Here is a 57,671-nt window from a genome sequence, read left to right as displayed (position 1 = left end):
AAAGGTTCCTGCTCCAACAGGTGATCCTGACGCGCCATTAAAGGCTCTCATATTTGATTCTCTCTTTGATGCGTATCGAGGGGTAGTTGCCTATATTCGTGTAGTTGAAGGGACAGTTAAAGCCGGAGACAAAATAAGAATGATGGCAACAGGGAAAGAATTTGAAGTAGTTGAAGTCGGCGTATTTTCACCGAAAGCACAGGTACAAGATGAATTGACTGTTGGTGATGTTGGTTTCCTAACGGCATCCATTAAAAATGTTGGGGATACGCGTGTAGGGGATACAATTACGAACGCGAAAAATGGTGCAACAGAAGCGTTGCCTGGTTATCGAAAATTAAACCCAATGGTATACTGCGGACTTTATCCAATTGATAGTGCAAAGTTTAATGATTTGCGTGAAGCACTTGAGAAGCTGGAGTTAAATGATTCGGCTTTGCAATTTGAACCAGAAACATCACAGGCATTGGGCTTTGGCTTCCGTTGCGGATTCCTTGGATTGCTTCATATGGAAATTATTCAAGAGCGGATTGAACGTGAATTTAAAATTGATTTAATCACGACAGCGCCAAGTGTAATTTATGATGTTATCATGACAGATGGCTCACAATTGAAAGTTGATAATCCTTCAAATATGCCTGACCCGCAAAAGATTGACCGTGTGGAAGAACCATATGTAAAAGCAACAATGATGGCGCCGAATGACTATGTTGGTGCGATTATGGAACTTTGTCAGGCAAAGCGCGGAATTTTCATTGATATGCAATACATGGATGAAACTCGTGTAAATATTATTTATGAAATTCCATTATCTGAAATTGTCTATGATTTCTTTGATCAGCTGAAATCAAATACAAAAGGATACGCTTCTTTCGACTATGAATTAATTGGCTACAAGCCATCCAAGCTTGTTAAGATGGATATTCTTTTAAATGCGGAAAAAGTAGATGCTCTAAGCTTTATCGTTCATAAGGACTTTGCTTATGAGCGTGGAAAGGTGATTGTTGATAAGCTAAAGGATCTGATTCCTCGTCAGCAATTTGAGGTTCCCATTCAAGCAGCGATCGGTCAGAAAATTGTTGCTCGTTCAACCATTAAAGCGATGCGCAAAAACGTTCTAGCTAAATGTTATGGCGGTGACATTTCCCGGAAAAGAAAGCTTTTAGAAAAGCAAAAGGAAGGGAAAAAACGGATGAAGCAAGTTGGATCTGTTGAAGTTCCGCAAGAAGCATTCATGGCAGTCCTAAAAATGGACGATAACGGCTCGAAGAAGTAAAGATAATTGCATTGTAAAGGGAGGTTGGATATGCTTTTTTAATAAAGCAGATCAGCCTCTTTTTTATTTTAATAAAGGTAGTGAAAAAATGATTAAAGCAGCATACATTCATATTCCCTTTTGTGAGCATATTTGCCACTATTGTGATTTTAATAAAGTATTTCTTAAGGGACAGCCTGTTGATGAGTACCTTGAGTCACTTGAAAGAGAAATCAAGATGACGCTAAATGAAACACCAACCAAACATTTAGAAACCATTTTCATTGGCGGCGGCACGCCGACAGCATTAAATGAGCAGCAGCTCGAAAAACTTTGCCAAATCATTAAGACCCATCTCCCTTATAGCGATGAAACAGAATTCACTTTTGAGGCAAATCCTGGGGATCTTTTCGAAGAAAAACTACAGATTTTATATCATGCTGGAGTGAATAGAATTAGCTTTGGCGTTCAGACTTTTAATGAGGAGCTATTAAAGCGGATTGGAAGAGTTCATCGTGCTAAAGATGTTTTTCAATCGATAGACTCAGCCAAAAAAACTGGTTTTAAAAACATAAGCATTGATCTTATTTACAGTTTGCCTGGACAAACGCTTTCCGATTTTAAAGAAACACTGGAAACCTCTTTTCGTCTAGATATCCAACACTACTCTGGTTATTCCTTAATCATTGAACCAAAAACTGTTTTTTATAATTTGATGCGTAAAGGTCAGCTTCTATCACCTGGCGAGGATGTAGAAGCGGAAATGTATGAAGTGTTGATGGAAGAAATGGTCAAGCGTGGATTCGAACAATACGAAATCAGTAATTTCTCAAAACCTGGTTGTGAAAGCAAACATAATTTAACTTATTGGAATAATGAATGGTACTACGGATTTGGTGCAGGGGCACATAGCTATGTTAATGGCAGCCGAATTTCTAATCATGGTCCATTAAAAAAATATATGGATTCGGTAAATGATCGCAGCTTGCCTATTCTCGAAAAGCATCTAGTAACAAAGGTGGAGCAGATGGAAGAAGAAATGTTCTTAGGGTTACGGAAAACAGCCGGGGTTTCCATTTTACGGTTTAAAGAGAAATTTGCTGAAAATCCCTTATCTTTATTTGAAATTGAATTAAAAACACTCATCGAAAGAGACTTAATTCAAGTGACAGATCAGCAAATATGTTTGACGAAAAAGGGACGCCTCTTAGGCAACGAGGTTTTCCAGTCATTTTTAAAGTAGCCGGCTGCTATATAACGGCAGGATTCAGCAAAATTTTCTTTATATTGTGTTTGCGCATTAAATGTGAAAATCAAGGTAAATGAATTGACACAACCCCTGTCATTTGATAATTTATTATTAGAATTAGCACTCGCTATTAATGAGTGCTAACAGAGGTGATAACCGTGTTGACCGATAGGCAATTATTGATACTTCAGGTTATTATTGATGACTTTATTCAATCGGCACAGCCAGTTGGATCTAGAAGCTTGTCGAAAAAAGAAGAGATTTCTTTTAGTTCTGCAACGATACGCAATGAAATGTCTGATTTAGAAGAGCTAGGCTTTATTGAAAAGACACACACATCTTCAGGAAGAATTCCATCAGACAAGGGCTATCGATACTATGTAGACCATTTGCTGGCACCGCAAAAGCTTGACCAGGAAGACGTTTATAAAGTGAAATCGATCTTTGCAGAGAGAATTTACGAACTGGAGAAAATCGTCCAAAATTCAGCCAGAATCCTTTCTGAATTAACGAACTACACAGCGATTGCGTTAGGACCTGCAGTTAGGGAAAATAAATTGAAGAAAATTCAAATCATCCCTATTAATAAACAAACGGCAGTGGCAATCATTGTGACTGATTCAGGTCATGTGCAGAATCGTATGTTCCAATTGCCAGAAACGATGGATTTAGGGGAGCTAGAGAAATTAGCAAATATTTTAAATGACCGTTTAGCAGGCTCATCCATTGAAAGTTTAAATGATAAAATTTATAAAGAAGTTGCCCTTATGTTAAGGCAGCATATAAATAATTATGATTTCATTCTGCATTCTATTGCTGATACACTGCTTATCCCGTCCCATGAAAAATTATTTTTTGGCGGAAAAACCAATATGTTAAGTCAGCCAGAATTTCATGATTTTGAGAAGATTAAAAGCCTTATGACGATGATTGAACAGGAAGACAGTATATATGAGCTTATTCGTAAAAATCAATCTGGCATCAACATAAAAATTGGTCGTGAGAATAATAATACGGCAATGGAAAATTGCAGTTTGATTACTGCTACCTACTCAATAGGAACAGAGCAGCTCGGGTCCATTTCTATATTAGGACCTACAAGAATGGAATATTCACGAGTAATTAGTTTACTGGACTATATAAGCCGTGATTTAACAGCTGTTCTGACTAAGCTGTATCAAGGCAATTAACCATGTAAATAGCAGCGATGGGTGGGGATTTTCCATCCCTTGCTTATGTTTTTTTGCGGCTGAAAATAGTAAAATAATCAACCTGTAAATACTTTAGGGGAGGTGAACAAGTTGGCAGAGGAAAAAGATATTCTAAATGAAGAGGCAACTGAAGAAACAGAAGCGGTAGAAACGAATGAAAATACTGCTGAAGCTGTTGAAACAAAAACTGCTTCACCTGAAGTCAATGAAGAAATTTCAATTGAGGACCAGTTAAAGGCAGCGCAAGAAAAAACAGCAGAATTAGAAGCAAAGCTAGAAGAGGCGGAAAATCGCTATTATCGTCTTCAGGCTGATTTTGAAAATAGCAGACGCCGTGCACGATTGGATCTTGAAGCGTCTGAAAAATATAGAGCACAAAGTTTAATCATCAATCTATTGCCAGCAATAGACAATTTTGAGAGAGCTCTTCAAATGGAAGCTGATGAGGAACAAGCTAAATCTATTTTACAAGGAATGGAAATGGTTTACCGCAGTTTGCTGGAGGCTTTAAAAAATGAAGGTGCTGAACCAATTGAAGCTGTAGGGAAAGAATTCGATCCGCATATTCACCAAGCAGTCATGCAAGTGAATGAAGAAGGCTTTGATTCTAATCATGTTGTAGAAGAGTTTCAAAAAGGATATATCCTGAAGGACAGAGTCATTCGTCCAAGCATGGTAAAAGTAAATCAGTAATTACATATTCGCGGGAGGTAACTAGTATGAGCAAAATCATCGGTATAGATTTAGGTACAACAAACTCATGTGTCTCTGTTTTAGAGGGTGGAGAAGCAAAAGTAATTCCTAATCCAGAAGGCAATCGTACAACTCCTTCAGTTGTAGCATTTAAAAATGGTGAACGCCAAGTTGGGGAAGTTGCTAAACGTCAATCGATTACCAATCCAAATACAATTATGTCTGTTAAACGTCACATGGGAACAGACTACAAGGTAGAAGTTGAAGGAAAAGAGTATTCACCACAAGAAGTTTCTGCCATCATTCTTCAGTATTTAAAATCATATGCTGAAGAATATCTTGGTGAAAAAGTGGAAAAAGCAGTTATTACTGTTCCAGCATACTTTAACGATGCAGAACGTCAAGCAACAAAGGATGCAGGTAAAATTGCTGGACTTGAAGTAGAACGTATCATTAATGAACCAACAGCTGCTGCATTAGCATATGGTATGGATAAAACGGATGAAGACCAAACGATTCTTGTATATGACCTTGGTGGCGGAACGTTTGACGTTTCCATTCTTGAATTAGGGGATGGAGTGTTTGAAGTAAAATCTACTGCAGGTGATAACCGCCTTGGGGGAGACGACTTTGACCAAGTAATCATCGATTATTTAGTTGAACAATTTAAAAAGGAAAATGGCATTGATCTTTCTAAAGACAAGATGGCTGTACAACGATTAAAAGATGCAGCTGAAAAGGCGAAAAAAGATCTTTCTGGTGTAACAACAACGCAAATTTCCTTGCCGTTTATTACAGCTGGTGAAGCAGGACCGCTACATCTTGAAGTTTCTTTATCAAGAGCAAAATTCGATGAGCTTTCTTCCCATTTGGTAGAACGTACAATGGGACCAACTCGTCAAGCATTAAGCGATGCTGGCCTATCAGCTTCTGAAATTGATCGAGTGATTCTTGTTGGTGGATCTACTCGTATTCCTGCTGTTCAAGAAGCAATCAAAAAAGCAACAGGAAAAGAGCCTCATAAAGGGGTTAACCCTGATGAAGTAGTTGCAATGGGTGCAGCTATTCAAGGTGGAGTAATCACTGGCGATGTGAAAGATGTTGTTCTACTAGATGTAACACCGCTTTCACTTGGTATCGAAACAATGGGTGGAGTATTCACGAAACTAATCGATCGTAATACAACCATTCCAACATCAAAATCACAAGTATTCTCAACTGCTGCTGATAACCAATCTGCTGTTGATATTCACGTGTTGCAAGGCGAACGTCCAATGGCTGCCGACAACAAGACATTAGGTCGCTTCCAGCTTGGTGATATTCCTCCAGCACCACGAGGTATTCCGCAAATTGAGGTTTCTTTTGATATCGATAAAAACGGAATTGTAAATGTACGTGCGAAAGATCTAGGAACAAATAAAGAGCAAACCATTACAATTAAATCTTCAACTGGCTTATCGGATGAAGAAATCGATAAAATGGTAAGAGAAGCAGAAGAAAATGCGGAAGCTGATAAGAAGCGCAAGGAAGAAGTAGAGCTTCGCAATGAAGCAGATCAGCTTGTATTCACGACTGAAAAGACATTGAAGGATCTTGAAGGAAAAGTGGATGAAGCGGAAGTCGCAAAAGCAAACGAAGCGAAGGATGCTTTAAAAGCAGCGATTGAAAAGAATGAATTAGAGGAAATTAAAGCGAAGAAAGATGCTTTACAAGAAATCGTTCAAGCTTTGACAATGAAGCTATATGAACAAGCGGCACAGCAGGCTCAGGCAGCACAAGGAGCAGAAGGTCAAGCAGGAAAAAGCAATGATGACAATGTAGTTGACGCAGAATTCGAAGAGGTTAACGACGATAAATAAGTTAAGACCTTTATTCTTTAAAAGTCAAAGTCAGGATATCTTGGCTTTGGCTTTTATTTTTGGTCGATGTTAAAGCGAGTATTCAGTTTGGAAATCATAGGGCAGTAACATTCTATAGTTGCACAATTAAAACAGACAATGATAAAATAATCTTTATGTGAAATGATTCGGGGAGTGTAAATCTCATGGACAAAAGGGATTACTATGAAGTCCTTGGTGTCAGCAAAAGCGCATCCAAGGATGAAATAAAAAAGGCTTATCGAAAGCTATCCAAAAAGTATCATCCGGATATTAATAAAGAACCGGATGCAGATGAAAAATTTAAAGAAGTAAAAGAAGCCTACGAAGTGTTAAGTGATGATCAGAAAAAGGCTCATTACGATCAGTTTGGCCATACAGATCCGAATCAAGGCTTTGGCGGCGGCGGATTTGAAGGCTTCGGCGGCTTTGAAGATATTTTCAGTTCATTCTTTGGCGGCGGCGGTTCCAGACGTCGTGACCCTAATGCACCTCGACAAGGGGCTGACTTGCAATATACAATGACTCTCTCATTTGAGGATGCTGTATTTGGGAAAGAGACGGAGATTGAAATTCCTCGTGAAGAAACATGTGAAACATGTAACGGATCAGGGGCAAAACCAGGAACAAAACCTGAAACATGCGGACATTGCCATGGGTCAGGACAGCTAAATGTAGAACAAAACACACCATTTGGAAAAATTGTCAATCGCCGCGTGTGTCACCACTGTAGTGGAACAGGGAAACAAATTAAACATAAGTGCTCGACATGTGGCGGAGCAGGCAAGGTGAAAAAACGCAAAAAGATTCAGGTTAAAATTCCAGCTGGGATTGACGATGGTCAGCAGCTGCGAGTATCTGGACAAGGTGAACCTGGTATAAATGGCGGACCTTCAGGCGATTTATATGTTGTGTTCCATGTTCGTTCACATGAGTTCTTTGAGCGTGATGGCGATGATGTTTACTGTGAAATGCCGATAACATTTGTTCAAGCGGCATTAGGAGATGAAGTGGAAGTACCGACTCTTTACGGAAAAGTGAAGCTTAAGGTACCAGCTGGTACGCAAACAGGAACAAAGTTCCGCCTAAAGGATAAAGGAATACAAAATGTAAGAGGCTATGGCAAGGGAGATCAGCATATTATTGTCCGTGTGATTACGCCTACGAAGCTGACAGAAAAACAAAAGCAGCTGCTTCATGATTTTGCAGAGGTTAGTGGACAGGTTCCGCAGGGAGAGCAAGAAGAAAGCTTTTTTGCGAAGGTGAAACGAGCATTTAAGGGTGAATAAAGGGAAATGGAGTTGGTAGAAGTGAAATGGTCAGAAATCAGTATTCATACAACAAATGAGGCAGTGGAGCCGATTTCGAATATTTTACATGAGGCCGGAGCAAGTGGTGTTGTTATTGAGGATCCATTCGAGCTTATTAAAGAGAGAAGAGATCAGTTCGGCGAAATCTACCAGCTTAATCCAGACGACTATCCTGAAGAAGGAGTAATCGTGAAAGCCTATTTACCTGAAAATAGTTTTCTCGCTGAGAATGTAGAAGAAATAAAAGAAGCGATTAATAATCTCGTTTTATATAATATTGATATTGGAAAAAATGATGTTAGCATTAGTGAAGTAAATGAAGAAGAATGGGCAACAGCGTGGAAGAAATATTATCATCCAGTGAAAATTTCTGAACGGTTTACAATTGTTCCAACTTGGGAAGATTATACACCTGTATCAAGCGATGAACTAATTATTGAACTTGACCCTGGCATGGCGTTCGGAACTGGAACACATCCAACAACAGTGATGTGTATCCAAGCATTAGAACGAACGGTTAAAGCAGGAGATAAGGTCGTCGATGTTGGTACTGGTTCAGGCGTATTAAGCATTGCTGCAGCAATGCTTAGTGCTGATAAAGTAACTGCGCTTGATCTTGATGAAGTGGCTGTAAACTCAGCAAAGCTGAATATCGAATTGAACAAAGTCCATCATGTAGTAGATGTGAAGCAAAATAATTTGCTTGATGGGGTAGAGCCTGGTGCTGATATTGTTGTAGCCAATATTTTGGCTGAGGTTATTCTCCGCTTTACTAATGATGTCTCTTCCGTTGTTAAACAAGATGGCTATTTCATCGCTTCTGGAATCATTCAACCGAAAAAACAAGAAGTAAAGGAAGCAATGATTGAAGCGGGTTTTGAAATTGCAGAAACACTGCAAATGGAGGATTGGGTAGCAATCATCGGAAGAAGAAAGTAATAGTAAAAAAGGGGGACTTGATATTGTCCTCCTTTTTATACGTTATTTATCTAAATGAAGGAAGGTGCCGGAATGCAGCGTTATTTTGTCAATCAATCTGCTGATGAAACCCGTTTTACCATTGCAGGTGATGACTATCATCATATTGCTCGGGTGATGCGGATGAAGGAAGGGGATCAGATTATTTGTGTGACTCCTTTAAATAAAAGCGCTGTCTGTGCAATTGCAGAAATTACCGATGAACAAGTAATAACAGAAGTTGTACAATGGATCAGTGGGACATCAGAACTTCCAATTGAAGTAACAATTGTGAGTGGACTACCTAAAGGGGATAAGCTCGAATGGATTATTCAAAAAGGGACCGAGCTTGGCGCTTTTCAGTTTATCCCTTTTATTTCAGCGCGCTCAGTTGTAAAATGGGATGAGAAAAAGGCTGAAAAAAAGTTGGAACGGTGGCAAAAGATTGCGAAAGAAGCAGCCGAACAATCCCATCGAACAATTCTTCCAAAGGTAAAAAGTCCTATAAATATAAAATCCTTAATAAAAATAAGTGAGGACTTTGACTATAAATTAATAGCTTTTGAAGAAGAAGCGAAACAAGGAGAGGCTTCTGTCCTTTCAAAAATATTGGCTGAAATGGAAAAAGGCCAAACATTATTGTTTGTTTTCGGACCTGAAGGTGGTTTAACTGAGCAAGAAGTTTCTAGCTTAAGGGAACACGGATTCTGTTCTTGTGGACTTGGTCCAAGGATTTTAAGAACTGAAACAGCTCCACTATATGCACTTTCAGCTGTTTCCTATCATTTTGAATTAATGGAGTGAATTTATATGCCTACAGTTGCATTTCATACACTTGGTTGTAAGGTAAACCATTACGAAACAGAAGCGATTTGGCAGCTTTTTAAAGAAGAAGGCTATGACCGGGTTGATTTTGAATCAATGTCAGATGTTTATATCATCAACACTTGCACCGTTACAAATACTGGCGATAAAAAAAGCCGCCAGGTAATTCGCAGGGCTATAAGAAAAAATCCAGATGCCGTTATTTGTGTAACAGGCTGCTATGCTCAAACCTCACCTGCAGAGATTATGGCTATCCCTGGAGTGGATATTGTAGTTGGAACACAAGACCGCGTGAAGATGCTTGATTATATTAAACAATATAAAGAAGAACGCCAGCCAATTAACGGAGTTGGCAATATTATGAAAAACCGTGTTTACGAAGAGCTTGATGTCCCGGCATTTACGGACCGGACACGTGCATCTTTAAAAATCCAAGAGGGATGCAACAATTTCTGTACATTTTGTATTATTCCATGGGCGCGCGGGCTAATGAGATCTAGAGATCCGAAAGAGGTTATCCGTCAAGCGCAGCAGCTAGTTGATGCAGGATATAAAGAAATCGTGCTAACAGGTATTCATACTGGCGGATATGGGGAAGACATGAAGGATTATAATCTTGCCATGCTGCTTCGTGATATGGAAGCACAAGTAAAGGGATTAAAGCGAATCCGTATTTCTTCGATTGAAGCAAGTCAAATTACAGATGAAGTGATTGAAGCAATCAAGGAATCAACAATGATTGTTAGACATCTTCATATTCCAATTCAATCTGGTTCTAATACAGTATTAAAAAGAATGCGCCGTAAATATACGATGGAATTTTTCGGCGAACGTTTGGAGCGTTTGAAAGAAGTGCTTCCAGGTTTAGCTATAACTTCTGATGTGATTGTAGGTTTTCCTGGAGAAACAGAAGAAGAATTTATGGAAACATATCATTTTATTAAAGAGCATAAATTCTCTGAACTGCATGTTTTCCCATATTCTAAACGTACAGGTACGCCAGCAGCGAGAATGGAAGACCAAGTAGATGAAGAAGTAAAAAATGATCGGGTTCACCGTCTAATTTCTTTATCTGATCAGCTCGCAAAGGAATACGCTTCTCAATTTGATGGCGAAGTACTTGAAGTTATTCCTGAGGAAGAATATAAGGATGAACCGACAACAGGTCTATATGTGGGCTATACAGATAATTATCTAAAAGTTGTTTTCCCTGCAACTGAGGAAATGGTAGGCCGAATTGTTAAGGTGAAAATTAAAAAAGCGGGCTACCCATACAATGAAGGAGAATTTGTAAGGATCCTTGACCAGCTGGAAGAACAGGAAGAAGCTGCAGTTTAAATACTAGATTAAGGAATTACCACGTAGGTAGTTCCTTTTTGTTTAGCTGCGGCTCCTAGCCCCGACGTACAGGACGTACTAGTGTCGACATGCAACAGGACGTCGCGCTTTTGCTGACCTCGAGATCATAAGCCTTCGCATTTCGATTTAATGGGATTAATGAATTTGGAAAAGCTATCAGTGTAAGGAGAAAAATTCGAGATTCGACTCGATATTTTTATGAAGGCATGATATGATGTGAGAGGTACGGACAACTCGTTTATTTGAAAGGAGTTTAGAATAATGACAACTAATGTCGCAAAAATGATCGATCATACATTATTGAAAGCGGATGCAACAAAAGAGCAAATTGAAAAAATATGTGCAGAGGCAAAAGAATATAATTTTGCTTCAGTATGTGTAAATCCTGCTTGGGTAAAGCGATCAGCTGAACTTTTAAATGGTACAGACGTAAAGGTTTGTACGGTTATTGGCTTCCCATTAGGTGCTTCAACACCTGAGACAAAAGCATTTGAAACAAAAAATGCGATTGAAAACGGGGCCACAGAAGTAGATATGGTCATCAATATTGGTGCTTTAAAGGGCGGAGACGATGAGTTAGTGGAAAGTGATATCCGAGCTGTTGTTGATGCAGCGAAGGGAAAAGCTCTTACAAAAGTAATTATTGAAACTTGTCTGTTAAGTGAAGATGAAAAGGTTAGAGCATGCGAATTATCAGTTAAAGCAGGTGCTGACTTTGTAAAAACATCTACTGGTTTTTCAACTGGGGGAGCAACAGCAGAAGATATTGCTCTTATGAGAAAAACAGTTGGACCAACAATTGGTGTTAAAGCATCGGGTGGCGTTAGAAGTGCAGAAGATGCGCAAGAAATGATCAAAGCGGGCGCTACAAGAATTGGGGCAAGCTCTGGTGCAGCCATCGTCAACGGACTAACAAGTGATTCAGACTACTAAAAAAAGAAATGCCGGATATCCGGCATTTCTTTTTACTATCTTATTATTTATCATGAATCTTTATAATAAATCGCCCAAATTGAGTGGCAAACGGCAGAACGAGCAATGATGAGACAACATTAAAAATGACACTTATATGAGCAAGCTGAACATCTGCTTGTCCTGCAAGCTGGAGTCCAATCTCAGTTAACATATAAATAAATGGATAGAAAATTATTACACCTAAAACATTTAGCCATATATGCGCATATGCAGCAAGCTTTGCTTCCTTCCCTGAACCGATTGATGCGAGATAAGCATCCACACAAGTACCGATATTCGATCCGAGCATAATTGCGATCCCTGTGTCTAGATCCATCGTCCCTGCCGTTAGAAAGCCCATAATGATTCCAGTTGTTGCAGTGCTTGATTGGATAATTGCTGTAATGATGATGCCTGCCAAAACGCCGTACAGATGACTTTCATCTAATGCAAGCAGCAAACGATTTATTTGCTCAACATTTTTCAGTGTACCCGCAAAATACTCAAATCCCCTCATGGCGGCAAACACACAGGATATGCCTAATAGAACCAATCCAATGCTGCGAAGATTTTTCCTCTTCAATAAAACAAGAATGCTGCCTGTGATTGCCAGTGGAATTAAATAAGCCTCTATATCAAAAGTAATTAATTCGGTTGTAAACGTAGTTCCAATATTTGTTCCTAATATAATTCCGATTGATTGTGGAAAAGTTAGCAGTCGTGCTGAAACAAATCCAATTGTAATAATCATCACAGCTGAGCTGCTTTGTAAGACAGCTGTAATGAGAGTGCCAATTATTACACCTTTCCAGGGAGCATTCGTTAATTTAATGAGCCATTTCTTTAATGATTCTGCTGAAAGGTTCATGAGACCAGACCTTAATAGCGTCATCCCATATATGAATAAACCGATTAAGAGTATAAAAAATAATAGCTTGATCAAGTATCCACCCCCCTAGATATATATCTATGGCTAGAGGGATGAGGACATGCCATTTAAGTAAATTTCGTTAACCTTTGCTTTTTACTTCTGATATCTCAATATTTCCAAGGTAAAAACAAGTCCATTACAGGCTAAATACAGTTGACCTCAGGCATGCTATTATATTATAATTGCAAAGTACATGGAAAACCATGTTGTGTTAGTGTGTTGTGCTCGGAGGGAGGGAAAGAGAATGTCTAAAACCGTCGTTCGTAAAAACGAATCGCTTGAAGATGCTCTTCGTCGCTTCAAACGTTCAGTTTCTAAAACTGGTACTTTGCAAGAAGCTAGAAAGCGCGAATTCTACGAAAAACCTAGTATTAAACGTAAGAAAAAGTCTGAGGCTGCAAGAAAACGTAAGTGGTAAGAGAGGGTGTATGTAATTGAGTCTTCTCGAGCGTCTAAATGAGGATATGAAACAAGCGATGAGGAATAAAGAAAAAGATAAGCTAACTGTCATTCGGATGATCAAAGCTTCGATTCAAAATGAATCAATTAAGCTTGGATCAGACTTAAACGAAGAACAGGAGCTTACTGTCCTTTCTCGCGAAGTAAAGCAACGCAAGGATTCCCTCCATGAATTTGAAAAAGCAGGTCGTGAAGATCTTGTTGAAAAAATTCGTACTGAACTTCAGTTCGTCGAAATATATATGCCTAAGCAGCTATCTGAAGATGAGGTTTCACAAATCGTACAAGAAACGGTTGCTGAAACAGGAGCAAAATCAAAAGCTGATATGGGTAAAGTAATGGCTGCCATCATGCCGAAAGTAAAAGGTAAAGCAGATGGAGCACTTGTAAATAAACTTGTACAACAACACCTTTCATAAAAAAATAAGTATAAAAGACCGAGAGCATTTGCTTTTCGGTCTTTTTAACATTGGAAATAAAAAGAAAATGAACCATTTAATGAAACCTTTCTTCAAGTGGAAACGTATAGAATAGAAGGAATTATTTGAAGGGAGGGGAAGGTTTGAGAAAAAGAAGAAGCATGACCATTTTTGCCTTTCTTTTTGCATTTTTTCTAATGTTCGTACCTTTTAAAGGTAATGCCAGTAATGAAATAATTTATGTAGTTCCTATTACAGAAACAGTCGAAAAAGGAATGTATGCCTTTTTAAACAGAGCTGTGCAAACGGCTGAGGAAGAAAATGCTTCTGCAATCATTTTTGAAGTGGATACACCAGGCGGCGCTGTTGATGCGGCTGGAAAGATCGGAAAATTATTATCATCGACAAAAGTGAAAACGATTGCTTTTATTAATAAACAGGCTCTTTCAGCAGGTGCTTATATCTCGCTAAATACAGATGATATATATATGACTCCTGGCTCTACAATGGGATCAGCTGCCATTATTAACAGCGAAGGGAATACAGCGGGTAAGAAAGCTGAATCCTATTGGTTTGCAGCAATGGAAGAGGCGGCAAAACAAACAAAAAGAGATCCGATTTATGCACTTGCGATGGCAGATGAATCCATTCACCTACCCGACTATAACGCACCAAAAGGGAAGCTGCTGACGCTCGGTAGTGAAGCTGCGTATAAAGTAGGCTATTCAAAAGGTACAGTGAATAATTTAGAAGAGTTGTTGGAGAAACTTGAATATTCGGATGCGGAAATTCAGACATTAGAAGAGAGTTTTGCTGAAAAAATCGCACGATTGATCACACACCCTGTGATCATCCCTATCTTACTTTCAATCGGCAGTTTAGGACTTGTCCTAGAATTATATTCACCTGGATTTGGTATTCCTGGCTTTATGGGGTTATCTGCATTATTTCTCTTCTTCTATGGACACTTAGTTGCCGGGCTGGCAGGTTATGAGACAATTATTTTGTTTGTCATTGGAATGGGACTGATTATCGCAGAGTTTTTCCTCCCCGGAGGAATTGCGGGGATACTCGGTTTAACTGCGATACTAGGAAGTTTATTCTTAGCATCTGATAATATTGTTCATATGGGAATCTCCATATTAATAGCAATTAGTGTTTCTATTCTAGCATCTATATTAATGATAAAGGTGTTTGGTAAAAAAATGAAAATATTTAAGAAGCTAATATTAACCGATTCCACTAAAACGGAACAAGGCTATGTATCCAATAAGAACAGACTTGAGCTGATTGGCTTGGAGGGCTATGCCTTAACAGCACTAAGACCATCGGGAACCATTGTCATTGAGGATGAGCGAATTGATGCGGTTAGTGAAGGTGCATTTATTTTGAAAGATGCAAGAGTTCGAGTGGTAAAAGCTGAGGGTTCGCGAATTGTGGTTAGAGAGATACAAAAAATAGACAAATAAAAAATTTTAGGAGGAATGAAAAATGCCATTTGATGCTATTTCAATTTTCACTTTGGTCATTATTGTCGTTGCAATAATCCTATTGGGCGTTTTATTCACGTTTGTTCCGGTCATGCTGTGGATCTCCGCATTAGCGGCTGGGGTAAGAGTAAGTATTTTCACATTAATCGGAATGCGTCTTCGCCGGGTTATTCCCAGTCGAGTAATTAATCCGTTGATTAAGGCACATAAAGCTGGTTTGGATGTGACAACGAACCAATTAGAAAGCCACTATCTGGCAGGAGGAAATGTAGATCGGGTCGTTAATGCGCTAATTGCTGCACATCGGGCAAATATTGAATTGCAATTTGAACGGAGTGCTGCTATTGATTTAGCTGGCCGAGATGTATTAGAAGCTGTACAAATGAGTGTTAATCCAAATGTGATTGAAACGCCATTTATTGCTGGTGTAGCCATGGATGGGATTGAAGTAAAGGCGAAAGCAAGAATTACTGTAAGAGCAAATATCGACCGTCTTGTCGGTGGTGCGGGTGAAGAAACAATTGTTGCCCGTGTAGGTGAAGGGATTGTATCAACAATCGGATCCTCTGAAAACCATAAAAAAGTACTAGAAAACCCAGATATGATTTCACAGACAGTTCTTGCAAAAGGGCTGGATGCGGGTACTGCTTTTGAAATCCTCTCCATTGATATTGCGGATGTGGATATCGGTAAAAACATTGGAGCGGAATTACAAACCGAACAGGCAGAGGCAGATAAAAAGATCGCCCAAGCAAAAGCGGAAGAGCGCCGTGCCATGGCTGTTGCCCAAGAGCAGGAAATGAAGGCACGCGTAGAAGAAATGAGAGCGAAAGTGGTAGAAGCAGAATCACAAGTTCCTCTTGCAATGTCTGAAGCACTCCGATCTGGCAATATTGGTGTCATGGATTATATGAATTATAAAAATATCTCTGCTGATACAGATATGAGAGACTCCATTGGCAGAATAACGGATGAGAATAAAGACGGACGGAAAAATGATTAATTCCTGTTCTTCTTTCGGCAGAAGGGAGGGTTTCCCTTATGGAATTTATATTTGAAAATCCATGGCTTCTTTTCATCGTGATCGGTATTATCACCTCAATATTTAATAAATTAACAGGTAACCAAGGAAAGCAAAAAAGCCGGCCGCAGCGACAGCCTATACAGCCTCAAAAGGGTGCGAATCATTCGACTAGCAGCCCAATACGAGAAGTAAAAAAGAACGAAGCTTTGCCTGCAATTCCAAAAAAAGTCATTAATAATATTGAAAAGGAATATGCAGAAAGAAAAAAGCAGGCGGAAGAAACTTTGCATAGCTTGAAAGATAAACAGAGAGCACTGGAAAATAAGACTCAATCCCTACTGGCAGTTTCTGAAAGGGGATCAATGCGATTGGATTTCAATTCTGAAAAAGATGAAAAACCCTCATTTTTAATTGAAAAACAAAAGCTTGCTGAGGGCGTTGTATGGGCGGAGATTTTAGGTCCTCCAAGAGCGCTCAATCCCCACAAGTCAATCAGACAAAAAAGATAAGCGAGTAAAAGGAAAGAAAAATAAGTGCTAGAACCCCCCTTCCATTCATACATATGAGATGAAGGGGGGTTCTTTTTTATGGCAAAAAAGTGGGGACAATTCATCAGGAAATGGATGACAACGAATATGGAGCTTCCTCAAGATGTTATGATGGATTTACCCCGGATTACAATGATCGGACAAATTCATATATATATTGAGAACCACCGCGGTCTAATTGCCTTTTCAGATAAAGAGCTAAGACTTCTTCTTAAACAAGGACAGCTGCTTATTAAGGGGAAATCATTTGTTATCAAGACAATATTACCTGAAGAAATATTGCTAGAGGGAAAAATTGATCAGGTTACCTATATCAGTGAGTAGGATAAGGAATGAAAGCGAGGATACCCACTTATAGGAAGTCCGCACTTCTTCAAGTGGTTTTTAGTATAAGTTGCCTGTTCGTTAAGGGGGAAGGATATGAAAAATCTGTGGACTGAGTTTTTTTGGGGTATTATTACTGTTGAAACAAGAGGGAAGGGGATTGAACGGTTAATAAACACATTAACCAGAAATGGCATTATTATTTGGAATGTAAAAAGGCATGGCAGTGAATCGGTTACTTTCAAAATTAAGCTTGATGATGTGAAGAAAATAAGAGGGGCTGTGAAAGACAGCGATTGTAAAATTAGATTTTTAAGGCGGTCAGGCATGCCCTTTCTTTTCAAACGGCTTTTGAAAAATAGTGGCTTTATTATTGGAGCATTCACATTTCTACTTGTTATTTTTATTTTATCAAATATGGTATGGGGAATTGAAATTAAGGGGGCGGATCCCGAAACAGAGCATAAAATTCGTAAAGAATTGGACGAGATGGGTGTCAAGAAGGGGAAGGTTCAGTTTTTTCTTGAAAATGTTGAAGCCATCCAGCGAAGGCTTACAGATAATATTGTGGCGATTACATGGGTTGGTGTGGAATTAAAAGGGACAACCTATCATCTTCAAGTTGTCGAAAAGAATGAGCCAGATAAACCTGAACTATTAAGCCCAAGAGATTTAGTTGCTAAAAAGAAAGGCGTAATTGTCGACATGTTTGTTGAAGAAGGGCAGCCGAAAGTTAATATTCATGATCATGTAAAACAAGGACAGCTCCTTGTTTCTGGGGTGATTGGGAAAGAAGGGCAGACAGAAATAGTGCCAGCTAAGGGAGAGGTTTATGCAGAAACCTGGTATATAACGAAGGTAACTCAGCCGCTCAAGAGTACCTTCCATGTCTTAAATGGCAATGAAAAACAGAAGCACTTTATTGAAATAGGGAAATGGCAAATTCCAGTTTGGGGTTTTGGGAAGGCTGATTACAAGGAATTTGAAACAGAAACGAATACAAAAGATTTTCATTTTCTAAAATGGAAGCTTCCAATTTCGTATACAAATACAACAATAAGGGAAAGAGAACAAGAGGTAAGAATATACTCCAATGAAGAAGCGTTCGATGCTGCAATAATTAGAGCTCGTAATGATATAAAAGGTCGCTTATCTGAAAATGCTAAAATAAAAGGGGAAAAGGTTTTACACAAGTCTGTTGACGATGGTAAAGTAAGTATATCAATACATTTCCAAATTATTGAGAATATTGCTGAAGCAAAACCTTTAATTCAAGGAGAGACAGAATGACAGAAGAGCTGAAGACAATCAATGTACAACTAGAAAATCCGAATGAAGCGATTTCGCTGTTAGGCAATTCGGATGCAAATATAATAATGATCGAACAAGAATTAAATGTTTCAATAATAACAAGAGGCGAATTGGTATACGTATCGGGGGATATGGAGCAAGCAGAAACAGCCGGTAAAGTATTAGCCGAACTTCTAATGGTGATTAGAAAAGGGATAAATATTAATCAGAGAGATGTAATGTATGCCCTCCAAATGGCTAAAAAGGGGACCTTGGATTATTTTAGTGATCTGTATGATGAAGAAATCACAAGAAATGCCAAGGGGAAAGTAATCCGGGTAAAGACGATCGGCCAAAGCGAGTATATTCGAGCGATGCGAAAAACTGATCTTGTTTTTGGTATTGGGCCAGCTGGGACAGGAAAAACATACCTAGCCGTTGTTATGGCAGTAAGTGCTTTGAAAAATGGTCATGTTAAACGGATTATTCTTACTCGTCCAGCTGTTGAAGCTGGTGAGAGTCTTGGTTTTTTACCTGGTGATTTAAAGGAAAAGGTGGATCCATACTTAAGACCTTTATATGACGCCCTTCATGATATTTTAGGCAATGAGCATACAGAAAGAATGATTGAAAGAGGTACAATTGAAATTGCCCCGTTAGCTTATATGAGGGGAAGAACACTAGATGATGCTTTTGTCATTTTAGATGAAGCGCAAAATACTACACATGCCCAAATGAAGATGTTCTTAACCCGGCTTGGCTTTGGTTCGAAAATGGTTATAACCGGAGATAAAACTCAGGTTGATTTACCAAAAGGAGCTAAGTCCGGATTAATTGTTGGGGAAGAAATATTACGAGATGTAAAAGGGATCTCTTTCGTACATTTAGAAGAAAGTGATGTTGTTCGTCACCCTCTTGTAGCAAAAATTATTCAAGCATATGGAAAGCAAGAGAACTAAGCCGTCGGAAATTCCGTACGGTTTTCTTTTGGCTATTACCAGCTATTTACATAATTTATTAATAAAGATGCATCTTAACTAAAAAACTGTTATCATTTTACATAATTACATTTCTATCTTCTTAAAAAGTGATAAATAAAGGCGAAAGATAGGAGGGTGAAAAAGTGGAAAAGCTCCATCGGCATATGACGAAAATTAAAGGCTTGTTAGAGATGACTTTTTTTAAAGTCTTATTATTTGTATTGCTTGGATTTGTGATGTATTTTTCGATGTTTAGCAACGTAAAACCGGAAAAGCTTGACCTAAGTTTATTTTCAGTTGCTGAACAGACCATTCGATCTCCTATCACAATTGAAGATAAGGCAAGTACGGAGAAAAAGAAAAAGGATGCAGCAGACCTAGTAAAGGATGTTTATGTAGTAAAAAGAGAAATTGCACAAAACCGAGTGGATTTGATTACATCCATATTTGGTACTGCGACAGAAGTAAATGATGCCATTAAAGAAGAAATGGAAGCGAAGGAAAAATCGTCGCAACAGTCAGATGAGGAAGAGGATCAATCAACTTTTATCGAGCCAACACCTAGTGATAAATTATCACGAATGAAAGAAAAACTAACAGAGGATGTAACAAAGGATATTTCTGATCAAACATTGCTTGCATTAGTACAGGCCTCCAGAACAGAGCTGTCTTTAGCAAAGGATGTGACAGTAACTGCAATAAATAATGTCATGAGCAATCGGATTCCAGCTGATGAGGTTGAAAATGCGAAAAAAAGACTTGAAGAGGAATTAAGATTTACAAGTTTGAATACAAATTTAAAATCAGCTGCCATTGAGCTTGGCCGTTATGCGGTATATCAGAATGAATTTTATGACCCAAATGCAACGGAGGAGCATCGCCAGCAAGCAATAGAAAGTGTGGAGCCAGTAAAGATTCTTCAAGGACAGATTATTGTGGAGGAGCAACAATTAATAAGCAGCGATGTTTATCGGCAGTTAGAGCTAATAGGGATGTTAGACAGCGTTAATTCCAATCAGCCGTTTATTGGTCTTGCATTAATCACTTTTGTCATTCTTGCTGCCCTTTACTATTATTTTTATGAACTGAAAGTACAATCTGAGACTAAGCAAAGTTATTTATTGCTGTTTAGTATTATTTTTGCTTTATCGATTTTACTTATGAAAAGCATAAGCTTTTTTCATGAATTTAAGTATTCTGAGATTAGCTATATCTTTCCTGCTGCCATGGGAGCTATGTTAATAAAAATTCTTATTGATGAACGGATGGCTGTCCTATTTACAATTATTATGGGGATTTGCGGAAGTATTATTTTTAATGAAGGCATTACAGGTACCTTTCATGTTTCTGCTGGCATCTATATTATTTGTAGTGGAATCGCAGGAATCTTATTCCTAACGAAACAAAATCAGCGTTCAAAAATTCTTCAGGCGGGAACATTTGTAGCAGGTGTAAATATTATTGTTATCTTTTCATTGATGCTCCTAAGAAATGGTCAATACGAGGGGATGGAATACGGATTTTATGTTATTCTTGGTTTAATTTCGGGGATTACATCTGCAGTTCTGACCATAGGCCTTCTGCCGTTTTTTGAAGCTGGATTTGGGATCCTTTCTACAATGAGATTAATTGAATTATCAAGTCCGAATCATCCGCTGCTGCGGAAGATTTTAACAGAGGCGCCAGGAACGTATCATCATAGTGTAATGGTCGCGAATTTATCTGAATCTGCTTGCGAAGCTATTGGTGCCAATGGGCTCCTTGCCAGAGTTGGCTGTTATTATCATGATATTGGGAAGACGAAACGGCCGCAGTTCTTTATTGAAAATCAAATGAATATTGAGAATCCGCACGATCGACTTCCTCCACAAACGAGTAAGAATATTATAATTGCTCATGCAACTGATGGAGCTGAAATGTTAAAAAAACATAAGATGCCAAAAGAAATCATCGATATCGCTGAGCAGCATCATGGGACAACATTACTTAAATTCTTTTATCATAAAGCCAATCAAAATGATCTTGAGGTTAGAGAGGAAGATTATCGCTATCCAGGTCCGAAAGCGCAGACTAAGGAGACAGCTGTTATCGGAATTGCTGATAGTGTAGAGGCAGCTGTACGATCGATGACCCACCCAACCCCTGAACAAATAGAAGGGTTAGTTAGAAAAATTATTGCTGATCGTCTGCAGGATGGGCAGCTAAATGAATGTGATTTAACTTTAAAGGAGCTTGAAACGGTAGCAAACGCTCTTTGTGAGACGTTAAATGGAATTTTCCATTCTCGTATTGAGTATCCTGAAATGACAAAACAGAAGGTGAAACAAGCATGAGTTTAAATATTGACTTAATCGATGAAACAAACGAGCTTTCGGAAAAGGAATCAGCTTATATTGGGGAGCTGCTCAACTTTGCGGCTGTGTCCGAAAAGGTTGAAGCCCAAAGTGAAGTGTCGATTACATTTGTTAGTAATGAAAAAATAAAAGAAATAAATAAAGAATATCGTCATAAGGATTCTGTAACAGATGTCATTTCTTTCGCGATGGAGGAAATCGGTGAGGGTGAGATGGAGCTAGTCGGTCTTGATATGCCTCGAGTTTTAGGGGATATCGTTATTTCTGTTTCAAGAGCAAGAGAGCAAGCCGACGAATATGGGCATACATTTATGCGTGAATTAGGCTTCTTAGCTGTCCATGGATTTCTTCATCTTCTTGGCTATGATCATGAAACAATAGAAGATGAGAAAGTAATGTTTTCTCGTCAAAAGGTAATTCTAGATGAGTTCGGGCTCCAGCGCTAAGAAGCATCGCCTCATTCAGTCGTTTGGCTTTGCCTACACTGGGATACGTTCAGTAGTGATGAATGAAAGAAATATGAAAATCCATCTAGTTATATCACTAATTGTTATTATGACTGGTCTTTGGCTTTCATTATCTATGCTTGAGTGGTTATTTATCTTTCTAGCAATTGGTGGTATGCTTTCCCTGGAAATGATCAATACTGCGATTGAACGTGTAGTTGATCTTGTAACAGACCAATATCATCCTTTAGCAAAGGATGCGAAGGATATTGCTGCTGGTGCAGTTCTCCTTTATGCAATCATGTCAGTTATTATCGGGTTAATCATATTTGCACCAAAGATTATGATGATTTTAACATGAAAAAACTGTCCGTTTTCGGGCAGTTTTTTCATTCTTTATCAGTCACTTTAGTTAAGGATTTGAAAAGGTACACTAAATTAGATAAAATGACAAAGCAATAGCTAAATACTACGCTATCATTTTTGGAAAATTCAATTTTTGTATTACGTTTTTGCTACAACGGATGTATTTGATGTCAAAATGAGGTAAAATAAAAGAAGGAATCCCCTTCTTAAGGAAAGGAAGCATTATAGGTGAACGTTGAAAAATTAATTGAAGAAGCAAAAATCGCAAGAGATAAAGCATATGTACCGTATTCAAAATTTAAAGTTGGTGCGGCGCTCTTAACGGAGGATGGGAAGATTTATCACGGATGTAATATTGAAAATGCTGCATATAGCATGTGTAACTGTGCTGAACGAACAGCAATATTTAAAGCATATTCAGAGGGTGATAAAAAGTTTACTGCAATGGCTGTAGTAGCGGATACAGACCGTCCATGCTCTCCATGTGGGGCATGTCGTCAGGTCATCGCGGAATTATGCCCGAAAGACATGAAGGTTTTCTTAACGAATTTAAAAGGGGATATTCAGGAAATTTCTATAGAAGGATTATTACCTGGCGCTTTCTCACCGGAGGATTTACATGGATAATTCGACACAAGGACATAAATCAGGATTTATTTCAATTATTGGCCGACCAAATGTTGGAAAATCTACCTTTTTAAATCGTGTCATCGGTCAAAAGATTGCGATTATGAGTGATAAGCCACAAACGACACGAAACAAAGTACAAGGTGTTCTAACAACAGATGATGCACAGTTTATTTTTATCGACACTCCAGGAATTCATAAGCCTAAACATAAGCTTGGTGACTTTATGATGAAGGTCGCACAAAATACGCTAAAAGAAGTAGATGTTATTTTGTTTATGGTAAATGCTGAAGAAGGATATGGCCGTGGCGAAGAGTTTATTTTGGAAAAGTTTCAGTCTGTTCGTACGCCAATTTTCCTTGTCATTAATAAGATTGATAAGATTCATCCCGATAAGTTGATGAATTTGATCGAATCTTATAAGGAAAAATACGAATTTAGTGAAATTATTCCGATTTCTGCACTAGAAGGAAATAATGTTGAAACCCTTTTAGAACAAATTAAAACGTATTTACCTGAAGGACCGCAATACTATCCAGCTGACCAAGTGACAGACCATCCCGAAAGGTTTATCGTTTCTGAGCTAATTAGGGAAAAAGCTCTTCATTTAACTCGGGAGGAGATTCCTCATTCCCTAGCTGTGTTGATTGATAAGATGGAGCGCCGTGAAGATAAAGATGTGGTTCATGTGATGGCTACGATTATTGTTGAGCGGGATTCACAAAAAGGAATTGTTATTGGAAAACAAGGAAAGATGCTGAAGGAAATTGGCCAGCGAGCACGCATGGATATCGAAAATCTCCTTGGATCGAAAGTGTTTCTTGAACTTTGGGTAAAAGTCCAAAAAGATTGGCGCAATAAAATGTCCCAGCTCCGGGACTTCGGCTTCCGTGAGGATGAGTACTAACAGAAAAGTGGAGGCGACTGTCCACTAATCGCCAGGAGCCGCAGCTAGACGAATAACATTTTTTCTCAGCCACATAACTAGAATATTATGGACAATCGCCAATTATGTATGTTTTTGATTTACAATATTTTTCTCTTATGAAATTTGAAAGACAGGCTATGATAAGTGATAAGGATTTGGGATGAAAAATTGCGTTGAATAACGGAAAGGTGGGGTTTTCGATGATGGATTTTACCTGGAAAGTTTTTTCGCAGACAGGTAACATTGACACATATCTTCTCTTTAAGGAGCTAGAAAAGGAAACTCAAGATATACCCGGAAATCTGGACGCAGAGCAAGAAATTGATTTTCCCATCTCATAGGTTTGTCTAATCGTTAGGGATGGTGCTAGGATGCTTGAAAAATGTGAGGGCATCGTCATTAGAACAACAAGCTATGGTGAAACAAATAAAATTGTGACTCTTTATACACGTGAATGGGGAAAGGTTGGTGTGATGGCACGCGGTGCTAAAAAGCCGAATAGCAGGCTTGCGGCTGTCACCCAGCCTTTTACATACGGGTACTTTTTAGTACAAAGAAGCAATGGCTTAGGGACGTTACAGCAGGGAGAAATGATATCCTCTATGCGGTCAATTAAAGAAGATATCTTTCTAACTGCTTATGCTAGTTATATCGTTGACTTAACGGATAAAAGTACAGATGATAGGAAGCCCAATCCTTATTTGTTTGAATTGGTCTATCAAATATTAAATTTAATTAATGAAGGTTTTGATGCAGAGATTATCGTTAATATTTTTGAAATGAAAATGCTTAATACGCTCGGGCTTTATCCTGTATTAAATCAATGTGCTGTTTGTGGGAATACGGACGGGCATTTTTCTTTTTCGATTCGGGAAGGCGGCTTGCTCTGCCACCGCTGTATAGAGAAAGATCCTTACCATTATAAAATTTCAGCGGCAGCTGTAAAGCTTTTGCGTGTTTTTTACTATCTTGATTTATCACGCCTTGGGAATATATCTGTTAAGCAGGAAACAAAGGAAGAATTGAAAAAAATCATTTCTGCTTACTATGAGGAATATTCCGGATTAAATCTAAAGACCAAGAAATTCCTTAATCAAATGGCTAAGTTTGATGGAATGATTTAAACTCTTATTTAGTTGACATTCGCGAATAATTCGGCTATGATTCAAATTATTAAATTAATAGTTGCTGTGAAAGAGAAGAGTACTTAACTCGCTCTATAAAAGCGAACCTAGGATAGTGAGAGCTAGGGTATAGAAGGTTAAGGAAGGCGTTCTGGAGCAACAGTCACATTTGACAATCAAGTCGGCTGCCTTTCAATTGCAGCAAATAGGGTGGAACCGCGGGTTAACTCTCGTCCCTATGCTTTACGCATAGAGACGGGAGTTTTTTGTTTTCTATTTTTTAAAAGGAAGGTGTCTTATGAATATCCAAAACATGATTTTAACATTGCAGAAGCATTGGTCTGAACAGGGCTGTATTCTTATGCAATCCTATGATGTAGAAAAAGGGGCAGGAACAATGAGTCCTTATACGTTTTTACGTGCCATTGGTCCTGAGCCGTGGAGTGTAGCTTATGTGGAGCCGTCTCGCCGTCCTGCTGATGGACGCTATGGAGAAAATCCAAACCGTTTATACCAGCATCATCAGTTCCAAGTAATTATGAAGCCTTCACCGGACAATATTCAGGAACTGTATCTTGAATCATTAAAGGCATTAGGCATTAATCCGCTTGAACATGATATTCGCTTTGTTGAAGATAACTGGGAAAACCCATCGCTTGGGTGTGCTGGCTTAGGCTGGGAAGTATGGCTTGATGGAATGGAAATTACACAGTTCACTTATTTTCAGCAGGTTGGCGGTTTAGAATGTAAGCCAGTTTCTGTAGAAATTACATACGGAATTGAAAGGCTTGCCTCGTACATTCAAGAAAAGGAAAATGTGTTTGATCTTGAGTGGACAAATGGATTTACCGTCAGAGATATTTTTGGACAACCGGAATATGAGCATTCAAAATATACATTTGAAACATCTGATACTGACATGCTGTTTAATCTATTTAATATTTACGAGAAAGAAGCTCATAGACAAATGGATGAAGGACTTGTTCATCCAGCATATGACTATGTTTTAAAATGCTCCCATACGTTTAACCTTTTGGATGCAAAAGGTGCGATTTCAGTAACAGAACGTACAGGTTATATCGGCCGCTGCCGAAATTTAGCAAGGAAGATTGCGAAAACGTTCTATGAAGAACGTGAAAAGCTAGGATTCCCAATTCTACAAACAAAGGAGGAGAATTAATATGGCTAAAAGAGATCTCCTTTTAGAAATCGGTTTGGAAGAAATGCCGGCAAGATTTGTAACAAACTCGATGAATCAGTTATCTGATAAGGTTCAAGCCTGGTTAATGGAAAAGAAAATTTCATTTGATCATATAAAAGCTTTTTCTTCACCGCGTCGATTAGCCGTGCTAGTAGAAGGTGTTAATGAAGCCCAGGAAGATATTAATGAAGAAGCAAAAGGCCCAGCGAGAAAAATTGCTTTGAGTGAGGATGGAGAATGGTCAAAAGCGGCTATTGGTTTTTGCCGTGGTCAAGGGGCAAGTGTAGAGGATATCTTTTTTAAAGAAATAAACGGAGTCGAATATGTTCATGTAAAGAAATTTATTAAAGGACAAGAAACGATTGTCTTATTGCCTGAGTTGCAGCATATTATTACAGCCATGACATTTCCGAAAAATATGCGCTGGGCAGATAAAGAGCTTCGCTTTGTGCGTCCGATTAAGTGGATCGTTGCTTTATTTGGCCAAGAAATTATTCCATTCCAGATTACTAATGTTGAAACAGGAAATTGGACAGTAGGGCACAGGTTCCTAGGCGGGAAAATTGAAATGCCTGAGCCGAAGAAATATGAAGAAGCTTTGCTTGGACAGTATGTCATTGTTAATTATGAAGAAAGAAAAAGTGCAATCCTTTCACAATTAAAACGATTAGAAGAAGAAAACAAATGGATCATCCCGATTGATGAAGATTTGTTAGAAGAGGTGACAAATCTTGTTGAATACCCTACAGCATTGTTCGGTCGCTTTGAAGAGGAATTCTTAGAAATACCAGAAGAGGTTCTTATTACGTCGATGAAGGAGCATCAACGTTATTTTCCTGTTAAATCAAACGCTGGAAAGCTTCTCCCATATTTTGTTACTGTCCGCAATGGCGGCCATGAACATATTGACAAGGTAGCGAAGGGAAATGAAAAGGTATTAAGAGCAAGACTTTCAGATGCAGCCTTCTTCTATAAAGAAGACCAAAAGACGCCAATTGAAGCGTCGCTCTCAAAACTAACCTCAATTGTATACCATGAGGAAATTGGCACACTTGCAGAAAAGATAAGCCGAGTTCGCAAACTTACGAATCAAATAGCGGAACAGATTAACTTTAACAGCGATGATAAAGGCTTTGCAGACCGTGCTGCAGAAATCTGCAAATTTGATCTTGTTTCAAATATGGTCTATGAATTTCCAGAGCTTCAAGGATTTATGGGTGAAAAATATGCATTGCAAAAGGGAGAAAATCTAGCAGTAGCGAAAGCAATTAACGAGCATTATATGCCTAGAAATGCCGAAGATCAAACGCCAGCAAGTAATGCTGGGGCAGCTCTTTCAATTGCGGAGAAGATGGATACCATTGCATCTTGTTTCGCTATTGGCATCATCCCGAGCGGTTCTCAGGATCCATATGCACTAAGACGCCAAGCTACAGGTATTGTCCAAACATTATTAACGAAAGAGTGGGCAATTTCCTTAGAATGGATCATTAGTACTTCGTTGCAACTTATCGAAGATGCTGGAATAGCTAAAAAAGCGGTAGAAGAGATTAGTAAAGAAATAATCGCATTCTTTAAACTGCGGATTAAGCATCTTCTTCAAGAAAAGCATGTACGATATGATTTAATTGAGGCGGTGTTAGGAAGTAACATTGGAACTATTCCTGCACTTGTGAAAAAAGCGGTAGTGCTTGAAACTAGGAAGGAAGAAGCGGGCTTCAAAGAGAGCATTGAAGCATTAAGCCGAGTACTAAATATTTCCTCAAAGGCGGAAGCAATAGGAGAAGTCGAGAAGAGTTTATTTGAAAATGAATATGAATCCATTCTTTATGATAAGTTTATTCTTGTTAATGAACAGCTAAGCAAAGAAATCTCCGAAGATGAAACATTTGCACTCCTTGTATCAATGAAGCCCGAGATTGACCAATATTTTGATCATACAATGGTAATGGCTGATAATCGTGACATTCGTGAGAATAGGCTAAGCCTAATGGGGAAACTAGCAAATATTATCAAGAATTTTGCAAATATGAATGAAATCATCGTAAAATAAACTTCTTTTTTGCCTTTTTTTAAAAGGACAATTATGATAAAGAAGAGTCTGCGCTTTGCAGACTCTTCTTCTATACTATAATTACTATTTCTATTCTTTTCATTTCTAAGATTTAAGTTATAATATTTATAAATAGTATGACACTTTAGATTGACGGGTGGTGAGGACAATCGAATTAAATAAGCGTCAAGAAAAAATATTAGAGATCGTGAAGGAAAATGGTCCGATTACTGGAGAACATATTGCCGAGCAATTAAACTTAACAAGGGCAACTTTAAGACCCGATTTGGCAATATTAACAATGGCTGGTTTCTTGGATGCAAGACCGCGTGTCGGTTATTTTTACACTGGAAAATCAGGTGCACAGCTGCTGACAGAGAACCTTCAGAAGCTTCGTGTAAAGGATTATCAATCAATCCCTGTAGTCGTAAATGAAAATGTCTCTGTATATGATGCAATTGTAACGATGTTTTTAGAAGATGTTGGAACATTATTTGTTGTTGATCAGTCATCATTGCTTGTAGGGGTTCTTTCGCGAAAAGATTTGTTGCGGGCTAGCATAGGGAAACAAGAATTAACGACTATCCCTGTTAATATCATCATGACCCGGATGCCAAATATTACGATGTGCGAGAAAGAGGATTTGTTAATTGACATCGCAAAGAAACTAATCGAAAAACAAATTGATGCTTTACCTGTTGTAAAAGAAACAGATAAAGGATTTGAAGTGATAGGCAGGATTACAAAAACGAATTTAACGAAGGCATTTGTCGCTTTAGCTGATAATAAATAAGAATTTGAACAGAGGAGATGGTTTTAAAGGATGAATAAAAAGCCTATCATCTATGTTGTATCCGACTCTGTTGGAGAGACTGCAGAGCTTGTAACAAAAGCTGCTGTCAGCCAATTTAATGGAAGTGAAGTCATAATCAAACGTTTTCCATATGTAGAGGATAAAGTACATATTGACGAAGTGATTTCTCTTGCAAAACTAGATAATGGAATGATAGTTTATACACTTGTTAAGCCTGAAATTCGCTTTTATATTAATGAGCAAGCAGCAAAGGAAGGAATCTACGCTTGTGATATTATTGGACCGTTAATGGACCAAATTCAAGTATTGTACGGAAAAACGCCACTTCATGAACCGGGACTTGTTCGAAAGTTAGATGAGGACTATTTCAAAAAAGTTGAGGCGATTGAATTTGCTGTTAAATATGATGATGGCCGTGACCCGCGTGGAATACTTAAGGCAGATATTGTCCTTGTTGGGGTTTCGAGAACTTCTAAAACACCGCTTTCTCAATACTTGGCCCATAAAAGGCTTAAGGTTGCTAATGTTCCTTTAGTACCTGAAGTAGATCCGCCAGAAGAGTTATACCTTGTACCACCGGAAAAGTGCTTTGGTTTAAAAATCAGTCCAGAAAAGCTGAACAATATTCGCAGAGAGAGGCTTATTTCTTTAGGATTAAGTGATAGCGCGAGCTACGCTAATATTGAAAGAATTAAAGAAGAAATAAATTATTTTGAAACGGTTGTCAGCAAAATTAATTGTCATGTCATTGATGTGACGAATAAGGCTGTAGAAGAAACTGCAAATTTAATCTTAAATCAATATCGAAAGAGCTTTCCGAAAAGCTAGCACATACACTGTTATGTGCCCTTTTCTTTTATTGGGAAGTTTTAAACTATTTTCTATGTAGTGAGAAAAAATAATAGAAAACTACAGTTTTTTATACTATAATAAAAAATTGTGATAAAAATGTTATAGATTAGGTTTAGAGTTCAATGTGAACGAATAAACTATTTATTGTGAGAAGTCAAGGGCATGACCTGAAAAAAATTCGACACAATAGTAAACTTTGTAGTATTTTTCTTATTAAAACATCTTATAAATGTATGTTCAATAATATTTAGCGATTCTCACTATATCAGTGCAGGTCAGTATGATTATACAAAAGTTATGTTTGAAAGAAGGAATATGCAGAGTGATGTAGAATTATTAGAACATTAGGCAAACCAGTCATTATGGTTGATGCCGATTCTTGTCCTGAAAAGGAAGAGATTGTCGAAAGAAGTAATAACTTTTCTATCGAAGTTATATTTATTGCCTCCTATGCCCATATGAAAAATGACCTAGCCCAAGTAAATTGGAAGTTCGTTGATTCTAGTAAAGAAGCAGTAGACTAATTTATCATGAATCATGTAAAGGCAGGGGATATCGTAGTTACACAAGATATCGGATTAGCATCGAAGCTTTTATTGAAAGAAGTTCATGTTATGAGCCCTAGAGGGATTATATTTGAAGGTAATGAAATTTATACTGCGCTTGATAAATGAGATAACTATCTGCAAAAGCGCGGCGAAGGGGGATATAAGGAAAAGGTCCCGAGCCTTTTAGTCAAGATGACCGTATAAGGTTTATAAAACAATTAACAAAAATATTGTCGAATTTTGAAGGAATTCGATAATTTTTCTAGAATTAAGCATTATGAAGAAACGCGCTTGCGCATTTCTTATTGTCTAGCTTCAGCGCCTCCCCCCTCGAGGTCACAAGCCAACCCTCCCAGAAAGGTAAAGTACACCTTTCCGTGACGTTCGTCTTGTGCTTGTCGGGGGTGAGCGAGGCGCTTGTGCATTTCTTATTAAATGGAGGTGGTGTTCTCATGGCAGAGCGCATCGCCGAGGAAAAAGTAAATGAAATTCGGCAAGCTGTCGATATTGTTGATGTAATTGGTGATTACGTCCAATTAAAGAAGCAAGGACGAAATTATTTTGGACTATGTCCTTTTCATGGAGAAAACACACCATCTTTTTCCGTTTCACCAGATAAGCAAATTTTCCATTGCTTTGGCTGCGGTGCTGGTGGAAATGCTTTTTCATTTTTAATGGACCTTGAGGGGTATTCCTTCCAGGAGGCTGCAATGAAGCTTGCTGAAAAAGGGAACATTAAGCTAGATATTGAAGCTTCATCGATATCCGTCCGAAAGTCCGTACCTCCAGACATTGAGCAAATGTTTGAAGCTCATGAGCTATTGCGTAAATTCTATCATCATCTGCTTGTAAACACAAAAGATGGCCAACATGCATTAGAATATTTGCTTGGCAGAGGGTTTACAATGGAATCGATTGAGAAGTTTCAAATCGGCTATTCACTGAATTCATGGGACTTTGTCTTAAACTTTTTAACGAAGAGAAAATTTCCAATACAAGTGATAGAAAAAGCCGGTTTGATCATTAAACGGGAAAAGGATGGGAAATATTTTGATCGATTTCGCGATCGGATCATGTTTCCAATCTTTGACCGAGGCGGTCAAACGATTGCCTTTTCAGGAAGATCATTAGGGGCCGATGAGCCCAAATACCTGAACAGTCCTGAAACGGCAATTTTTAATAAAAGTAAAATTTTATATAATTTTCATTTAGCCAGACCTCAAATGAAAAAGTTGCAGCAGGCAGTCCTTTTTGAAGGATTTGCCGATGTAATTGCTGCAGATCGTGCAAGTGTTGAAAACGGTGTTGGCACAATGGGAACATCCCTAACTGAGGATCATGTGTCAGTCTTAAAAAGAAATGTTCAGTCAATCACGATCTGTTATGACTCTGATCATGCGGGGATTGAAGCCGCATGGAGGGCAGGGAATATGCTTTCAGAGGCAGGGGTGCATGTAAGAGTTGCATTAATGCCGGACGGGATGGATCCAGACGATTACATTGGTCAGTTTGGAAAAGAGAAATTCCGCAAAGAGGTCATTGATGCAAGTGTTACCTTAATGGCTTTCAAGCTGCAGTATTATAAAAGAGGAAAAAGACTTCATGATGAAGGAGATCGTCTCCGCTATATCGAAGAAGTATTAGCAGAAATAAGCAAGCTTGATAATGCAGTCGAAAGGGATCATTATCTCAGACAATTAGCAAATGAATTTACCCTTTCTTTAGAGGCACTTAAAGAACAGTTAAAACAGGTTTCTTTTGCTGAAAAGCGGAAAAACAATGGGAAAAATAATGATGTAAAAATAAAGCTCCAGCCTATAACAAAGGCTAACCAGCTAAAGCCTGCATATTATACAGCAGAAAGAAGCTTAATTGCACATATGTTAAGGAACAGTGATATTGCCTTTAAGGTTCAAGATTTGCTTCAAGGAAACACGTTTAATGTTGATGAGCATCAAGCAATTATCACTTATTTACTTGGATATTATGAAAATGGCCATTCACCAGACCCAAGTGCATTTATTGATTTTATTCAGGATGAAAAGCTTAAAAGAGTAGTTGCTAACATTGAAATGATGTTAATAAATGAAGAATTAAGCGAACAGGAATTAACGGATTACATGAAACAGGTGTTTAATTATCAAAAAATGTTAAAGATAAAAGAAAAAATGATTGAGGAGAAAGAAGCAGAGAGACAGGGTGATTTTGGGAAGGCAGCACGAATTGCTATGGAAATCATCCAGTTACGAAAGTCTCTTTGATGGATTTTTCAAGTTAGATGAAAGTCTAACTACGGCGTCTGCCATCCGAAGTTAAGGATTCGGGGGTAAGATCGGCGCTTTTCGCATTTCATGGAAGGAGGGGGACAATATGGCTGAAAAATCGGCTCGATCAAAAGAAGTTGATTCAGAATTGACCCTAGAACAAGTAAAAGAGCAATTAATACAAATCGGAAAAAAAACTGGTGTCCTTGCCTATGATGATATAGCAGAAAGAATGGGTCATTTTGAATTAGATTCACATCAAATGGATGAATTCTATGAATTCCTTGGTGATCAGGGTGTTGAACTGGTTGGTGACAATGATGAAGACGCTGACCCAAATGCACAGGAATTAGCTAAAGGGGAAGAAGAATTTGATTTAAATGACCTTAGTGTTCCACCTGGGGTGAAAATAAATGACCCTGTGCGTATGTATTTAAAAGAGATTGGCCGTGTGGATCTCTTATCTGCTGAAGAAGAGATTTCACTTGCTGAACGAATTGAGCAAGGGGATGAAGAGGCAAAAAGACGCCTTGCTGAAGCAAACCTCCGCTTAGTGGTTAGTATTGCAAAGAGATATGTTGGCCGTGGGATGCTTTTCCTTGATTTAATTCAAGAAGGAAATATGGGCTTAATTAAAGCTGTTGAAAAATTTGATTATCGTAAAGGCTTTAAATTTAGTACTTACGCTACTTGGTGGATCCGTCAAGCAATTACAAGAGCGATTGCCGACCAGGCTAGAACGATTCGTATTCCTGTTCATATGGTTGAAACGATTAATAAATTAATTCGGGTCCAACGCCAATTACTTCAAGATCTTGGACGTGAACCATCACCTGAAGAAATTGCTGAAGATATGGATTTAACGCCTGATAAGGTTAGAGAAATCTTAAAGATTGCACAAGAGCCAGTTTCCTTGGAAACACCGATTGGGGAAGAAGATGATTCCCATCTCGGAGATTTCATTGAAGACCAGGATGCTACATCCCCTTCTGAGCATGCTGCTTACGAGCTTCTAAAAGAGCAGCTTGAGGATGTTCTAGACACCTTAACTGATCGTGAGGAAAATGTATTGCGTCTTCGCTTTGGACTTGATGATGGACGTACACGAACGTTAGAAGAGGTTGGTAAAGTGTTTGGTGTTACTCGTGAGCGTATTCGTCAAATTGAAGCGAAAGCATTGCGTAAATTAAGACATCCTAGCAGAAGCAAACGATTGAAAGACTTTCTAGAATAAATATAATTCCGAATTTCCTTTTTAGAAAAGGATTGCCAGAAAATAGTTTACTTCTTACAATAGAAGTAAACTATTTTTTTTAGTTTGGAAGTATAAATCTTGTACAGTCGAAGCCCCTCCAGTTTGTACGGCCATGATCAAGGCGCTTGTGCATTTCTTAAAGGATGTGTAACTTTTGAATGAAAATAGAAAAAACATCATTGTAAATGAAATTTTATCTTGGAAAAAAGCCCGTATGCTCCCAGAACAATATTGTGACTATCTTTTGGCCTTATATACAGAAGGAAATCAGCCGGAGATTTCAAAAAAAGGGATAAGTAGAGGGGGTTTTTGGAAAAACCACTATCTTTTTATTTTGCTTATTCCACTGACCCTTTTTTTAATCCATTTTACTGAATTGTCTATTACTTTGCAAATGCCGTTGTTCATTTTATTTGTTTTAGCAGGAATTATCTTTACAATTTATTTTTCTAGAAAAGGATTATTGCTGCAAATCCCAATGATTGTATCAGCGTTAATTCTATTGCTGACCTCAGTTGAATTTTTTTCTAGTGTTTTCCCAGAAAGACCGCTATTCCTTTATTTCAATCTGGTCATTAACTGTTTTCTCTGGTTGCTGTGCGGCTGGAAACTGAAGCAGCTCGCGTTTGCAATTTCAGGTGTATTGGGGCTGGTTTTACTGATTATTTATATTTTTGTATAATAAAATATTTTATAAAATTTTTAAATGTTGTGAAAATTATCTATTCTCTTTTATAATAGAGTTGTAAGCGTATACAACGAGTATAAGGGGGATGGACTGGTGAATTTTGATTTAACTTCTGAACAAGAAATGATTCTGAAAACGATTCGTGAATTTGCGGATGAAGAGGTTGCCCCTGGGGCATTAGACAGGGATCGCACGAAAGAATTTCCCGTTGATATTTTTAAGAAAATGGCTGATCTTGGTTTAATGGGTCTGCCTTTCCCAGAAGAATATGGGGGTGCTGGTGCAGATTCTGTGAGTTTTGCGATTGTTACAGAAGAGCTGAGCCGTGCGTGCGGATCGACAGGAATTACATATTCGGCTCATATTTCTTTAGGCGGTGCTCCGCTATATTTGTTTGGAACAGATGAACAAAAACAAAAGTATTTAGTCCCTATTTGTACAGGTGAAACCTTTGGCGCGTTTGGATTAACAGAGCCGAGTGCTGGTTCGGATGCGGGGGGGACAAGAACCACTGCGGTTGAAAAAGATGGAGAATATATCATCAATGGAAATAAGTGTTTTATTACTAATGCAAGCTATGCAAAGCATTTGGCTCTTACAGCAATAACAGGTGAAACAGATGGCAAAAAGGAAATAAGTGCAATCATCGTTCCTACTGATGCGGATGGATTTAAGGTGATTGATAATTATGAGAAAATGGGATTACATTCGTCGAATACGACAGAACTTGTCCTTGAAGATGTGCGCGTTCCGACTGAGCACTTGCTCGGCAAAAAGGGTGAAGGCTTTAAACAATTTTTAATCACCTTAGATGGAGGCAGAATTGGTATAGGTGCAATGGCTGTCGGCATCGCTCAGGCAGCTTATGAAAAGGCCGTTCAATATGCAAAGGAACGTCAGCAATTTGGGCGCTCCTTATCCAATTTCCAAGCGATTCAGTTTAAATTAGCAGATATGGCTATGAAAATCGAATTGGCACGAAATATGGTTTATAAGGCAGCTTGGCTGAAAGATCATGGAAGACCTTTTTCAAAAGAAGCATCCATGTGTAAGTTGTATGCCTCTGAGATATGCATGGAAATCACAGACCAGGCAGTTCAAATTCATGGCGGGTATGGATATATGAGGGATTATCATGTTGAGAGATATATGAGAGATGGCAAGTTAACTGAAATTGGCGAAGGTACATCCGAAGTTCAACGTTTAGTTATCGCTCGTCAAATCTTAAGTAACTAATAACAAGGTAGGGAAAACTCCATCTAAGTGATGGAGTTTTTGTCTATTTTCCGAATTTGCTGTGACAAAGTTTGCTTTAGGTCTTTTCCTTCGGTAGAATTTGAAGTAGAATAGAGATTGTTTGTACATTACTTAATATTTTGATGTTCTTACATAAGGGAGGTTAAAACATGAAAAATACAGCAATGCCGTATCTTATTATCTTTGCATTCGGTATCGTAGCAATTTTCTTTATGTCATTTATTGGTCTTAATAACATGGATGAAATTGCTGCAGAAAAAGAAGGCGGCGGAGACAAAGCTGAAGAGCAGGTTGCAGCAAGCCCTGAAGACACTTATAAGCAAAGTTGTATCGCCTGTCATGGTGATCAATATCAAGGAGCAGTGGGACCAGCTTTGACTGGTACTGGTGACCGTCACTCTAAGGAAGAACTTGTAGATATCTTAACTAATGGTACGGCCAATGGAATGCCTGGCGGATTAGTCGCTGGTCAAGAAGATGCAATGGCTGAATGGTTAATGACACTTAAATAATTGTTTAAAAAGAAAGTCCTTTGCATATGTAAAGGACTTTTTCTATACTTATTAAGACGGGCTATCGTTAAAACGGTAGCTATTTAAAATATGAAAGTATAAGTGGTGACTGAATGAATACTGAGAAATTATCACAGCGACTAGAAGCTGTTGCAAATTATATTCCTAGAGGATCACGTTTGGCAGACATTGGGTCTGATCATGCCTATTTGCCATGCTATGCAGTAAAGAAGGGTGTAGTTCCCTTTGCTGTTGCTGGAGAGGTCGTTGAAGGCCCTTATCAGTCAGCAAAACGGCAGGTGAAAATGAAAGGGCTTGATGAACAAATTATTGTGCGAAAGGGAAATGGATTGGAAGTCATTGCACTAGGAGAAATTGACTGCGTAACAATTGCCGGAATGGGCGGTGCTTTAATTGCGAGCATTTTGGAAGAAGGGAAGAATAAGCTGGATTCGGTTAAACGATTAATTTTGCAGCCGAATATTAGCGCACTGACGACAAGACAATGGCTTTTAGATAATGCATGGGAGTTAATTGCGGAAGAGATACTTGAAGAAGATGACAAAATATACGAAATAGTAGTAGCTGAAAAAGGAGATCCATTGAAACCATATAAAAATTTACAAAAGGAGCTTTTACTTGGTCCACTATTAATGAAACAATCCTCTGCTCCCTTTCAGAAGAAGTGGAGAAACGAGCTGAAAAATTGGCAGCGAATTTTAAAACAGCTGGAAAATGCAGCGGAATCAGAAGAAACAATACTGAAAAAGAAAGAGCTTAATGAAAAGATCCGAATGGTTGAGGAGGTTTTAGACAAATGAAAAAGGTGAATGGACATGAAATCATCCAGTTATTTGAACAATTCTCTCCGAAAAGCTACGCAATGGAAGGAGATAAAGTCGGTCTGCAAATCGGAAGGTTAAATAAACCGATTGAGAATGTAATGATTGCTCTCGATGTATTGGAGGAAGTAGTTGATGAGGCGATTGAAAAAAATGTGCAGCTTATCATCGCCCACCACCCGCCTATTTTTCGTCCATTGAAAGCGATAGCAACAGAAACACCGGCTGGCAAAATAATAGAAAAGCTTATTAAGCACGATATCGCTGTTTATGCCGCCCATACAAATCTTGATGTCGCGTCTGGCGGGGTAAACGATATGCTTGCCGAAGCACTTCAGCTTACAGATACGGAAGTGCTTTATCCAACATATGAAACAAAATTAAAAAAGCTAGTGGTATATGTTCCAGAGGAAAATGCAGAAGAGCTTAAGCATGCCCTAGGGAACGCTGGAGCAGGTGCAATCGGAAACTATAGTCATTGTTCATTCTCGTCCACTGGTATTGGGCAGTTTCTACCGGGTGAGGGAACAAACCCGCATATCGGTCAAACAGGAAAGCTTGAAATGGTTAAAGAAGAAAGAATTGAAACCATCTTTCCAGAACATTTTGAGAAAAGAATTCTCTCAGCTATGTTTAAATCTCACCCATATGAAGAAGTCGCTTACGATATTTATAGCTTAGAAAATAAGGGAGAGATCCTTGGTCTAGGGAGAATTGGCGATATTCCAGAAATGTCGCTAGCAGAGTTTGCATCCCATGTAAAACGCTGTCTTGATGTGAAAGGAGTTCGTGTCGTAGGCGATATGGCTGATAAGGTAAAGAGAGTAGCAGTACTTGGCGGTGATGGGAACAAATATTTCACTTCGGCAAAATTTAAAGGCGCAGATGTGTACGTTACGGGTGATATGTACTACCATGTGGCACATGATGCGATGATGATGGGACTAAATATTGTTGATCCAGGTCATAATGTCGAGAAAGTAATGAAAAAAGGCGTTGCCAAACAACTAGAGAAAATGTGTAAGGAAAAGGGCTATGATGTCTCCATTTTTGCTTCTGAATTGCATACAGATCCTTTTCAATTTGTGTAAGGGGTTTGGCTGATAACATGTTCAATGGCTAATAACATCATTGACTTGGCTGATAAATTGTAAAACAAAAAGGACCGGTATTTTTCTTTCCGAACCGGTCCTTTTTGTTATCTTTTAATTTTTGGAAGTATTTTACTTAATGGTACCTTCTTCTCTCTTGTCCAAGTTGATTCATCATTAGGATTAAACTGCTCGATAAAGGCAATTACCTCTTTTGTAATAGGTGTTGGAGTGGAGGCGCCAGAAGTAACAGCAACGGTTGAGGCATCCTTAATCCAATTGATATCAAGCTCGGTTACATCAGCAATCCGGTAGGCTTTTGTGTTAGCAATCTCTTCAGAAACTTGTGCTAAGCGATTGGAGTTATTGCTTTTGGGGTCACCAACAACAATCGTTACATCCGCTTGTCCAGCTTGGGTCGCAACCGCTTCTTGGCGAACCTGTGTGGCATTGCAAATTTCTTTATGAAACTCTGCATGAGGAAACTTTTCTTCTAGCTTATCCATTACCTCTTTAACATCCCATTGACTCATTGTCGTTTGATTAGTGACAACGATTTTTTCGCTTTGTATCTGCAGTGTCTCTACATCGTCTAGTGATTCAACCAGATGAACGGCTTGTGGAGCAACACCGATTGCTCCTTCAGGCTCAGGGTGCCCTTTTTTTCCGATATAAATAATCTGGAAGCCTTCTTTCACCTTTTCTTCGATTAAAGCATGTGTTCTCGTAACATCAGGACAAGTGGCATCGAGTGTCACAAGCCCCTTCGCTTTAGCTAATTCTCTAACTTCTGGTGAAATACCATGAGCAGTGAAGATCACCGTTCCCTTATCAACCTTGCTAAGAATATCCATTCGGTCTTTTCCATCAAGAGTAATAATTCCTTCTTCTTCAAAGGCATCTGTCACATGCTTGTTATGAACAATCATCCCAAGGATATAGATTGGCCGTGGCAGTGATTTATCTAGGGCTGCATTTCTTGCTATAACCATTGCATCGACTACCCCATAACAATAACCGCGTGGTGATATCTTAATGATCTCCATATTTCAAACCTCCAATAATAAAAACATCTATGATAAAGTTCGTCTATTTTTCCTTTTAATGATCATTCATGCGGTAAAAAGTGAATGATCCGTATACTATTATATAGAACTTTTGCTAATAATAATACTAAAAGGCTGTTAAGCGGGCTGTGCATATGATCATAAAGCTAGGAAAAGTTGATAAAGGTAAAATAAAAAAGAATGCGGCTGCATCCTTTTATACATACAATTTTGGCACAGATTGGCCATTTCTTTTTCCTTGTTTAGTGGAGCTGTTATCGATGTCCACATCTTTGCTTTCTTTTTTTATCGTTTTTTTAGTTTTAACGGATGTTGTCTCTTTTTTAGGCTTTTCATCCACTGCAGCCGGTTCGTCATCCCCATTTTTCAACCCTCTATAAAGCTTCCACATGGCAGGAATGTTTTTTACGAGCGGTCCATATTGTTGCACCATTGGTCCTACTTGCTGGGCAGTATTTAATACCTTTTGTGTGTTTGATAAAAAGCCATTGATTGCTGTAGGATTGCTTAAAGCTTTTAAGATTCCGCCTGCTCCAGACCCGCCAGTTCCAGCAGCCCTGCTTGCTGTTCCCGCGGCTCCTCTCGCTTGACCGCCACCCATAAGTTTGGCAAGAAGGCCTCCACCGCCCTGTCTCATTTGTGGTGCACCTCTCATCATTGAACCCATTGGTGGGCGAGCTTGCATTGGTGGCAATGATTGCGGAGGCATTCCTTCTCGAAAAGGCATTCTCGGTCCAGTCCTCATTCTCATAGCCTCCTTTCTATTTCTTAATACTAATAGGGTATGCATCATTGCTGAATTGGTTTAGGCGGGGGAACAGCAGAATTCTGGTAGAAAAAGTAAAAACAAGTGCCAATATGAAACTATTCTATAGTATGAGTGGTTATTTCTTTAAAACTTTATTATAATAACAGGATGATTATAAGAATCGACACATGAGGAGTTAATAAAAAATGAACGAAACAAAATTTGAACGGTATGAATTAAAGCCATTTATTATTGAAGCGGTGAAAAAGCTAGGCTTTTATGAGCCTACTGAAATACAAGAACGCCTAATTCCGACAATCCTTAAAGGGGATAGCGCAATCGGCCAATCACAAACAGGAACGGGAAAAACGCATGCGTATATTTTACCGATCCTGCAAAAGCTGGATTCTGCAAGAAATGAAGTACAAGCAATTATTACGGCACCTACACGGGAGCTTGCGAATCAAATCTATCAAGAAATTCTCAAAGTAACAGAGCATTGTCTAGAAGGTGAAGAAATAACGGCTCGTTGTTATATCGGAGGAACGGACAAGCAGCGAACAATTGAAAAATTAAAAAAGCAGCCGCAAATTGTTGTTGGTACACCTGGAAGAATTAATGACCTTGTGAAGGAGCAGGCTTTATTTGTTCATAAAGCAACGATGCTTGTTGTTGACGAAGCAGATTTAATGCTGGATATGGGATTTCTTGAAGATGTGGACCAAATAGCTGGAAGAATGCCAGAGAAGCTGCAAATGCTCGTTTTCTCAGCGACCATCCCTGAAAAGCTGAAACCATTCTTGAAAAAATATATGGAAAACCCAAAGTATATCCACGTGGAGCCGCAACAAGCCACAGCGGCTAAAATTGAACAATGGATTTTGCCATCAAAGCACCGAAATAAGGTGAATCTTGTTCACGAAGCCTTATCTGCATTTAATCCATATTTAGCGATTGTCTTTACAAATACGAAGAAAAAAGCAGACGAGGTTGCCGATGCCTTGATCGTAAAAGGGTTAAAAGTAGGCAGAATTCACGGTGACTTGAATCCGCGTGAACGAAAAAAAATGATGAAGCAAATTATTGATTTGGAATTTCAGTATATCGTTGCGACGGATTTAGCTGCACGGGGAATCGATATCCAAGGAATAAGCCATGTCATCAATTATGAACTGCCGACGGATTTAGACTTTTATATTCATCGTGTTGGCCGAACAGCGCGTGCTGGAAATTCGGGTATCGCTTTAACAATCTACGAAACCGCTGATGAAGATGCACTCAATCGCCTTGAAAAAATGGGCATTGAATTTCACCATGTTGATTTGCAAAAGGGTGAATGGACGAAGTTGGATGAACGTAACAAGCGTAAGAATCGACAAAGAAAAACAGATGATATCGATAAAAAAGCATCTTCGCTCGTTCAAAAACCGAAAAAAGTCAAACCGGGCTATAAGAAGAAAATGAAGTGGGAAATGGATAAAATTAAAAAACGCGAAAGAAGAATAAAGAAAAAATAAAAGTTTGGGGAGAGAGAAACAAATGTTGAAAATTGGTTCACATGTATCGATGAGTGGGAAAAAAATGCTTTTAGCAGCTAGTGAAGAGGCTGTATCATACGGATCCAATACATTTATGATCTATACGGGTGCTCCGCAAAACACGAGAAGGAAAAAAATTGAAGAATTAAATATAGAAGCAGGTTTGAAGCATATGGAGGAAAACGGGATAAGCGATATTGTTGTTCATGCTCCATATATTATCAATATCGGGAATACAACGAATCCGAGTACCTTTGAGCTGGGTGTGAATTTCCTGCGCTCTGAAATCGATCGTACAGAGGCATTAGGTGCGAGACAAATCGTTCTCCACCCTGGTGCGCATGTTGGTGCAGGAACAGAGGCAGGCATCAAAAAAATAGTTGAAGGCTTAAATGAAGTATTAAAAGGAGACGAAAAGGTTCAAATCGCTCTTGAAACGATGGCAGGCAAAGGCTCTGAATGCGGAAAGTCATTTGAGGAGCTTGCGATGATTATTGATGGAGTAAACTACAATGATCACTTATCTGTTTGCTTTGATACTTGTCATACACATGATGCCGGATACAATATCGTCGAGGATTTTGATGGGGTTTTAGAGGAATTTGACCGGATCATTGGCATAGATCGATTAAAGGTTCTTCATATTAATGATAGTAAAAATGAGCGGGGAATGAGAAAAGACCGCCATGAAAACATCGGATTTGGCCATATTGGCTTTAAAGCATTGAATAACATTGTTCATCATCCACAGCTGATGAATGTGCCAAAAATACTAGAAACACCATATGTGGGAGAAGACAAAAATAATAAAAAAGCACCTTATAAGCATGAAATAGCTATGCTTCGTGCCCAAGAATATAACGAAAATCTTTTGGATTTAATTATGCAGGGATCATCCCATTAAGAAAAAAGCTGTGAAATTTTCACAGCTTTTTTCAATGTATTTAGAGAAAAGTTATTTAGTAAATTGAATAAATAGCTTATTTACAGCTCGAGCCGTTTCAGGTCCAGCAATTTTTGCAATCTCCTTTACTACTCTTGTACGCTCCTCATCATTAAATATATTTACTTGTTTTCCTCGAAGATAATCGGCTATTTTGTCAGCTTGCTGTTTTGTAATGATGATTTGAAATTGTTTCCCATACTTTAGTAATTCATCACCAGTAATAGTCCCTATCTTATGATTAATGATGTTTTCAAAAATTTTCATTCTCCATCACTCCTCCAATGTACTGTATGAGAAGAGAAGGGAATTTGTTACAGTTTTTGCATCGAGGAAAGGAAGTAATTATTCTTTACAATTTTTTATCCTTGCTGTATACTACTAAATCGTAATGATTCTTATATTCGAAGCTGTTGTTATGAAAATTACAGCTGGATTTTTAGGTGATAAAATGGAAAAACAATTACATTCGATTATCGAAATAGAGCAAGTATCCTACCGTTATGAAAAGGAGGATGTTCTTGAAAATATTAATCTTACCATACATGAAGGTGCATTCTTAGGTATTGTTGGGCCAAATGGTTCGGGAAAATCTACTTTATTAAAGCTTGTTCTTGGACTTCTCAAAACACAAAATGGAGAAATTCGGCTTTTTGGTCAGGAAATCAGCCGATTCAAAGACTGGCATAAAATTGGTTTTGTATCACAAAAGGCAAATTCCTTTAATACTGGTTTCCCTGCAACGGTTTATGAAGTCGTTTCAAGCGGATTAACTAAAAAGCTTGGGCTTTTCAAGTTTATGAAAAGAGAGCATCACATGAAGGTTACGCAAGCCATCGACTCCGTTGGACTTCTTGCATTTAAAGATAGAAATATTGGGGAGCTTTCAGGAGGACAGCAGCAGCGTGTTTTCATCGCTAGAGCATTAGTAAGTGATCCAAAGTTAATGATTCTTGATGAGCCAACAGTTGGGGTTGATGCCCAAAATGTTCAATCCTTTTACGAAATGCTTGATGAGTTAAATAAAAAATTAGGTATTACCCTTTTATTAGTGACTCATGATATCGGTACCATTTCTGATAAAGTCACACATGTTGCCTGTTTAAATAAACATTTGCATTTTCATGGGAAAACAGAGGAATTTGAACAGCTAAAAATGGATGAAATGTCTGAATTTTACGGTCATGATGTCCATATCCTCACACACGAGCACGATCATCATCACCATCATCACGGAGGATCAGAGCAATGATTGCAGGAATATTACAATATGAATTTTTACAAAACGCCTTTTTAACAGGGATTATTATTGGGATTATTGCTCCGTTAATCGGTGTATTTATTGTTGTCCGCAGGCTTTCTCTTATTGCTGATGCGCTAAGTCATGTTACACTTGCTGGGATTGCTGCAAGTCTTCTGCTAGAAAAGAAATTTATCGGATTAAGCGGCTTAAATCCATTATATATGGGAATGGTTTTTTCAGTAACAGGCTCCCTCTTTATCGAAAAGCTACGTGCAGTGTATAAGCATTATCAAGAACTAGCTATTCCTATCATTTTATCTGGAGGAATTGGTTTAGGAGCTATTTTCATCTCACTTGCCGATGGATTTAATACCGATTTATTTAGCTATTTATTTGGCAGTGTAAGTGCGGTGAGCCGTGCAGATTTATGGACAATCTTGGTGATTAGCATCTTTGTTATTGCAATGATCCTTTTATTATATAAAGAATTATTTTTATTATCCTTTGATGAAGAACATGCAAAAGCTTCTGGTATAGCAGCAAAGAGTATACATTTTATTTTTATTGTTATGGTGGCTTTAGTCATTGCAGCATCTATGCGAATTGTCGGTATCCTGCTGGTTTCCTCTTTAATGACCTTGCCTGTTGCTGCAAGCATTCGAATTGCCAAAGGATTTAAACAAACCATTTTTTACTCCGTTCTTTTCGGTGAGACTTCTGTTTTAGGCGGGCTCATGCTTTCTTATTATTTAGATTTAGCACCAGGTGGAATGATCGTCATTATCGCAGTTCTCATTTTGATCCTTACTATTTTAATAAAAAAACTCACAGTAAAGGTGGCCGTCTAGGTTAAAGTGCCTCCAAACGTGTAAATAGAATTATTAGAGGTGAATAAAATGGATGTGAATGAAGCGTTACAGCTTTTAAAGGAAAAGGGCTATAAGCATACGGGGAAACGGGAAGAAATGCTTGAACTTTTTGCGAAAAGCAATAAATATTTAACGGCAAGAGATGTGCTCGCTTGGATGAAGGATGACTACCCTGGTTTAAGTTTTGATACGATTTACAGGAATTTATCATTATTTGTTGATCTTGGAATTTTTGAAATGACAGAGTTGTCCGGGGAAAAGCATTTTCGTTATACATGTGCGCATGAGCATCACCACCATCATTTTATTTGTTTAGATTGCGGAAAAACGAAGGAAATAAATACATGTCCAATGAAAGAAGTGCAGGATCATCTTAGAGGCTACGATATTTCAGGTCATAAATTTGAGATTTATGGAAAATGTCCTGAATGCTTCGAGCATACGGATGCAGCATATAGTTAAAATAAAAAAACGGCATAGCCGTTTTTTTATTGTTGTTTTAACCAGTTGTCCACCCACGCATTTGCCTCAGACCATGAATTTACCCGGATTACCCCATTTGGAATGGGCTCTCGATTGTAAGGGGTATCAAATAAGATAACGGGAATATGACATTCCTCGTGAAGCATGACTGCATTGTCGTGCTTGTCTTCAAAGAATATATCCACTTGAAAGTTTTTCGCAGCCTCAATTTTATTATGTGTGCCTAGTAAGTCAATATGATTAAACTGCAGGGCATTTTTTAAAAACCATTCCTTTGTTATTTCAAGAAGGTGAGGACCACGTGCACTAATAAAAATTAAGTCATGCACAGTCTCCCACTTTTTTAATACTTCTTTTGCTCCTTTTGCTAGTGGAGATGCTGCATAAATGATAGGTTCGCTTTTCAAAAACCAATCGGCAAACTCTATTTCGGTACAATCGACAACATGGGTTAAATCATATTGCTTTACATCATTTAATGTAATATTTACGTTAAACTCTTTATTTATATAGGGAATGATGGAGGAAGGACATGTAACGGTTCCATCAATATCAATTCCAAATCGCTTCTTCATTTGAAACGCTCCTTTAAAAATAATCTCACTTTTATCTTAGCGCAGTTGAATGGTTCGGTCGAGAATGGATTTCAGATCATTAGAAAATTTCAGGTGAAGAGTTAAAGATTAACAACAATATTTTGGTCCTTTAGGTGAACAATAATAATGCTCCAAAGTAAGCGAGACAAGATCATAAGGGAATCTACATGATTCCACTAATGAAAGTGAGGGATCAAGTAAATGGCAGATCAAGACCGCGATTATGAGGATTACGATCTTCGGCATAGCGAGCAAATTGGAGATAAAGACCAATATGGAACTGCAGATTTCACGGAAGAAACCTCAGCTGAACTCGCTGCACCGATTTCCTATGATAGACGCATAAGTAGAACGGATGAGCGGGAAAGGGAATCTGTAACCGCAGGAAAAGGCGTGGGCATTGCTGCTCTTGCACTTTCTATTCTTTCCTTATTCGTGTTACCTATCCTGTTTGGAGCAACAGGCATTGTGCTCGGTTTCATTGCCAGAAGAAGAGGTGCTACTGCCCTTGGCAGCTGGGCGATTGGAATTGGAGTCGTGTCAATTATTGTAGGGATGTTTATACTGCCGTTTTTTTAAAGCGGAGAAAAATAGAGCCTGGCATCAAATGCCAGGCTCTTATCCTTTTGATTAGTTTACACTTTCAGCTTTTTTCTTTTCCTCTTCTTGTTTCGCAAAGTACTCTTCAGCAATTTTATCGATTTCAATTTTTAATTCCTCAACCATTGTTGCTTCAGGTACTTTACGGACAATTTCCCCTTTGCGGAACAGAAGTCCTTCGCCCCGTGCACCAGCAATTCCAATATCAGCTTCACGTGCTTCACCTGGTCCATTTACAGCACAGCCCAGTACGGCTACTTTAATTGGAGCTTTAATTTTTTGGATATATTCTTCTACTTCATTGGCGATGCTAATTAAGTCAATTTCTATTCTGCCGCATGTTGGACAGGAAATTAATGTTGCAGCATTGGAAGACAAGCCAAATACCTTAAGTAATTCCCGAGCCACTTTAACCTCTTCTACAGGGTCTGCGCTTAAAGAAATTCTTAATGTATTTCCGATGCCCTTATGAAGAATTGCACCTAATCCTGCTGCACTTTTAACTGTACCCGCAAATAATGTACCCGATTCAGTAATACCTAAATGTAATGGGTAATCAAATGCTTTTGCTGCCTTTTCGTAGGCTTCAATGGCTAAATTAACATCAGAAGCTTTCATCGATACGATAATATCATGAAAATCAAGGTCCTCTAGGATTTTAATATGATGCAAAGCACTTTCAACCATCCCATCAGCAGTAGGATATCCATATTTCTCAAGAATTCGTTTTTCAAGAGATCCCGCATTTACGCCAATTCGAATAGGAATCCCCTTTGCTTTTGCAGCTTTAACAACTGCTTCCACCTTTTCACGTTTCCCGATATTTCCTGGATTGATCCTGATTTTATCTGCTCCGCCTTCAATTGCCTTAAGAGCAAGCTTGTAATCAAAATGGATATCTACAACAAGTGGAATATTGATTTGTTTTTTTATATCTGCAATGGCATTTGCTGCACGTTCGTCAGGACAAGCAACGCGGACAATTTGACAGCCTGCTTCCTCTAGACGTTTGATTTCAGCAACTGTTGCCTCAACGTCATGTGTTTTTGTTGTTGTCATACTTTGGATAAACAGCTCATTGCTGCCGCCAATTGTTAATGGTCCCACTTTAACTGGACGTGTTTTTGTACGATGTATCATTTCAGTCAATGGAGATTCGCTCCTTTAATTTACAGTTAATTATTTAAACAATCCACTTTCATATTGTATCAATGAATCAATCGAATTGACAAGAATGATGGTTTATCCAATAAAGGGAACTTTTTAGTTTTTGCTGCTATATAAAGGAAACTTGTACGTTTCTCCATATTTTAGTTCTTCAGGCTTTAAACCACTATTCAAATTTGAAAAGTCAGAGATTACATCTGTGATACTAACTGGAAGGGGACCTTTCATTTTTTGTTCAATAATGGAAAGGACCGTTTCTCCTGGGTTGACCTTTTTTTCAAAGAAGGATTCGGCTGTATTTGTCATGGAGGTTGCTTCGATTGATTGTTCATTATCAACTGGCAGCGTCCCTTTGCTTAAGTCATAATAAATAACAAAAATCGTCAGTGCTGCTAATAATAGTGCGACTAATCTTTTCATATTGAGCAATACCTCCGGAATAATTTGCTTGCATATCCCATATGTATGCTTGTCCAATAAAGATTAGAACTTAGATAAAACTTTAAGATTGTAATCATGTTTACGATAATCTTACCTATCATTTACATATTCTTAATATTCCTTTGTCATAATGTAGGTAGAAAGTCGGAACGTAATCGTGTTTGTTAAAGAGATGGGAAAGGTAGGAATCATATCTTGCTAAAGAAATTATCGCTACAAACAAAATTATTAGTCATGATTTTAGGCCTACTGCTGTTGACGGTTTCAACCGTTGCGTATATTTCATACGGGAAGTCTAAGGATACTGCGATAAAGTTAATGGAGCAGCGTCTGAATAAAGAGGTGGCAGGCATTTATGATATGGCCCAAAATGTGATGCTCATTTATGTAGGCCAGGAGGAAAAATTCCACAAAAAAATGAATCAGGTTATTAAAACCCAGGATGCTGATCTAGCACAAGATGGGTTTGAAGGGAATTATTTTTTAGTTAATAACAAAGGAGCGACTCCTTTTCTAATAAGTAAGAACTCAACGATTAGTTTTACAGAAAATATACTTGAGAAAATTAGAAAAAAGCAGAATGGCTTACTCCATCAGAAAATAGATGGGGAGCTTTATACACTTTCCTTTCATTCAGTTCAAGAATTAAAAGGGATTTATCTCATTGCTATACCTCAAGAACAATATTTACAAGATATAAATGAGATGGCGAAATACATATTTATTGTTGCATGCATTAGCCTTATTCTAACATCTGCTATTCTCATAATAATGGTACGAAGTTTGACCAATCCCCTTATTAAGCTAAGAGAGGTCATGAAAGAAGCAAGGAGCGGAAATTTAGATGTCCGAATAGAAACAAATACAACCACCTCTGAAATCACTTCGCTTGTGAAGAGCTTTAATGCGATGATTGGTCAAATGAGCATGCTTTTATTTAAAATTTCATCGACGACTAAGGATCTATCCTATACCGGGAAAGAACTAAGAAATAGCTCTGGACAAGTATTGGAGGAAAATGAACAGCTAATGGATGCGATCCAAGTGGTTAAAATGGGTGCTGAACAAACAGCTGTCAGTTCTGAGGACAGTATTCAAATGTTTCAAGAAATGAACGAATCTCTTAATAACATTTTTGAACATATGAAAGCTGTTATGGAAAAAGTACTAACAATGAATTATTCAGCCAATGAGGGTGAAAAAAAAGTTGGGAATCTAATTGCTGCATTTAATCATTTTGAAATAGAGTTTAAAGATGTTGCGTCATCAGTTCAGGCTGTTAAAGATCACTCAGAATCAATTGCCAATGTAGTTATGATTATTCAGCAAATTGCAGAGCAAACGAAGCTCTTGGCTTTAAATGCTGCGATTGAAGCAGCAAGAGCAGGTGAATCGGGGAAAGGCTTTGCGGTTGTTGCCAATGAAGTAAAAAAGTTAGCTGACCAATCGTCGATTGCAACGAGTGAAATAAAGAACACAATTTGGAAAATGACATCTATTTCGGTTAAGGCTTCCAATGAATTTGCTGGGATGATGAATAATTTCCAATCGCATGTCCAAACAGCATCGGCAAGCAAGGAATCTTTTGATCAATTAATGCTTGAAATTGCAATGGTTAGCAAGATGATTGAAAAGGCACAAGGGGAGTTAGCCGGCTTGAATCTCTTATTGCCAAAGATAGAGTCAGCTACGGAGAATTATGTTTCTGTTTCCCAAGAAACGGTAGCAAGTGCAGAACAGATGATGAAAGCATCAGAAAGGCAAATGATCAAGATGAAACAAAGTCATGAAGCAGGTGAGAGACTGACTGATTTATCTCAATCACTTGCAATGCTAAATGCGGAATTTCGATACGCTAAATAAAGAGAGTACCTAAAGGAAAACGCGCAGATTTGCGCGTTTTATTTTTTCTCTAGTTTTGGTATCTCTTTTATTACTAATAATAAAATGATAAACGCAACAAACCAATTAATAATGGCACCATTAGGAACCAACGTCCTTAGACTGTCCATCACCGTAAAGAAAACTGCAGGCAGCGTTACACTATATGCCGCTATTCTCCAAGTGTGACGATATTGCATATTAACGTCCATAAGCTTTTGCAATAAAAGACCGACTAAGGCAAGAAATGAAATTTCGATAAATTTCAACCCGGCAGCAACAATATAAATAACTACCGCAATAAGTGGAATGATAATGGCTAACGAAGAATCAATTGAAGCTAAAATATTCTCCAAATCATCATTTGTTAATGTGAAATCCGGTACCATGGAATAAGGGAAGGATTGAGTTTGACCTCCTGCTTTAATAAAGGCTTCATTCTTTAATAATGCAATCGTATTATTACTGTTAGACAATTCCTCTTGGTCAACTGTTCCAGTTGGGTCAAGGATAATAGTAAATTCATCTTTATTAATAATTTTTGGAGCTTCAAGATCTGCTTGCATTTCACCATTTTCAATAACAAATGAAGGAAGTTCCGTTTTAACGCTAGATTGTATTGCTTCCATACCATTTATTAAAGCTGTACTGAAATAAATAATTGAGGGAATAAGGGATAGAAAGGTTAGAAAAAACACATACAATATCGTTTTGCCGATTCCTTGAAATCGATATTGTGCAATATCCTTCGGTGAATAAAGACTTTTTATAAACTGGTTGAAAATATTCATTTGGACACACCCTTAATAGAATTCATCCTTTATTCTACCCGCATAAAAACTTCTGTACAAGTAGTAGAAATTTAACGCTGCAAAAAAATTGTAACATAAATGTAATATTAAGCATGTTTGTTAAGGTGTTGTAAATTTAGCTGTAGAAAACTTTACTCTTTATTCATATTCATTAATAATTGTAAGGAGTTTGATGAAATATGTCGAATAAAGGTATAGGGGTTGGGAAATAGTGGAATTGGATATTCAGCAAATGATTTTTGAATTTCTAGGAGGCCTTGGAATTTTTCTTTACGGGATTAAAACAATGGGCGACGGGCTTCAGAAATCGGCTGGTGATCGGTTAAGGGATTTACTTGATCGTTTCACAACGAATCCTGTAATGGGAGTATTTGCGGGAATGCTTGTGACTATTCTTATTCAGAGCAGTTCTGCAACTACAGTTATAACAGTTGGATTAGTTAGTGCCGGATTCATGACACTCAGACAAGCAATTGGTGTGATTATGGGTGCAAATATAGGAACGACCGTAACTGCCTTCATTATAGGAATCGATGTGGGTGCATATGCTCTGCCTATTATTGCATTAGGAGCAATTTTACTATTCTTCTTCAAAAGCCAAAAAATACATAATATTGGTCAAATCGTGTTTGGTTTTGGTGCTCTCTTTTATGGATTAGAATTAATGAGTGGCGGAATGAAGCCATTAAGGACACTTGAAGCTTTCCATGAGCTGACACTGAATATGAGTGAGAATCCAATTCTAGGTGTAATTGTTGGAACGGTTTTTACGGTAATTGTCCAAAGCTCAAGTGCAACGATTGGGATTCTTCAAGGACTGTTTTCTGAACAGCTTATTGATATCCATGCCGCATTACCTGTTCTGTTTGGAGACAATATTGGAACAACAATAACAGCGGTATTAGCATCAATCGGCGCATCTGTTGCCGCAAAAAGAGCAGCTGCTGTTCATGTTCTATTTAATTTAATTGGGACAACTATTTTCTTGATTCTTTTAAAGCCATTTACATTATTAATCGAATTTATTCAGTCAGCCATGGGGCTAAATCCTGAGATGACCATTGCTTTTGCACATGGGATATTCAATGCGTCAAATACAATTATTCAATTGCCATTTGTTGCAGTATTAGCAATCATCGTAACCAAATTAATTCCTGGTGAAGATGCTGTAATGGAATACAAAGCTAAACATCTTGATCCTGTATTTATCCAGCAATCTCCTTCTATTGCCCTTGGCCAAGCTAAGGAAGAAGTGTTAAGAATGGGGCAATTTGCTATTCGAGGTCTTGATGAAACATGTGAATTCTTAAAAACAAAAAACACAAAGCATTCAAGCAATGCCATGCAGCTGGAGGATGCGATTAATAATCTCGATCGGAAAATTACGGATTATTTAATTGAGCTTTCTACAAGCTCATTATCTGCTCATGAATCAGAAGAGCATACAATGCTTATGGATACTGTCAGAGATATCGAGCGTATCGGGGATCATTATGAAAATATTATTGAGCTTGCAGAGTACCAACAAGCAAATAAAGTGCAAATCTCGGAAAATGCATCCGCAGATTTAGAAGAAATGTTTAAACTTACAATCTCAACTGTGAAAGAATCTATCCATGCATTGGATCATAAAGATAGAATAGCAGCATTAGATGTTGTGAAAAAAGAAGAAGCCATTGATAAAATGGAAAGAAAACTGCGAAAACAGCATATTCTTCGTTTAAATGAGGGTCTCTGCTCAGCTCAAGCTGGGATTGTTTATGTTGATATTGTGAGTAATCTTGAACGGATTGGCGATCATGCGGTAAATATTGCAGAAGCGATTTTAGGTGAAGAATGATTGAATGAAGGGTATAAGCAAGGAGGGGCATCTCCTTCCTTTATTATATAAAAAAGGCTGGTGAGTAATAGAGTCATGGATACTTTGTATTGGACATTAATTATTATATTATTTGTGATTGCTTTCATTGGGCTTGTCTATCCTATTATCCCTAGTGTGCTGTTTGTTGCAGGCGGATTTATTCTATACGGGATATTCTTTTCCTTTGAGCCATTTAACTGGCTCTTTTGGGTGATACAAGGACTTTTTGTGTTGTTGCTATTTGGAGCAGATTACATTTCAAATTTAATCGGAGTGAAAAAGTTCGGCGGTTCAAAAGCAGGGATATGGGGGAGCACAATAGGCCTCCTAGTGGGTCCCTTTGTCATCCCTGTCTTTGGAATTATCATTGGTCCGTTTTTAGGTGCCTTTATAGCAGAGCTTGCCGTTCATAAAAAAGAATGGAAGGAAGCTGCAAAAATCGGATTTGGCTCTGTTATCGGTTTCATCAGCAGTGTTGTAACAAAGGGAATTATACAAGCTGTAATGATCGTTTATTTTATTTTTGTTGTTTTATAATGTTATTTTAAACTAGAAAGGACCCCTTTAAATGCAGTGGGTCCTTTTCATCTATTTAATTAATTCCGCAGATCTCGAAAGGACAATTTAGGCAATCCACTTCCTTTTTTAAGTAATTTAAATTTTTAATGGTGAATTTTTGGCGTTCATAGGAAATGATATCATTTTCTCTTAGCTCCTTCAGCATTCGCTGGATGACTTCCCTTGTCCCAAATGTTAAATTCGCTAACTCCTGATGTGTAAGCGGAAAATCAATTAGAATTCCTTCTTCTGTTTTGACCCCATAGCTGTTGCATAGCCTGATTAAAATGGAATAAAGTCCGCCTTTTTTTCCGTGAATAATTAAATCCTGACAGATCATCTGCGCCTTTAAATATCTAGTACTCAACCATGATGTCAAGTTACTTAATCGTTCCCGGTCCTGTAAAATAAATTCCTCGAATAGCTCTCTTTTTACGATAATCATTTCACAATCAGTAATCGCCTTTGCGAAAAAGTGGTACTTAGGAGCATGTCTGAATATCTGATATTCAATAATGATTTCTTCTCCATTTAATAATTTCAGGATAAATTCTTTTCCGTGAATATTCATTCTTCCTATGGAAACTTTTCCAGATAATAATATGTAAACATTGTTAACCTTGTCCTTCTCTTGAAAGAGGATTGATCCAGACTTAATTAGTTGAACAGTTTCGTTTCCAATAAAATGCTGGATAAGTACGCTATATAGTGAAAGGTTAAAATTTTTCATAATTATAGACTCCTTTCCATGAATTTATAATTTTGATTAAAAGGAAATACGGGTAAGCTGTCAATGACATAGTTGGATTTTATTAGATGACTCCGGTTGATTATATGACTTAAGTCGTTGACTGATAGGTGTTCGTCAAAATCATGACAATTTAACGAAATATGGAATAGTTGTATGATTTATAAAAAAATAGGGGAAGGTATATTTGTAATTTGGAGAAATCTTCAAGTTAAATGAAAAGCAATTGCTTAAGCATTTTCATTGAAAGGATTATCTTATTTTGGTAATCTTATATGGAAGGCCTGAATAATCATTCTAAAATTAGAATGATAGGAATCGTAAAAGAATTCTGAAGGCTTAATTTATTTACATAGGGAGGAATTTATAATGGCATTCGAATTACCGCAATTACCTTATGCGTATGACGCACTAGAACCAAATATCGACAAAGAAACAATGAATATTCATCACACTAAACACCATAACACATATGTGACTAATCTTAATAATGCATTAGAAGGAAACGATGAGCTTCTTTCTAAATCAGTTGAAGAAGTAATCTCAAATCTTGATGCTGTTCCAGAAGCAGCTCGTACGGCTGTCCGCAATAATGGCGGTGGTCATGCAAACCACTCATTATTCTGGCAGGTTATTTCTCCAAACGGTGGCGGTGAGCCAACAGGAGATTTAGCTGCTGCAATTAACAGCAAATTTGGCAGCTTCGATAGCTTTAAAGAAGAGTTTGCAAAAGCAGCTACTACTCGCTTCGGTTCTGGCTGGGCATGGCTTGCAGTAAACAATGGCGAGCTTGAAGTAACTAGCACTCCAAACCAAGATTCACCATTAATGGAAGGCAAGACTCCATTATTAGGTTTAGATGTTTGGGAGCATGCATACTACTTGAAATATCAAAACCGTCGCCCAGAATACATTAATTCTTTCTGGAATGTTGTAAATTGGGATGAAGTTTCTAAGCGTTATAGCGCTGCAAAATAATAGGGTTGATACAGAGAAGCACGGCAGAAATTTCTGCCGTGTTTTCTATTTGATTGATTAGAGAATTATTGAATAAGCAACTCCGTTTTGATGAAAACTACCCTTTAGATGTGAAGGGGAGTTTTTTTATGAGTAAAGTGAAAAAGTTGATCGGAGATGTAGAATTAACAAAGGATTTAGGTTTACTGCTATTGATAGGCGGACTCTATTCATTAAGTGTGGCTTTATCGAATACATTTGTGAACATTTATCTATGGAAGCAGTCTGGTGAATTTAAGGATTTAGGATTATATAATTTAACTATTGTTGTCATACAACCGCTGACCTTTATATTAGCAGGCAGATGGGCTAAGAAAATTGATCGGGTGATCGTTCTAAGGATTGGTGTCATATTTTTGGCGGCATTTTATTTAACCGTTTTAGCTGTAGGTACATATGCGTCCAAATTTTTATTGCTTTTAGGTGCGTTATTAGGGGTAGGGTATGGCTTTTATTGGCTTGCATTTAATGTGTTAACCTTTGAAATTACTGAACCAGAAAATCGGGATTTCTTTAACGGATTTCTCGGCATTCTGACGTCTGTCGGGGGAATGATTGGTCCCATTGCTGCAGGTTTAATTATTTCAAGAATGGAAAAGTTCACTGGATATTCGATCATATTTGGAATTTCACTAGGACTCTTTTCATTGGCTGTTTTTTTAAGCTTCTTTATTAAAAGACGGCCAGCAAATGGAAAGTACTGGTTTAAACGAATTATTGCAGAAAGAAAAAACAATATGAATTGGCGGCTCATTACGAACGCACATTTTTTCCAAGGTTTACGTGAAGGGACATTTGCCTTTATCATATCTGTTTTTGTATTTATTTCCACAGGAAGTGAAATGGCATTAGGAACATTTGGTCTTGTTAATTCAGGTGTTTCATTTATTACATACTACAGCGTATCGAGGCTGCTTAAGAAAAATCAGCGAAAAAAAGCCATTCTCATTGGTGGAGTCATTTTGTATGCTGCCATTTTTTTAATCATTTTTAATTTAACTTATCCCAAGCTGTTATTTTACGCTGGAATTATTGCTATTGCCTACCCACTATTACTAGTTCCATATATATCCATGACTTATGATGTGATAGGGAAGGGATGGAAGGCAGCTGAAATGAGGATAGAATATATTGTGGTTCGTGAAATTTTTTTGAATTCTGGAAGAGTTGTTTCTATACTTGCCTTCCTCGGTGTGGTTGTTTTTCTTAATGAAGAAAAAGGAATACCCATTCTTCTTCTTGCTTTAGGCATCGGTCATTTAATCATCTATTTGTTTATCAGGAAAATTCATTTCCAGTCAATCTAACTGCCTGCGTACACATTTCTTTTTTAGGGAAATATTTCTTATCACAATTATAGGTTCTTAATAGAATAATTTATTGTTTTCTTATAGAATAAAGATAAGTGATAAAGTGAACTGGATAAAGGATGTGTAAATAAACATTGAAGCAAAAAAAGAAGAAGAAGTCACATGTACCATTCCGGGTAAATGTCTTATTCTTTATCGTTTTTATTCTGTTTTCGGTATTAATTCTTAGACTTGGATTTGTGCAAATTGTTTATGGAGATGATTATCGACGAGAGATAGAGCGGACAGAAGACATTACAGTGAATAATCCTGTACCAAGAGGAAAAATGATGGATCGGACAGGGAAGATAATCGTTGATAATACCCCGCAAAACGCAATCACGTATACAAATAGAGGGGCAAAGCAGGATGAAATGATAGAAGTTGCAAAGAAACTTGCAACGCTTATTGAAAAAGATACAAGTAAAGTCCAGGAAAGAGATAAAAAGGATTATTGGATTTTAGAAAACTCGAAGCGTGCAGATGCGAAGGTATCTGATGAGGAAATAGAAAAATTAAAGAAGAAGCTGGAAGGTAAAGAGTTAGACAAGAAAATCTATCAGCTTAAGCTTGACCGTATCACAGAGGAAGAATTAAATGAATTAACTGCATTTGATCTAGAAGTTCTTGCGATTTACCGTGATTTTTCAAGTGGTTATGCGCTAACACCGCAAATGGTAAAAAATAAGGGAGTAACTGATGAGGAATTTGCTGTTGTCAGTGAAAACCTGCAGCTGCTGCCTGGCGTGGATACAACAACAGATTGGGAAAGATATTATGCGTTTGGCGATACATTGAAGTCTGTCCTTGGCAATGTGTCTGATGATGGACTTCCTGCTGAGCAGCTTGAATATTATTTAGCACGGGATTACAGCCGTAATGACCGCGTGGGAAAAAGTCAAATTGAGCTGCAATATGAGGATGTACTGCATGGGCAGAAAGCAAAAGTGAAGAACATCACCGATAAGGCAGGAAATGTGTTAGAAACGATTCCGATTTCAGAAGGTAAAAGAGGGAAGGATCTTGTACTAAGTATAGATATGGACCTTCAGATGGCTGTTGACAAAATTGTAGAAGAGGAATTAAGAGCAGCGAAGGGAAAATCAGGCACTCTTTTACTCGATCGTTCCTATGTTGTCCTGATGGATCCTCGTACCGGGGAGATTCTCTCAATGTCTGGAAAACGAATCGTGAAGAAGGAAAATGGGGAAAAAGTCATTATGGATGATGCGCTTGGAAATATCCAAACGACTTACAACGTTGGATCAACGGTTAAAGGTGCGACGATTATGACTGGTTTTAACACTGGGGCAATCCGTCCAGGAGATACCTTTTACGATACCCCTGTAAGAATTAAAGGAACACCACCTAAA

General features: G+C 38.0%; 57 protein-coding genes and 1 pseudogene (2 of these 58 running past the window's edge). 49 read left to right on the top strand and 9 right to left on the bottom strand.

Translation table 11 applies throughout. The features are described from left to right. The 10 genes from lepA to deoC all read left to right on the top strand — a co-directional run. Window positions 1–1,276: the 3' portion of a translation elongation factor 4 gene (lepA, locus tag AN957_RS19670; RefSeq protein WP_056687245.1), read on the top strand. The gene continues 560 nt to the left of window position 1, outside the view; 1,276 of the gene's 1,836 nt are visible here — the last part of the coding sequence; the start codon falls outside the window, past its left edge; it ends in the stop codon at window positions 1,274–1,276. 88 nt (window positions 1,277–1,364) lie between these two features. Then, entirely contained in the window at window positions 1,365–2,498 is a 1,134-nt protein-coding gene (gene hemW, locus AN957_RS19665; RefSeq protein ID WP_056685761.1) for a radical SAM family heme chaperone HemW, read from the top strand. Between the two features lie 164 nt (window positions 2,499–2,662). Continuing rightward, on the top strand, window positions 2,663–3,694 hold the full coding sequence (gene hrcA, locus AN957_RS19660; protein ID WP_056685758.1) for a heat-inducible transcriptional repressor HrcA: 1,032 nt from the start codon (window positions 2,663–2,665) through the stop codon (window positions 3,692–3,694). Window positions 3,695–3,805: 111 nt separating this feature from the next. Next, on the top strand, window positions 3,806–4,408 hold the full coding sequence (gene grpE, locus AN957_RS19655; RefSeq protein WP_056685755.1) for a nucleotide exchange factor GrpE: 603 nt from the start codon (window positions 3,806–3,808) through the stop codon (window positions 4,406–4,408). Between the two features lie 26 nt (window positions 4,409–4,434). Further along, window positions 4,435–6,267 (top strand): molecular chaperone DnaK, encoded by a 1,833-nt coding sequence (gene dnaK / locus AN957_RS19650; protein WP_053477069.1) that lies wholly within the window; start codon window positions 4,435–4,437, stop codon window positions 6,265–6,267. A 185-nt stretch (window positions 6,268–6,452) separates the two neighbouring features. Then, entirely contained in the window at window positions 6,453–7,574 is a 1,122-nt protein-coding gene (dnaJ, locus tag AN957_RS19645) for a molecular chaperone DnaJ (protein ID WP_053477068.1), read from the top strand. A 21-nt stretch (window positions 7,575–7,595) separates the two neighbouring features. Continuing rightward, a complete protein-coding gene (gene prmA, locus AN957_RS19640; protein WP_053477592.1) occupies window positions 7,596–8,534 on the top strand; it encodes a 50S ribosomal protein L11 methyltransferase in 939 nt (312 codons plus the stop codon). A 72-nt stretch (window positions 8,535–8,606) separates the two neighbouring features. Continuing rightward, window positions 8,607–9,356, top strand: coding sequence for a 16S rRNA (uracil(1498)-N(3))-methyltransferase (locus tag AN957_RS19635; RefSeq protein WP_056685752.1), 750 nt, complete (start codon window positions 8,607–8,609; stop codon window positions 9,354–9,356). Between the two features lie 6 nt (window positions 9,357–9,362). Beyond that, window positions 9,363–10,715, top strand: a complete 1,353-nt coding sequence (mtaB, locus tag AN957_RS19630; protein ID WP_056685749.1) for a tRNA (N(6)-L-threonylcarbamoyladenosine(37)-C(2))-methylthiotransferase MtaB — start codon at window positions 9,363–9,365, stop codon at window positions 10,713–10,715. Window positions 10,716–10,997: 282 nt separating this feature from the next. Next, window positions 10,998–11,669: a deoxyribose-phosphate aldolase gene (gene deoC, locus AN957_RS19625; RefSeq protein WP_053477065.1), complete on the top strand. Its 672-nt coding sequence runs from the start codon at window positions 10,998–11,000 to the stop codon at window positions 11,667–11,669. Between the two features lie 43 nt (window positions 11,670–11,712). On the opposite strand, the gene AN957_RS19620 is transcribed toward deoC, so the two are convergent. After that, a complete protein-coding gene (locus tag AN957_RS19620) occupies window positions 11,713–12,633 on the bottom strand; it encodes a Na/Pi symporter (RefSeq protein ID WP_053477064.1) in 921 nt (306 codons plus the stop codon). Window positions 12,634–12,865: 232 nt separating this feature from the next. Between AN957_RS19620 and rpsU the strand changes: the two genes are divergently transcribed. The 27 genes and pseudogenes from rpsU (at window position 12,866) to AN957_RS19490 (ending at window position 38,377) form a co-directional block, all read left to right on the top strand. Continuing rightward, window positions 12,866–13,039: a 30S ribosomal protein S21 gene (rpsU, locus tag AN957_RS19615; protein WP_009333009.1), complete on the top strand. Its 174-nt coding sequence runs from the start codon at window positions 12,866–12,868 to the stop codon at window positions 13,037–13,039. 16 nt (window positions 13,040–13,055) lie between these two features. Then, the gene (locus AN957_RS19610) at window positions 13,056–13,499 is read left to right on the top strand and encodes a GatB/YqeY domain-containing protein (RefSeq protein WP_053477063.1); all 444 of its coding nucleotides are present in this window, start codon (window positions 13,056–13,058) and stop codon (window positions 13,497–13,499) included. A gap of 161 nt (window positions 13,500–13,660) precedes the next feature. Next, the gene (locus AN957_RS19605) at window positions 13,661–14,968 is read left to right on the top strand and encodes an NfeD family protein (protein ID WP_053477591.1); all 1,308 of its coding nucleotides are present in this window, start codon (window positions 13,661–13,663) and stop codon (window positions 14,966–14,968) included. A 22-nt stretch (window positions 14,969–14,990) separates the two neighbouring features. Next, the gene (gene floA / locus AN957_RS19600; protein WP_053477062.1) at window positions 14,991–15,992 is read left to right on the top strand and encodes a flotillin-like protein FloA; all 1,002 of its coding nucleotides are present in this window, start codon (window positions 14,991–14,993) and stop codon (window positions 15,990–15,992) included. A 38-nt stretch (window positions 15,993–16,030) separates the two neighbouring features. After that, complete coding sequence (locus AN957_RS19595; protein ID WP_053477061.1) at window positions 16,031–16,522, top strand: hypothetical protein; 492 nt, start codon at window positions 16,031–16,033, stop codon at window positions 16,520–16,522. Window positions 16,523–16,600: 78 nt separating this feature from the next. Continuing rightward, entirely contained in the window at window positions 16,601–16,885 is a 285-nt protein-coding gene (yqfC, locus tag AN957_RS19590) for a sporulation protein YqfC (RefSeq protein WP_053477060.1), read from the top strand. Window positions 16,886–16,981: 96 nt separating this feature from the next. After that, window positions 16,982–18,175, top strand: a complete 1,194-nt coding sequence (gene yqfD, locus AN957_RS19585) for a sporulation protein YqfD (RefSeq protein ID WP_053477059.1) — start codon at window positions 16,982–16,984, stop codon at window positions 18,173–18,175. Next, window positions 18,172–19,134: a PhoH family protein gene (locus AN957_RS19580; protein ID WP_053477058.1), complete on the top strand. Its 963-nt coding sequence runs from the start codon at window positions 18,172–18,174 to the stop codon at window positions 19,132–19,134. The genes yqfD and AN957_RS19580 overlap by 4 nt, the downstream gene beginning before the upstream one ends. Before the next feature lie 212 nt (window positions 19,135–19,346). Beyond that, entirely contained in the window at window positions 19,347–21,488 is a 2,142-nt protein-coding gene (locus AN957_RS19575) for an HD family phosphohydrolase (RefSeq protein ID WP_379999342.1), read from the top strand. Beyond that, window positions 21,485–21,955, top strand: coding sequence for an rRNA maturation RNase YbeY (ybeY, locus tag AN957_RS19570; protein WP_053477056.1), 471 nt, complete (start codon window positions 21,485–21,487; stop codon window positions 21,953–21,955). Before AN957_RS19575 ends, ybeY begins: the two co-directional genes overlap by 4 nt. Beyond that, window positions 21,933–22,316, top strand: a complete 384-nt coding sequence (locus AN957_RS19565) for a diacylglycerol kinase family protein (protein WP_053477055.1) — start codon at window positions 21,933–21,935, stop codon at window positions 22,314–22,316. The genes ybeY and AN957_RS19565 overlap by 23 nt, the downstream gene beginning before the upstream one ends. A gap of 233 nt (window positions 22,317–22,549) precedes the next feature. Then, complete coding sequence (locus AN957_RS19560; RefSeq protein ID WP_053477054.1) at window positions 22,550–22,948, top strand: cytidine deaminase; 399 nt, start codon at window positions 22,550–22,552, stop codon at window positions 22,946–22,948. After that, entirely contained in the window at window positions 22,941–23,855 is a 915-nt protein-coding gene (era, locus tag AN957_RS19555; protein ID WP_053477053.1) for a GTPase Era, read from the top strand. Before AN957_RS19560 ends, era begins: the two co-directional genes overlap by 8 nt. Window positions 23,856–24,076: 221 nt before the next feature. Next, window positions 24,077–24,217 (top strand): YqzL family protein, encoded by a 141-nt coding sequence (locus AN957_RS27060; RefSeq protein ID WP_075209191.1) that lies wholly within the window; start codon window positions 24,077–24,079, stop codon window positions 24,215–24,217. Window positions 24,218–24,247: 30 nt separating this feature from the next. Then, window positions 24,248–25,000 carry a DNA repair protein RecO gene (recO, locus tag AN957_RS19550; protein WP_053477052.1) on the top strand — a complete coding sequence of 251 codons (753 nt, stop codon included), beginning with the start codon at window positions 24,248–24,250 and terminating at the stop codon, window positions 24,998–25,000. A gap of 298 nt (window positions 25,001–25,298) precedes the next feature. Further along, window positions 25,299–26,180: a glycine--tRNA ligase subunit alpha gene (gene glyQ / locus AN957_RS19545; protein ID WP_056685746.1), complete on the top strand. Its 882-nt coding sequence runs from the start codon at window positions 25,299–25,301 to the stop codon at window positions 26,178–26,180. A 1-nt stretch (window position 26,181) separates the two neighbouring features. Further along, entirely contained in the window at window positions 26,182–28,254 is a 2,073-nt protein-coding gene (gene glyS / locus AN957_RS19540) for a glycine--tRNA ligase subunit beta (protein ID WP_053477050.1), read from the top strand. Between the two features lie 157 nt (window positions 28,255–28,411). Beyond that, on the top strand, window positions 28,412–29,047 hold the full coding sequence (ccpN, locus tag AN957_RS19535) for a transcriptional regulator CcpN (protein ID WP_056685743.1): 636 nt from the start codon (window positions 28,412–28,414) through the stop codon (window positions 29,045–29,047). A 30-nt stretch (window positions 29,048–29,077) separates the two neighbouring features. After that, the gene (locus tag AN957_RS19530; RefSeq protein WP_053477048.1) at window positions 29,078–29,896 is read left to right on the top strand and encodes a pyruvate, water dikinase regulatory protein; all 819 of its coding nucleotides are present in this window, start codon (window positions 29,078–29,080) and stop codon (window positions 29,894–29,896) included. 386 nt (window positions 29,897–30,282) lie between these two features. Then, window positions 30,283–30,725, top strand: a pseudogene (locus AN957_RS19525) (YaiI/YqxD family protein). A gap of 195 nt (window positions 30,726–30,920) precedes the next feature. Then, window positions 30,921–32,729: a DNA primase gene (gene dnaG, locus AN957_RS19520; RefSeq protein ID WP_053477047.1), complete on the top strand. Its 1,809-nt coding sequence runs from the start codon at window positions 30,921–30,923 to the stop codon at window positions 32,727–32,729. Between the two features lie 109 nt (window positions 32,730–32,838). Beyond that, window positions 32,839–33,966 (top strand): RNA polymerase sigma factor RpoD, encoded by a 1,128-nt coding sequence (gene rpoD / locus AN957_RS19515; protein ID WP_053477046.1) that lies wholly within the window; start codon window positions 32,839–32,841, stop codon window positions 33,964–33,966. Window positions 33,967–34,141: 175 nt separating this feature from the next. Beyond that, complete coding sequence (locus AN957_RS19510) at window positions 34,142–34,669, top strand: hypothetical protein (protein ID WP_056685741.1); 528 nt, start codon at window positions 34,142–34,144, stop codon at window positions 34,667–34,669. Window positions 34,670–34,768: 99 nt separating this feature from the next. Continuing rightward, window positions 34,769–35,911 (top strand): acyl-CoA dehydrogenase, encoded by a 1,143-nt coding sequence (locus AN957_RS19505; RefSeq protein WP_053477044.1) that lies wholly within the window; start codon window positions 34,769–34,771, stop codon window positions 35,909–35,911. Window positions 35,912–36,081: 170 nt separating this feature from the next. Then, window positions 36,082–36,444 (top strand): cytochrome c550, encoded by a 363-nt coding sequence (gene cccA / locus AN957_RS19500; RefSeq protein WP_053477043.1) that lies wholly within the window; start codon window positions 36,082–36,084, stop codon window positions 36,442–36,444. A 113-nt stretch (window positions 36,445–36,557) separates the two neighbouring features. Further along, window positions 36,558–37,265, top strand: a complete 708-nt coding sequence (locus AN957_RS19495; RefSeq protein ID WP_056685738.1) for a tRNA (adenine(22)-N(1))-methyltransferase — start codon at window positions 36,558–36,560, stop codon at window positions 37,263–37,265. Further along, the gene (locus AN957_RS19490) at window positions 37,262–38,377 is read left to right on the top strand and encodes a Nif3-like dinuclear metal center hexameric protein (protein ID WP_056685735.1); all 1,116 of its coding nucleotides are present in this window, start codon (window positions 37,262–37,264) and stop codon (window positions 38,375–38,377) included. The genes AN957_RS19495 and AN957_RS19490 overlap by 4 nt, the downstream gene beginning before the upstream one ends. 107 nt (window positions 38,378–38,484) lie before the next feature. Here the strand turns inward: AN957_RS19490 and AN957_RS19485 are convergent, their stop codons facing one another. After that, entirely contained in the window at window positions 38,485–39,423 is a 939-nt protein-coding gene (locus tag AN957_RS19485; RefSeq protein ID WP_056685732.1) for a 4-hydroxy-3-methylbut-2-enyl diphosphate reductase, read from the bottom strand. Window positions 39,424–39,640: 217 nt separating this feature from the next. Beyond that, window positions 39,641–40,189: a VrrA/YqfQ family protein gene (gene vrrA / locus AN957_RS19480; protein WP_056685729.1), complete on the bottom strand. Its 549-nt coding sequence runs from the start codon at window positions 40,187–40,189 to the stop codon at window positions 39,641–39,643. A gap of 209 nt (window positions 40,190–40,398) precedes the next feature. Here vrrA and AN957_RS19475 point away from each other — a divergent pair, with 209 nt between their 5' ends. Next, window positions 40,399–41,709, top strand: coding sequence for a DEAD/DEAH box helicase (locus tag AN957_RS19475; protein ID WP_053477038.1), 1,311 nt, complete (start codon window positions 40,399–40,401; stop codon window positions 41,707–41,709). Window positions 41,710–41,731: 22 nt separating this feature from the next. Beyond that, entirely contained in the window at window positions 41,732–42,634 is a 903-nt protein-coding gene (locus AN957_RS19470; RefSeq protein WP_053477037.1) for a deoxyribonuclease IV, read from the top strand. Between the two features lie 51 nt (window positions 42,635–42,685). Here AN957_RS19470 and AN957_RS19465 read toward each other — a convergent pair whose 3' ends face one another. After that, complete coding sequence (locus AN957_RS19465; RefSeq protein ID WP_053477036.1) at window positions 42,686–42,940, bottom strand: DUF2624 domain-containing protein; 255 nt, start codon at window positions 42,938–42,940, stop codon at window positions 42,686–42,688. Window positions 42,941–43,124: 184 nt separating this feature from the next. Between AN957_RS19465 and AN957_RS19460 the strand changes: the two genes are divergently transcribed. The 3 genes from AN957_RS19460 to AN957_RS19450 are packed head-to-tail and all read left to right on the top strand — an operon-like array spanning window position 43,125 to window position 45,247. Next, window positions 43,125–43,925, top strand: a complete 801-nt coding sequence (locus AN957_RS19460) for a metal ABC transporter ATP-binding protein (protein WP_053477590.1) — start codon at window positions 43,125–43,127, stop codon at window positions 43,923–43,925. Then, the gene (locus AN957_RS19455; RefSeq protein ID WP_056685727.1) at window positions 43,922–44,764 is read left to right on the top strand and encodes a metal ABC transporter permease; all 843 of its coding nucleotides are present in this window, start codon (window positions 43,922–43,924) and stop codon (window positions 44,762–44,764) included. Before AN957_RS19460 ends, AN957_RS19455 begins: the two co-directional genes overlap by 4 nt. 48 nt (window positions 44,765–44,812) lie before the next feature. After that, entirely contained in the window at window positions 44,813–45,247 is a 435-nt protein-coding gene (locus AN957_RS19450; protein ID WP_053477034.1) for a Fur family transcriptional regulator, read from the top strand. 26 nt (window positions 45,248–45,273) lie between these two features. Here the strand turns inward: AN957_RS19450 and AN957_RS19445 are convergent, their stop codons facing one another. Then, the gene (locus AN957_RS19445) at window positions 45,274–45,843 is read right to left on the bottom strand and encodes a nucleotidase (protein WP_053477033.1); all 570 of its coding nucleotides are present in this window, start codon (window positions 45,841–45,843) and stop codon (window positions 45,274–45,276) included. A gap of 222 nt (window positions 45,844–46,065) precedes the next feature. On the opposite strand from AN957_RS19445, the gene AN957_RS19440 reads away from it, so the two are divergent. Continuing rightward, entirely contained in the window at window positions 46,066–46,443 is a 378-nt protein-coding gene (locus tag AN957_RS19440) for a DUF308 domain-containing protein (RefSeq protein ID WP_053477032.1), read from the top strand. A 51-nt stretch (window positions 46,444–46,494) separates the two neighbouring features. On the opposite strand, the gene ispG is transcribed toward AN957_RS19440, so the two are convergent. Further along, window positions 46,495–47,604 carry a flavodoxin-dependent (E)-4-hydroxy-3-methylbut-2-enyl-diphosphate synthase gene (gene ispG / locus AN957_RS19435; protein WP_165571531.1) on the bottom strand — a complete coding sequence of 370 codons (1,110 nt, stop codon included), beginning with the start codon at window positions 47,602–47,604 and terminating at the stop codon, window positions 46,495–46,497. 123 nt (window positions 47,605–47,727) lie between these two features. Next, window positions 47,728–48,051, bottom strand: a complete 324-nt coding sequence (locus AN957_RS19430) for a hypothetical protein (RefSeq protein WP_053477030.1) — start codon at window positions 48,049–48,051, stop codon at window positions 47,728–47,730. 216 nt (window positions 48,052–48,267) lie between these two features. Here AN957_RS19430 and AN957_RS19425 point away from each other — a divergent pair, with 216 nt between their 5' ends. Further along, on the top strand, window positions 48,268–49,935 hold the full coding sequence (locus tag AN957_RS19425) for a methyl-accepting chemotaxis protein (protein WP_245637799.1): 1,668 nt from the start codon (window positions 48,268–48,270) through the stop codon (window positions 49,933–49,935). A gap of 38 nt (window positions 49,936–49,973) precedes the next feature. Here AN957_RS19425 and AN957_RS19420 read toward each other — a convergent pair whose 3' ends face one another. Beyond that, window positions 49,974–50,744 carry a DUF1189 domain-containing protein gene (locus AN957_RS19420; protein ID WP_053477028.1) on the bottom strand — a complete coding sequence of 257 codons (771 nt, stop codon included), beginning with the start codon at window positions 50,742–50,744 and terminating at the stop codon, window positions 49,974–49,976. 253 nt (window positions 50,745–50,997) lie between these two features. Here AN957_RS19420 and AN957_RS19415 point away from each other — a divergent pair, with 253 nt between their 5' ends. Together AN957_RS19415 and AN957_RS19410 are read left to right on the top strand one after the other, a co-directional pair. Continuing rightward, a complete protein-coding gene (locus AN957_RS19415) occupies window positions 50,998–52,605 on the top strand; it encodes a Na/Pi cotransporter family protein (RefSeq protein ID WP_379999339.1) in 1,608 nt (535 codons plus the stop codon). 75 nt (window positions 52,606–52,680) lie between these two features. Beyond that, window positions 52,681–53,163 carry a DUF456 domain-containing protein gene (locus AN957_RS19410; RefSeq protein ID WP_053477589.1) on the top strand — a complete coding sequence of 161 codons (483 nt, stop codon included), beginning with the start codon at window positions 52,681–52,683 and terminating at the stop codon, window positions 53,161–53,163. Between the two features lie 55 nt (window positions 53,164–53,218). On the opposite strand, the gene AN957_RS19405 is transcribed toward AN957_RS19410, so the two are convergent. Next, on the bottom strand, window positions 53,219–53,914 hold the full coding sequence (locus tag AN957_RS19405; RefSeq protein WP_053477026.1) for a Crp/Fnr family transcriptional regulator: 696 nt from the start codon (window positions 53,912–53,914) through the stop codon (window positions 53,219–53,221). Between the two features lie 387 nt (window positions 53,915–54,301). Between AN957_RS19405 and AN957_RS19400 the strand changes: the two genes are divergently transcribed. The 3 genes from AN957_RS19400 to AN957_RS19390 form a co-directional block, all read left to right on the top strand. Then, complete coding sequence (locus AN957_RS19400; RefSeq protein ID WP_056685721.1) at window positions 54,302–54,910, top strand: superoxide dismutase; 609 nt, start codon at window positions 54,302–54,304, stop codon at window positions 54,908–54,910. 128 nt (window positions 54,911–55,038) lie between these two features. Beyond that, the gene (locus tag AN957_RS19395) at window positions 55,039–56,256 is read left to right on the top strand and encodes an MFS transporter (protein WP_053477024.1); all 1,218 of its coding nucleotides are present in this window, start codon (window positions 55,039–55,041) and stop codon (window positions 56,254–56,256) included. Window positions 56,257–56,393: 137 nt separating this feature from the next. After that, window positions 56,394–57,671 carry the 5' portion of a peptidoglycan D,D-transpeptidase FtsI family protein gene (locus AN957_RS19390; RefSeq protein WP_056685718.1) on the top strand. Its footprint extends 876 nt past the window's final position, so the window shows 1,278 of its 2,154 coding nt (coding positions 1–1,278); it begins with the start codon at window positions 56,394–56,396; its stop codon lies off the right edge, out of view.

The organism is Cytobacillus solani, from assembly GCF_001420595.1.
GTDB lineage: Bacteria > Bacillota > Bacilli > Bacillales > Cytobacillaceae > Cytobacillus > Cytobacillus solani.
This window is presented reverse-complemented; position numbering and strand designations above follow the sequence as displayed.

What these genes read in the sequence shown, in the direction of transcription:
- hemW (WP_056685761.1), top strand. Translation starts at nt 1,365, where the DNA reads ATGATTAAAGCAGCATACATTCATATTCCCTTTTGTGAGCATATTTGC.
- dnaK (WP_053477069.1), top strand. Translation starts at nt 4,435, where the DNA reads ATGAGCAAAATCATCGGTATAGATTTAGGTACAACAAACTCATGTGTC.
- dnaJ (WP_053477068.1), top strand. Translation starts at nt 6,453, where the DNA reads ATGGACAAAAGGGATTACTATGAAGTCCTTGGTGTCAGCAAAAGCGCA.
- AN957_RS19635 (WP_056685752.1), top strand. Translation starts at nt 8,607, where the DNA reads ATGCAGCGTTATTTTGTCAATCAATCTGCTGATGAAACCCGTTTTACC.
- mtaB (WP_056685749.1), top strand. Translation starts at nt 9,363, where the DNA reads ATGCCTACAGTTGCATTTCATACACTTGGTTGTAAGGTAAACCATTAC.
- deoC (WP_053477065.1), top strand. Translation starts at nt 10,998, where the DNA reads ATGACAACTAATGTCGCAAAAATGATCGATCATACATTATTGAAAGCG.
- rpsU (WP_009333009.1), top strand. Translation starts at nt 12,866, where the DNA reads ATGTCTAAAACCGTCGTTCGTAAAAACGAATCGCTTGAAGATGCTCTT.
- AN957_RS19605 (WP_053477591.1), top strand. Translation starts at nt 13,661, where the DNA reads ATGACCATTTTTGCCTTTCTTTTTGCATTTTTTCTAATGTTCGTACCT.
- floA (WP_053477062.1), top strand. Translation starts at nt 14,991, where the DNA reads ATGCCATTTGATGCTATTTCAATTTTCACTTTGGTCATTATTGTCGTT.
- AN957_RS19595 (WP_053477061.1), top strand. Translation starts at nt 16,031, where the DNA reads ATGGAATTTATATTTGAAAATCCATGGCTTCTTTTCATCGTGATCGGT.
- yqfC (WP_053477060.1), top strand. Translation starts at nt 16,601, where the DNA reads ATGGCAAAAAAGTGGGGACAATTCATCAGGAAATGGATGACAACGAAT.
- yqfD (WP_053477059.1), top strand. Translation starts at nt 16,982, where the DNA reads ATGAAAAATCTGTGGACTGAGTTTTTTTGGGGTATTATTACTGTTGAA.
- AN957_RS19580 (WP_053477058.1), top strand. Translation starts at nt 18,172, where the DNA reads ATGACAGAAGAGCTGAAGACAATCAATGTACAACTAGAAAATCCGAAT.
- AN957_RS19575 (WP_379999342.1), top strand. Translation starts at nt 19,347, where the DNA reads ATGACTTTTTTTAAAGTCTTATTATTTGTATTGCTTGGATTTGTGATG.
- ybeY (WP_053477056.1), top strand. Translation starts at nt 21,485, where the DNA reads ATGAGTTTAAATATTGACTTAATCGATGAAACAAACGAGCTTTCGGAA.
- AN957_RS19565 (WP_053477055.1), top strand. Translation starts at nt 21,933, where the DNA reads ATGAGTTCGGGCTCCAGCGCTAAGAAGCATCGCCTCATTCAGTCGTTT.
- era (WP_053477053.1), top strand. Translation starts at nt 22,941, where the DNA reads ATGGATAATTCGACACAAGGACATAAATCAGGATTTATTTCAATTATT.
- AN957_RS27060 (WP_075209191.1), top strand. Translation starts at nt 24,077, where the DNA reads ATGATGGATTTTACCTGGAAAGTTTTTTCGCAGACAGGTAACATTGAC.
- recO (WP_053477052.1), top strand. Translation starts at nt 24,248, where the DNA reads ATGCTTGAAAAATGTGAGGGCATCGTCATTAGAACAACAAGCTATGGT.
- glyQ (WP_056685746.1), top strand. Translation starts at nt 25,299, where the DNA reads ATGAATATCCAAAACATGATTTTAACATTGCAGAAGCATTGGTCTGAA.
- glyS (WP_053477050.1), top strand. Translation starts at nt 26,182, where the DNA reads ATGGCTAAAAGAGATCTCCTTTTAGAAATCGGTTTGGAAGAAATGCCG.
- AN957_RS19530 (WP_053477048.1), top strand. Translation starts at nt 29,078, where the DNA reads ATGAATAAAAAGCCTATCATCTATGTTGTATCCGACTCTGTTGGAGAG.
- dnaG (WP_053477047.1), top strand. Translation starts at nt 30,921, where the DNA reads ATGGCAGAGCGCATCGCCGAGGAAAAAGTAAATGAAATTCGGCAAGCT.
- rpoD (WP_053477046.1), top strand. Translation starts at nt 32,839, where the DNA reads ATGGCTGAAAAATCGGCTCGATCAAAAGAAGTTGATTCAGAATTGACC.
- cccA (WP_053477043.1), top strand. Translation starts at nt 36,082, where the DNA reads ATGAAAAATACAGCAATGCCGTATCTTATTATCTTTGCATTCGGTATC.
- AN957_RS19495 (WP_056685738.1), top strand. Translation starts at nt 36,558, where the DNA reads ATGAATACTGAGAAATTATCACAGCGACTAGAAGCTGTTGCAAATTAT.
- AN957_RS19490 (WP_056685735.1), top strand. Translation starts at nt 37,262, where the DNA reads ATGAAAAAGGTGAATGGACATGAAATCATCCAGTTATTTGAACAATTC.
- AN957_RS19485 (WP_056685732.1), bottom strand. Translation starts at nt 39,423, where the DNA reads ATGGAGATCATTAAGATATCACCACGCGGTTATTGTTATGGGGTAGTC.
- vrrA (WP_056685729.1), bottom strand. Translation starts at nt 40,189, where the DNA reads ATGAGGACTGGACCGAGAATGCCTTTTCGAGAAGGAATGCCTCCGCAA.
- AN957_RS19475 (WP_053477038.1), top strand. Translation starts at nt 40,399, where the DNA reads ATGAACGAAACAAAATTTGAACGGTATGAATTAAAGCCATTTATTATT.
- AN957_RS19470 (WP_053477037.1), top strand. Translation starts at nt 41,732, where the DNA reads ATGTTGAAAATTGGTTCACATGTATCGATGAGTGGGAAAAAAATGCTT.
- AN957_RS19465 (WP_053477036.1), bottom strand. Translation starts at nt 42,940, where the DNA reads ATGAAAATTTTTGAAAACATCATTAATCATAAGATAGGGACTATTACT.
- AN957_RS19460 (WP_053477590.1), top strand. Translation starts at nt 43,125, where the DNA reads ATGGAAAAACAATTACATTCGATTATCGAAATAGAGCAAGTATCCTAC.
- AN957_RS19455 (WP_056685727.1), top strand. Translation starts at nt 43,922, where the DNA reads ATGATTGCAGGAATATTACAATATGAATTTTTACAAAACGCCTTTTTA.
- AN957_RS19450 (WP_053477034.1), top strand. Translation starts at nt 44,813, where the DNA reads ATGGATGTGAATGAAGCGTTACAGCTTTTAAAGGAAAAGGGCTATAAG.
- AN957_RS19445 (WP_053477033.1), bottom strand. Translation starts at nt 45,843, where the DNA reads ATGAAGAAGCGATTTGGAATTGATATTGATGGAACCGTTACATGTCCT.
- AN957_RS19440 (WP_053477032.1), top strand. Translation starts at nt 46,066, where the DNA reads ATGGCAGATCAAGACCGCGATTATGAGGATTACGATCTTCGGCATAGC.
- ispG (WP_165571531.1), bottom strand. Translation starts at nt 47,604, where the DNA reads ATGATACATCGTACAAAAACACGTCCAGTTAAAGTGGGACCATTAACA.
- AN957_RS19430 (WP_053477030.1), bottom strand. Translation starts at nt 48,051, where the DNA reads ATGAAAAGATTAGTCGCACTATTATTAGCAGCACTGACGATTTTTGTT.
- AN957_RS19420 (WP_053477028.1), bottom strand. Translation starts at nt 50,744, where the DNA reads ATGAATATTTTCAACCAGTTTATAAAAAGTCTTTATTCACCGAAGGAT.
- AN957_RS19415 (WP_379999339.1), top strand. Translation starts at nt 50,998, where the DNA reads ATGATTTTTGAATTTCTAGGAGGCCTTGGAATTTTTCTTTACGGGATT.
- AN957_RS19410 (WP_053477589.1), top strand. Translation starts at nt 52,681, where the DNA reads ATGGATACTTTGTATTGGACATTAATTATTATATTATTTGTGATTGCT.
- AN957_RS19405 (WP_053477026.1), bottom strand. Translation starts at nt 53,914, where the DNA reads ATGAAAAATTTTAACCTTTCACTATATAGCGTACTTATCCAGCATTTT.
- AN957_RS19400 (WP_056685721.1), top strand. Translation starts at nt 54,302, where the DNA reads ATGGCATTCGAATTACCGCAATTACCTTATGCGTATGACGCACTAGAA.
- AN957_RS19395 (WP_053477024.1), top strand. Translation starts at nt 55,039, where the DNA reads ATGAGTAAAGTGAAAAAGTTGATCGGAGATGTAGAATTAACAAAGGAT.